Origin of the sequence: Deinococcus multiflagellatus (assembly GCF_020166415.1) — a bacterium.
Classification (GTDB): Bacteria; Deinococcota; Deinococci; order Deinococcales; family Deinococcaceae; genus Deinococcus; species Deinococcus multiflagellatus.
Genome location: NZ_JAIQXV010000026.1, coordinates 1 through 52443, shown reverse-complemented (window position 1 = coordinate 52443; position 52443 = coordinate 1). Strand labels below are relative to the sequence as shown.

Below are 52443 nucleotides of genomic sequence, written 5' to 3'. Positions count from 1 at the left end.
CCCTGGGGACTCAGCTCAACCGCTTCATAGTCGTAGTGACACCCCAGCGCTTCAAGTTCCTCGTACGTGAGATTGCGCTCACTCTCTCCGGCCTCAAAGGCTGCCCAGACGCTCAACACGGTCCCGTCAGGCAGTTGCAGTTTGGTGACGGCGCCGGTCGGGGCGCGCACTGCTCGGGTGCCGGGGGGCACCGTGAGGATGCCGCACGCTGTGAAAGAGTCGAGTTTGGCGGAAGAGGGGTCATCAGACTCTCCGGTCCGCCGAGGGCAGCTCGCGAGAGCGCTGCTCCAGTGCTTCAAGCTCGGCCTGTGCCACGTTGAGGTGCGCGCCAGCTGTGTGAACCGCTTCTTCAGCGGCGCGCACTGCGGCGCGGGCTTCTTCTATCTGGGCCTGCAGGGCCGCCGCCGAAGTCACCAGTTGTGGATACAGCGACGTGATCAGGTCGGAGATAACGCGGCGGACGTGATCGTTGGGTTGATCAAACTGGTGTGGGGCCACCCGGCGAACCACTGTGGGCACATTGCTGTGCAGCCGCCCCCCACCACGTGACGTGAAGAAATCATCGTACGTCACGCCCGCTAAGACGATTTGCCGGTCATGCAGGCGCAGATTGAGCCGGGTATCGCCCGGTTCGACGCGGCGGCGGTCAAGCGTGAAGGCCAGAGGCCCCAAACTGGAAATGACCCGGCCCTGAATCAGGCCAGCGTGATTGAGTGGTGCGCGCGGTTGCAGGGCCGCGCGCAGTCCAGCCTGGCTGGTCACTGTGCAGCAGCGCCGGCCTTGACCGGCGCGGTGGTCCGTCACCACCAGGGCCCGGCGCAGAGGGGTCAGCGTCACTGCACCGAACGCGTCTTCAGCTGTTATGACCGGGCCGTCCTCATGGGCTGCAGTCAGATTCAGGGCGTAGGTCAGAAGATCAGTCCTCATAGACGTGGCGGCTGAACCCTGGGCTCCTCTCCAGCCCAGGGTGAATCGGCCCTTCCTGAGAAGTGCGGCCGCCCATGACCCTGTATCTGCACCGTGCTCAGCTCCACGGGACATCGGGCAAGGCTGGCGCAAACCGACCAGCACCCACAGCGAAGGTGTCGAAGGGACGACTTTCGGGCATCTGGCCGGGCTGAGCACGGGTGAGCAGGGTGTCGTCCAGCAGCCAGTGGCCTACGCCATGCAGGTCCATCAGGTCCTGCAGCAGGTCAAGCAGCCGGGAGCCGGACGGGGCCAACACCGGTTCCAATGGCCGCCCGTCCCGGCCATACACATGAAACGATTCTCGAATCACCAGCTGATCAAGTCGGTAGCCGCGGTACAGCACCACGCTGTAAGCGTCTCGGCCAAACAGGGCCCTCACTTCCTGGGTCAGATTGACGTGCCGGGCCTGGAGACGCCGCTCCTCGGCCTGCCGCGCGGCCTGGGGTGGCCTCCTGGTCATGATCCTCCAGGCACCAGAATGTCCTGGGTCACGTCCCTCAGTTGCACGCCTCCGTCCGCTGCCAGGCGGCACAGTCGGGCCCGAATCTGCACGGTGAGCGGGGGCATGAAGAACCAGAGCAGGCGTTCAGGCGCCGCCACACCTGGGGTGAGGTCAATGCTGGGAAACGCACGGGCCTGGGCCGGTGGAATCCCCGCAGCCGCAACCAGCTGTCGCCACTGCTCCACGGGGATGCGGGGACTGTCGAGTCTGGTGCCGCCGGCCCAGGGGAGATCCGGCATCACTGGTTGGGGCGGCAACTTCTGGTAGGCCTGGATCTGGGCGGCCGAGAGCAGCACCTGCTGCGTGCTGGCCTCGTCCAACACACGCACATCCATCGCGGGACGCTTCTCCAGAGCGGCCCGGGTCAGGCGGTGGTGGCCGTCCACCAGGTAGACCTGTCCGTCAATGGTCACCGCCAGAAGGGGGTCTTCCAGACACACCAGGGGAACGCGAGCCGGATCAATCTGAACGTGCTGGGCACTCCAGACCAGCCCTTGGGTGGCCATCTGCTGCGCCTGCACCTGAAGACGATCAAGGTGGGCCAGTACCTGGGCCACCACCACCAGTTGCGGCCGGCCAGCACCGTCGACAAACTCAAATAGCTGCATGGGCTCTGTCCTCAAACACGGCGTCCACTTGCTGCCGTTCCACCTTGGTCAGCAAGATGCCGTGCCGCTGCAGGACGCGGACTGCCGCATCGGCACTCTCCACCATCCGCCGCTCGGCTTCTTCTTCCTGCGGAATCTGAAGCAGCGGGTTGCGGGACAGTTGGCGAATGAATGAGCTGCTGCCGGGATGAGGGGTCGCGTGCACCACCAGCAGGACACCGGACGCACGCGTCTCCAGCACCGCTCGGGCCGTGGTGCACTGAAGGGTCAGAGGAGTCATGCCTGCCGGTCACCCCTGACGGCACCGTCAGGGGTGATGCTGCTGACCAGAATCGACGCAGGGGTGAACTGCGGTGCAACAACACCCGTGGCCGAGGGCGTTACGTCAGATAGGGCAGAAGAGTCGGGGCTTCAATCACATAAGGGGCTTCCTGCGGCGTATCACCCATGGTCTTCCACTCATCCAGTAAGAAATTTTTTGTCTTCTTCAAGGGCATAGAAAGGGGGTTTTGGAAAAGTGTCATATCCCGACCAACCTGAGCTATCCAAGCCTGCCTCAGCACAGGATCTTGGTAATCAATCCAGAGTTGTTGCATGTGAAGCCCCGTCTGTGCAAAGCCAGCGGGGGAATAATAATACTTGCTGTACTTGTAAGCCACCAGGAACTGAATAATGTCGTGCTCAGGACTCAGGAGGCCTTCTGTAATGGTCAATTGATCAATCAACGTCCGCCCGAAGAGAGTCTCCTCGGCTGCCGCCCCTGCTGCTGCAAGATGCAGAAAGGCATCTCGGTGATCAACCGGGGGCTGGGAGGCATCAAGACTGATCATCGTCTGTAAACGGGCCCAGGAGACAGCCTGCACCTGGGTGTAACCAACATGATGGGCCATCACCGCGTGACCCGCCTCATGCGCCGCTTCGTGCATTGCAACGATCTGCCGAGCTTGCTCCTCGTTCATCGCCCGAGGATAAACGGTAAGACATCAAGAAAAAGGCGACCTTCGCCATGACGCGTGCGGCCGCCGTGATCGACGTCAATCAGTTGATCCGCTGTCGGTCAGCGGCGGAATGCAGGGACGCTCAGCACGGCGAAAAGGGCCAGGGTGCCGAGGGAGACAGCGGCGGCGCAGGGCGCGACGGTGAGGGCCAGCAGGCCTAGGGCCACACTGCCTGCGCCGGCGGCCACCACGTTGCCCGCAATCTTCAACTCGGACGCAAGATACGAGTTGGTTGGGGCCGTGGAGACCACGCCAGGGGCGGAAAGAGCCAGGGTCATCATAGATTCACCTCCTTCTTTCTCCAGTATGTGGGGTGTGCGGCCAGAGTTCCCTTTGAGGGAGGTGAAGACCTGCTGGAGGTTGGGTCAGGAAGCAAGGAAGTGCCGCCCGGGAACCACAGCCACTTCAGGGCGAAGGCGTAGGGAGGGCCTGTTGCTCAGGAGAACGCGTCCCACGAATGCTCCAGCGCCGGCCAGGATGCAGGTCAAAGAGGCCCGGCTGGGCCTGAAGCCGAGCGAACAGTTCTCCGGCCGTCAGGCGCAGCCCCAGATGCTGCCGCAGTTCCGTGCAGGTCAGGGTGCCTCGCCTCCGCACGAGCAGCCGGGCACACCGCACCACGGGGTCCTCGGTGGCCGGCCACTCAGGCCTGACGCGCGCCCGGGCGTCCTGGATCTGCTGGGTGACCTCCAGGGTTGGCATGAGGTTGAAGGCGAACGTGCCGTACGCCATCGCCGCCCGCCCAGCAGCGGCCCGTCCCTGCGGCCAGAGGGCCAGCACCCCGGCCAGGCCCAGCGCAAGCACGCCCTGCATGCGCGACGTAATCCCGTATTTCTTGAGGGATTCGCTCATGCTCAGGGCGGCGGTGGCCAGCGCCGTGATGGGTACCCCCACCATCCAGGCCACTACCTGCTCGACGCGCAGGTCGTCGCGGAAGGCGCACAAGTACATGCCGTGACCACGCGTGCCCTTGCCTTCCAGCGTGGTGATCAGACCCCCGAAGGCCTTCTTGTCGTAGGTCAGCAGACCGTCCGCGTCCAGAACCCAGCCCAGCAGCGCCAGGTCAGCGTCATCAGGGTCACGCTCCGGGCGGCGCACCTCGGCACTCAGCGGCGTGTCCGGCAGTCCGGCCGGGTCAAGGAACAGCAGCCGAGGCTGCACCTCCGCTGCCCAGAGGGCCACCATGGCCTCGGCATGGGCCGGAAACTTGTCGTAGATATTGCGCTCCAGGCGCGTGACGCCGCCCACTAACGCCACGTCCCCCGCCGACATGACCAGGCGACCGTGCGGCGCACCCAGCAGTTCAAACAGGGCGGAGGGCGGATCTTCCGGGCCGCGGGTCACGGCCGCGTGAAGGTCGCGCATGATGACGTTGGCGTCCAGTAACAACACCACGGTGCGTCCCGTCAGGTTGAGGGTGCCGTTCAGGGCCGGCAGGGTGCGGGGGTGACGCTGAGCGGAGACCGGCGCGGTCAATTCACTCGGGGCAAGAGCAGGTCGGTCGGCAGCCATGGGGTCCAGGAGAGCGGGCGGCTCAGGGCTCTTCCCAGACGCTGGGCGGCGTGTAAAGCACGTCGCTCTGATAGGTCTTGAGAATCTCTGGTGCGTCTTTGAACGTATCGGTCTTCATTTTGACCAGGCTGGTGGACAAACCCAAGACCATTCTTGGGTCACTCTTGACCCGAAAACCCCCATGGTATTGCCCATAATCATCGGCCCAGCGCAACTCAACCACATGGGGCTCAATCAGGTCTGACAGGATGCCCAGCACTTCATCCCGGGACAACTTGGACGCATAGTCACGGCTTCCATCCTCTTCGGCCCCCCGGCCGTAAAACCGTGCGCCGTCAATTTCCTTAAAGTCGCTCTGCGAGAGGCGATCAAGGATCAACTGGTTGAGCTGCTCCGGGGAGAGCAGAGCTGGCTTCAGTGCGTCTGCTCTGCTCTCAGCAGGACCCGGCTGGCAAGCGCTCAGCAGGGCCGTCAACCACAAGGCGGCCAGCCTCACTGTCTCAGGGCTCGTCCCAAACGACAGGCGGCGTGTACACAATGTCGCTCTGGTTCTCCTTCAGGATTTCAGGTGCCGCTTTGAACGTATCGGTCTTTTCCTTGATGAAACTGACGGCCAGGCCGAAGAGCATCTTCGGGTCGCTCTTGACACGGAAGGTGCCGTGGAATTGCCCATAATCTTCGGCCCAGCGCATGTCGACCACATGTGGCTCAATCATCTCAGCGAAAATCCCCAGAACCTCGTCCCGGGACAGCTTGGACACATACGACCGCGTTCCTTCCTGGTCTGACCCAGGGCCATAAAACTTAACCCGGTCAATCTGCTGAAAATCACTTTGAGCAAGGCGGTCAAGGATCAGCTGGTTGAGCTGCTCAGGGGTCAGGAGGGCACTTCCTTTGGTCTGTTGAAGGGTCTCGGCGGGAGCGGGGCGGCAAGCCATCAGTGCCAGGGCCAGCAGGATGAGGCGTTTCATTGTCCCCTCCACGACTTCCAGATCGTTTCCAACTGGTTTCGCACCTGTTCCTCGACGGTTGCGGGGACTCGCACGCCCTGGCGGAAGTAGGTCTCAATCGGCGTGGCCTTTTTCGGGAAGATCGGCATGCCGTAGCCCGTGGACATGGGCCGGGCCTCGTAGTCCGTTTCGTAGTGATCCATCTTCAGCACCTTGCTCAGCGCCACATCATCCGGATCAAGGGGCAACGGAGCCGACCCCGCCATCAGCTCGTTCACCCGTTTCTTGAACTCGGCGAGCGTCTTGATACTCTTGTCTGCCGCCAGGTTCTCTACGTGTGACAGCAGCGTGTTGTAGGCGATGTTGGCGTAGACGGTGGCCTCGAACAGGTCGGTGCCTGGATAGAGGTTGACATTGTTGGCCAGGGTCTGCCGCTTGTTCTCCGCCTGGATGCGCGGGTCCTGCGCCGTGCTGTAGTTGCCGGCAAAGACCGTTTTGACGTCCTGCAGCTTTTCCCCAGGCTTGGCACTGAGCGTCGCTTCGTCCCGGAGGCCCTGGTCGGCAATCACCTGCAGGTCCTCACTGAGGCTCTTCTGGCCCCGGATGTAGGTGCTCAGCATCGGGGTGACGTGCCCGGAGGCGATGTTCTCCAGCGCACTGTTGCCAAACGGCTCCTGCGTGCCTTTGTCCCGGCTCACCCGGTCAAAGTAGGTGATCTGCCCATCCAGGGCTTGCTGCCCGGCGGTGGGGACGATGTCGCCTTCCACCCGGTAATGTCGGGCCAGCACGGGGTCGGCCTTGCCTTCCCCCACATTGTGCTGCCGCATTTTGGCGACTTCCGCCTTGTCGATGTTCGCGGCCTGAAAGGTCACCACTGAGTCGAAGTACTCCGGATGCAGGGCCGGAACCAGCTGGGCAATAGCGCCCCCTAAGCTGTGGCCGGTTGAAACAGCTTTGCCCTTGAGTCGTTGCAAATTCGCCAGAATCAGGTCTTCGTTCGGTTGCACGTGGTACCAGCCCACCTGCTTGGGCGAGAGGTCGCCCATGATGGTGTCGACCGTCCCCTCAATCCCCTCCCGCCGGGCCTGCGCCTGCTCGGCAACCGAGCCGCCCTTGGCTTTGGCGGCCTTCGCGGCATTGTCGCCCAGGGGGTCATACTTGACGCCCTCCGTGCCCCGGAAGGAGACGATGGGGTGCGCCCACTTGGCTTTCCCTGGAATGGGCATGAAGGTGCGCATCTGAAAACCCCAGCGGCCCAGAATCAGCGGACCAGCCTTGAAGCCGAAGTGTTTCAGCACAGCGGCTGGGTTGCTGTGGCGCCGCTCGTCAAAGGTGTCGCTGTTCATCTCCTCGGCCGTCTGGTTGCTGTAGACGAGGCCAACAGAAATCTGCTCTAAAAAGGCGTCCAGAGTCAGGGTTTCCTCACTGACCGGTGGCGGCAGCAAGGCCATCAAGGGACCGCGTTGGTTGGCATCGCGGATCAGTTCGCCCAGGGTGGCACTGAGCGTTTTGCCGCCGTTCTGTTTGGCGTACGCGGCCGCCACCGCGTGGCGGTCCTTGGCCGGAATGGCCCCCAGCATGCCCTTGAGGATGGTCACGTCATGGCTGGTGGCGGCGCTGCCCAGCGTGTCTCGTGCTTGGTACGCGCCAGCCAGATTGCCGATGGTGATTTCACTTGCGGAATACCGGGTGCTGGTCAGGCGGCGGGTCACGCCACTGGTAATGTCCTGCGCAGCGGCCGCGCCGAGCAGGGTGCCCGCGACGCCATTGCTGGCCCCATCGGCCCAGTCGGGAATGGCCGCGCCGTGCTCGCCCAGATTGGCTTTGACCGTCTGATCCATAAGGAGTTGGCGGGTGCGCTTCTCAATCCATTCGTCCAGAAAGAGGGCGATCTGGTTGGACCGGCCCGCCATCCCTTTGATTTTGGCCGCGTTGCGCTGAATTTCGGCCTGAACGTACGCAGGGAGGGCTGCCGCGGGCTTGACCGCCGCTGGCGTGGCGGCCTTGCTGGGGGCCGTCTGGGTGGCGGTGATGGAGGCAGGACGGCGGGCTTGGGTCTCCAGCATAGGGGCTCCTGCCTTCAGGGTACCGGACGGCCAGTCAGCTCGGAGGCGCAAATGCGGCAGGCAACCTTGAGCAACTGTCAATTTTGAGGCAGGCTCACCAGTACTCGGCGTGGCCAGCATTTGACCCGCGTTACGCTGCGAGCTGTGCCTTCTGCCTCTTTCGATGCCGACCAGAACGGTTTGACCCCAGCGGCCCTGGCCTCAATGCGCTTGTACATGCATTGGTGGGCCCTCTTCACGCCTCTAACAGAACCGAAAAAGGCTCAGCGGCTGTCCCGCTCCGCCGAGAGTGCCTTCAAAGAACTCAATGAGGGGTTCGAGATCTATCTCAAGCGGCTCTGCGAGGCGCTCATGCCTGGCTTTCAGGCGCCGAGGGGGGACAAAGTCCAAGGGTTCCTTGACGCACTCGACGGGCATCTGAGCTTCCCTCTGCTGGACGCCGAAACACGCCGACTCTTGCGACCTCAACGTCAAGCCCGCAACGCCCTAGCACACGAAGGCAGCACACTCTCACAGCCGGTGCGGCCAGAAGAGCAGCAGCGCGCCGATGAGGTGTTTGACCGTCTGCCTGCCCAGCAGCAGCACGTGGTGCGGACGGCCGCCATGCTGATGTCGGCCACCTTTGAAATTGACCAGGCGGTGCGGCGTGTCCATCCTGCGCTGGTCGCCCCTGCCTCTTCTCTAGACGAGGGCGAAGTGGAGGAGATTGAGGATACGTTTGAAGCACTGGCCCTGAGCGCGGATGAACTGATTCGCTATCCACAGACACTGCGCATCAACCGCCGCGCCCTGCCCGATGATTGGACGTTGCCCCTGCCCATCGGGATGGAGGCTGTCCTGGTGGCCTTCGCTCTCTGGCTCCAGCAGAACCTTGCGCCTGGCGAGGTGGTGACTGGTGGGCAGGGCACGGCCGTGCAATACGCCCTTTCGCTTGAGAAGGGCGTTCAGTTCACCTTGAGTGACGACCGAGATGCTCTGGCCGACACGGCGTTCACCATGGAGGATGGGTGGGGGGTCGTGTGGTTCCCAGATGGGCGCGCGGCCTTCTGGCCCCTGACGGATCTGCCAGAGCGGGTCAGCCGCCACTTTTTCGGCATTCAGGTTACCTTTCCTGGTTCAGACGAGCAGGTGACCGACACCTGAACCAGCCGCAGTGTGGGACGGGCCGAAGCCCATCTGAGCGTCAGCGCTTCCCTGCACCGCGCCTCAGGACCCGCAGCCCCCACCACCGCAGGAACCGCCGTCACCGCCCCCACCCGCGGTTATCGGGCCGCCACACCTAGAGCCGCCGCCACCGTCGCGGCGGGTGGTGGCCACTTCGAACTGAGCCTGCGCCCCCGACCAACCCATGCCCAGCGCCAAGAGGGCTGTCACCGTCATCACCAGCAGCACAGGTGACGAAGGTGAGCAGGCCCAGAGACAGCACGGCCAGAAATCAGGCTGGATGGGACGTGCGGCCAGGGCGTAAGCGGCCAGGGTACTGGCGTACTGCACCCCGACCCGTGCCCGGCTCGTGGTGGAAGTGAGCGGGAAGCACCAACCTTAAGGCCGCGTAGTTGCGCGTGAAGAGAATGTGGGCGTGCCACACCTCGTCCACGGTCTGGGACGGGGTCACCGCCTGCCCGAGGGTGGCCAGGTACACGAAGCGGCGGTACTCGCGCTCCACGCCAGCAAGGAAAGCGGGCGTCCAGCCGTGCGCGCACGTGAGGCGGGCGTGCAGGCCAGCCGGCAGGGGCCAGGCGTTCAGTTTAGGAATCGGAATGGGTGCGCAGTGGACAGTCATCGTTGCCTCCAGGGTCTTTTGGGTTTCAGCATCAGCGCGTTCTCTCCCAGCTGGGGCCAACTTGAGGTGGCCGTATCAGCGCCCGGTCAGGCACCTTCTCCGAGGCGCACGGCCACCGCGCGGGCCGTGTCCCAGCCCTGGGATGCCGGTACATGCCGCGCGACCACCGGCTGGGTGTGCGCGCAGGCCTCAAAGAAGTGGTCACGCGCTTGCGCTTCCAACACCAGTCGCTGGGCCCGTGCTGCGCAGGCTGCCCCTGACTGGGCCTGGCGAAAGGCCCTGTAGGCGGTCCGGACCTGGGTGAGGCGGCCGAGGTCGGCGCGCAGCTCGCGCAGAACCTGCTCGCGCGCCGACCAAAGGCTGAAGGTCAGTGGCAGAGGCGCGGGCACCGCTGGCCCTGGAAACTGCTGTGCCCAGCGCTCTTCCAGAGACGGTGAGGCGTCACTCACAGCTGCGGAGGCTGGGCCTGAGGCCAGGCGTGGTGGCGCTCGGTGCGGGCGTCACGCAGGGTGTCGTTGTTCAGGTCATCCAGCAGCCGCACCAAGGCGCGTACGTCGCCGCCGAAGTGGATCTGGGCCAGGAGGCGCAGGGTGGGATGGGGTTCAGGCATGGTCAGCTCCAAGGAACAGGGCAGGTGCCCTGCACCAAGTAAGGCGCAGGGCAGTGGGAATGAACGGAAAAAGGCATTACGCCAGGCGGTGCTCCTGAATCAGGACCTCGCGGCGGGCGCGGCGCTGGGCCTCCTCCCGCTCCAGCAGGCCCAGGGTGTCCTGCAGGTCGGCCGCAAGAGCCGTTTCGGCCTGTCCCACCGTTTCGAGGGCGTGGCGGGCCGCGCGCAGTCGCCCTGCGCTGGCGCCCAGCCGCTCCACCTCTTCCTGGGCTTGGGCGCGCTGCGAAAAGAACGCGCTGATGAAGGAGGCCAGCAGCGCGTCACCCAGATCGGCGGCCGTGACCGTGATGTCATCTTCCCCAGCGAGGTCACACTCCCGCAGGTCGCCCGCGTCCAGCAGGGCCAGCAGCAGCAGGCCCCCCACATCGGCCTGATGGGCGCGGAGGTAGGCCTCGGCCTCTTCTGGCGTGCCGCCCAGGACCAGACAGATGGGGCCCGAATCCCCCTGTGAGGGCTGGGCGTGCACCGCGACCGGCACCGTCTGAGCCCCCAGGGTCAGCCGCTCGGCCAGCACCGCCAGGGGGCGGCGGTCCCAGGGACTCAGGCGGCGAAAGACGGTCAGGCCCTCCGCGCGCCACTCGGCCTCTTCTGGATGGTCAGGCGTCCCGTAGGGCACCGCGAGGCCCTGGCCGCGCAGCAGGGCCAGCAGCGCCTGGGTGCTCGTGTCGGCTGCGGATGTGACGCCCAGCGAGGTTTTGATCCAGTCGTCGGTCCAGCCCTGCTGGGTGTCATCGTCGCTGTCTTCGCCGATGTACGCCTCCACGGTCTGGGGCCGGCTCAGGGTGGTGGGCACGTAGCCTTCCGCCTGGAGGAAAGCGGAGAGCAGCCCGCCGTGGCTGGCCAGCCCGGTGGCGCGCAGGTCGGTCTCGCGCAGTACGTCGGCCCCCAGGGCGGGAATGGCCGCGCGCAGCTGCTCCTCCACGTACCTGTGCAAGACGTGGGCGACGCCCTGGGCGGCCCGCAGGAGGGCCTCATCGTCGAGGAGGGCATTGCGGTCGGGCAACTTGGGGCGCACGCCGCAGGCGGGGTCGAGCTGCAGCGTGAAGCTCGCCTGGTCGAGAAGGGCCTGCACCACAGGGCTGCCGACCGCCTGAAGCCGGGCCTTCAGGGCCCCGGCCCCCAGGGGAAAATGCTCCCAGATGGCCCTGGGCTCCCGGCCAGAGGTGGAAGACTCCAGGTAGAGCGGTCCGGCGGGCGTCTCCAGCCGGGTGCCACTGGGGGTCAGGGGCGGTAGGGGGTCGCCGTTGAGGCGCACCGTGACTGGCGCGTAGCCCCGCCGGGCCACCAGATCACGCTGAACCTCCGGAAGCGTGCGCGCCCGGCGCAGCGTTACGGTCACCTGAAAGCCGGCGATGGGGGGCGCGCCCTCCACCGGCACCGGGTGGCCCTGGGCGAAGTCGTCGGGGGTCAGGGTGAACCGCCACCCCCGCGAGCGGTAGGTCACGGCCGCCGCGAACTCGGGGTTCAGCACCGAGAGCGCCCCCAGCCCGGCGGGTTCCACTACCTCCGCGCCCCAGCCACTCTCGGCCGCCGTGAGCAGCACCTGGGGGTCCGCCAGGCCGCAGCCGTTGTCGGTCACGGTCAGGGTCAACCCGTCCAGGGTGAAGTCGATCTCCGTGGCCCCAGCGCGCAGGGCGTTTTGCAGCAGTTCTTGCAGCGTCGCGCCAAAACCCCCGAAAAACCGGGGGATTTCACGCAGCAGTGCGGGTCCGAGACGAGGAGTGACAGTCATGGGCAAAGGTAGGGTCACGGGATCTCCTGAAAGGCGGGACGCGCGGCGTCTCTGAGCGGGGCGGGAGGTGCGCCTGCTCTCAACGTCCGCGCACCGTTCAGGTCAGCAGTTACCCCGCCGGTTCGGCGGGGTGACGCATACCCTGTCTCGCTTGAAAAGAGAAGCGCCCTGGCATCTCGCGTCACTTCTTCACCGTTGAGGTCTACTGAAGCTGTGAAGATCCCCCGTCTGCTCTTTCACGTCATTGAGGATCCCCACGTCATGCCAGCGCTGCCGGGCTACCGGGGTGAGGTGGCCAGCGAAATCTCTGAAAGGGCCCTTGGGGGCCGGGCGATGCCAGTCATGGCCAGTCGGCGCGCGCAGTTGCTGGACGCCGTGGCAGAGACAGAGATGCTGTTGAACAGGGTGGCGGCCGAATATGCCCGGCCCAGATATAGCACCGAGTGGGACGAGCTGGACATCTTCGTGTTTCAAAGTACGCTGGACCATCCAGATCCGCCAAAGGTCCGGGGCGTAATGGGGTTTTACAACGATGGTCCTGAAGGACCGTTGAAATTCGCGCCCTATATGGACCTGTATGTACTGCCCGGTGCCGAAGACCGGCTATCAGCGTCCGCACTTCACGAATTTGGGCACTTCCTCCGGTCGCGAGCGGCCTGGCAGCTGGAGAGCAAGGCCTTTGTCTACCGCGTCTTCGAAGAAGGACTCAGTGAGCACCTGGTGGGTCTCACGCTGGGACCAGAGCATGTCATTCACAGTGCGCCGCTGAGTGGGCCAGAACTGGAGATGCTGCTGCAGCAGGTAACGCTGTCGCGGCGAGATGTTCTTGAGAAAGACAGTCAGCCCGAGAAATCGCTGCAGAGCTACCAACTGGGCTATCACGTGGTGCAGCGTCTTCTGAACGCCGGGGAGGTTTTGGCCGACTTGGTGAAGCTGCCACTCCCTGAAACGGGCTCCCTTGTCCAGCTCCACACAAAAGCTCTCCTGGAACTTCAGGCTTAGCAAAGCAGAAGCCACAGCGCCTCTTTGCGCTGCGGCCCCGGTCTGCAGAGGTTAGTTCAGCAGGCCCAAGTCCTTGAGAAGAGTCTGAATCCTGGGCGCTTCCCGGTCCAAAAAGTACGAAAAGCTGATGCCCGGCTGGAAAAAGCTGTTCTGCTTCTCAGCGGTCAGCAGGGTTCGCCACTCTTTACTGCGGGCCAGACGACCAATCGTGCTGGTCAGCCGCGCCTTGTCCTCACTGCTGAGGTTACTCGGAGCGAACACGCCTCGCCAGTTCACCAGCTCGGCGTCAATACCGAGGCTGCGTGCGGTTGGCACGTTGATGCCGGCCACCGGCTCCGGGGCACTCAGGGCCAGGGCCCGGACCCGCCCCGCTTGAATTTCCGGCTCGGCCACGCCGTACGACGAACTCACGACGTCCAGTTCACCGCCCAACATGGCTTTGATGGCCTGCAGGTTGCCGCTGGAGGGAATCCACTTCAGGGTGCGGATGTTGCCGCCCCCAGCTTGGAGCACATTGCCTGTGAAGAGGTGGCCGGCACTGCCCACGCTGGCCCCGCCGAAGCGCAGACCCGGCGTGGTCTTATAGGCGCCAATCAGGTCGCCCAGGGAGCGGATGGAGCTCGTCGCTGGCACCAGCAGCACTTCATAGTCATTCGTCAGGCGGGCCAGCGGGGTGAGATCCTTCAGACTGACAGGGCTGTCTTTGGTGAGCTGCAGGCTCGCGATGGTGGTCAGGCCAAACACCACCAGCTGGTCACCCTGGCCCCGCTGACTCGCCGTGAACTGCCGCAGACCGACGACACCACCGTCCCCCGGGATGTTGTACACCGTGCTGCCCGGCGCCAGCCTGGTCTGATCAAACGCTTTGGCCAGGTTCCGGGCCAGGGTGTCGTACCCGCCGCCCGCAGTGCTGGGCGCAAGAATTTTGAAGGGGGCAGCGGCGGCTGTGGCCGAGAGGGACAGCATCGTCAGCGTCAAGATCGTTTTCATAGAACCCCTGAAGATCATTTGCGGTAGGCGCCGAGCAGCAGCGCGCCCTTGACGGCCGCCACCTGCTGCTGAACATGGGTCAGGCGGATGCCGGTGTCACTGTCCAGAGCCACCACGAAGCGGTAGCCGCCCAGCACCCCGCCTAGTGGCCAACTCTGCACGTTTCTCGGACGGAACGACGCGCTGCGCAGTCTGCTGAGGAGGTCACCCAGGGCCGGGCTTCCGGCTGGGGCGTCCAGCATCACCAGCACATGATTGGGCACCGTCACGGTCCACGGCTGTCCAGCCCGCTGCACCACCCAGAACGACGTCGCATTGTTCTTGTCGTCCTGAATATCAGCGGCAAGGACGCTCAGCCCGTACACCCCAGCGGCTGCTGGGGCACTGATCGCGGCGCTGGTGCCGTCCCCCTTGCTGACCGCTTCGGCTGCAGCGGCCGTGCTGGACACTTCCTGGCGCGCCGCATTTGGGTAGTTCGCGGCCAGATATGCCGCACTCTGCTTGAACGGCTGGGGGTGCGAAATGATGGTGGTCACCGCACTGGCTGGCGTGCCTGGCTTGACCAACAGGGTATTACTGATCGGCAGGGTCAATTCGCCTACCACACGCCAGCCGGGATCGCCCTTGGCCAACAGTCCGCTGGTTTCAGCCACGAACGCGCCGGCGCTGTTCTCGTTGGGAATCAGGCCGTACGGACTCGTGCCGGCCGCGACACCAGTGCTGACTGCGGTGATGGTGGGGAGGGTTTGCCCGACAGTCAGGCCGTAGTGCTGCGCGGCCAGTTGAGCGGCCTGGTCACTGTACGTGCCTTTTGGACCGAGAAAATCTAGTGACGCGGCGGCCGCCAAGGAAATACTTAAAAGGGTCGCCAGTGGGAGGAACAGTCGTTTACGCATGCAGAACTCCTGAATCGAGAAGACGGTCGAAAGGGGCAAACGTCAGGGGCCTGGCGGCGCACGGGGCCCCTGGACCAGGTGCGGCACTCAGCCCTTCCGGCGGCGCATGGCTATGCGCAGGCTCTCGGCCTGTCGGTCCACGCTCTGGGCCAGGGTCGTCAGTTCGTCATTGCCCGTGACCGGCACCGTGACGTCCATGTCGCCCTGGCTGATGCGGTCCGCCGCCTCGGTCAGGGCACGCAGGCGGCCAATAAGGCGCGTGGCCACTGTGGACGTCAAGGCCAGCGTCAAGAGGGTCACGGCGGCCAGCAGGCCCAGTGAACGGAGCAAATTGCTCTGCACCCCGGCATTGATCCGGCCACTGTCCAGTACCAGCACCGTGGCACCGCCGCCGCCGGCGACTGGCACTGCGGTCATCACCAGGCCCTGGTCTGACAAGGCGCGCGTGACCGGTCCGCTGCGCGAGATCGCCTCCTGCGCCAGGCGCTCGACAGGTTCGCGCAGTGCGGCGCGGCTTCGGCGCCACTCGTCCGCTGTGTTTTCCTGCGTGGCGCCTGTTCCTGCCGCCTGACTGTGGTCGTAGGCCACCACCACATCACTGATACTGTTCGTCACGACCACATCGGTGACAGGCAGAGCGCTGCCCAGCAAGAAGTCCTCGGCGCGGGTCTGTACACCTGCACGGAGCTCAGGGTCACCCAGCGTCTGCCCCGCCTGTTCCTGAAGGTCCAGAATGCGGTCACTGAAGGCCTGCGCCGTCTGTGTGGCGCCTTGCAGCAGCAGCGCGCGTTGGGCAGGTGCCTGATTTACCACAACGCTGGCCGCCCAGCTCGCGCCGACCGCAAGGGCCGGCACCAGACTCAGGGCCATCAGCGGGGTGCGGAGTGTGCTGCGCCGCGTGGCAACGCGGAGTGGGGAAGCGGCTGTGGGTGCGGCAGTGGTCATGTGGGCTCCTTTAATTCCGGGTACGATCCGTGCAGCAGCCGGAGCCGCTCGATGAGGGGGGTACGCCGGTCAGGCCGGGTGGCGCCAACCAGTTCGAAGATGAAATGCCGGGCCATCGCGCGGGGAATGTCACCCGGCGACGCCTCTATGACCTCTGCCGCCTCTTCCATGAGGTAGACGCAGGCCACGCCCAGCACAAAAGTGGCTTCGCGCTGCACGTCCTTCCAGAAGGCGGGCGGCATCATGGGCACCCCGAACCGCACGTACCCGTCCAGTGCCAGGCGATCAAGCAGCGTCTGAACGTCACTGACCGCCACCCTGGCCGCCGCACTGATGGCGGCAATGTCACGCTGACCATCCATCAGAGACAGCACCCGCCAGGCTTCGCCACTGAGGGTCAGGTGGGTCAGGGGCTGAAGGGGGATCGGCACGTGATCTGCGGGGGTGGGGGGCAAGGACAGGTCACGGGCGTCCAGGACAGCAGGCGTGTGGGCAGCGCCATCCGCCCGGTCCATGATCAGCAGATCGGCCGACGCTTCGCTGGGTTCTTCGGGAACGAAAGTATGCGCCTCGACGCCGGTGACGGCGGCCATCATGACAAGCTCGTGTGGCCGGTCAATGGTGGGCGTCACGGCTTCCGTGCTCTCCCGCACCTCGAAGGTACCGTCGGTGGCCTGGACCAGGCCCGGCAGCGCGGCCTCCCCTGTCAGGCCGCGCCAGATCGCGTGGATGAGTTGCCCCTGCCGGTAATGCAGCCGGCCCTGACCCTGCGCGGCCATGACGTGAACCACACAGGTGCGGCCCATGGCATGCAGCATCTGGAGGGTGCTGGCGAGCAGCATGTCGCTCAGGTGACCGCTGAAGATGGGTGGCTGGACAGCAGTGTCCCTCATAACGCTCCTGACAACGGGAAGATGGACGGTCGGCACATGGCGGGCATGGTTGTTGCGCGCGGCTTTCACGCGCAAGCCCACATGGTTCGGCTTGACTGGACAGAGGCTAAGGCTGGGTCAGGTCAGGCGCACTCCCCGCTGCCCACGGCACGGGCCTGTTCTGTTCGTGCTGAGCCGCCGCCCACTGGGTTTGGAAATCGTGTCCGGTCAGGGGGGCACTGGTGCAGGCAGCGCGGGCCAGGGGAAGAGCGCCCCAAAGCTGGAGACGGTCTGACGCCGCCGAAGTGAGCGGCCAGCTGCGCTCGGTGCCTGCGGCGCTGACCAGGCTCAAGGCGTGCCCCGTGACGCGGTAGAGCCCAACCTCGTTGCGTGCCCGCACCAGACCGCCGAAGACATACCGGTCGGCCAATGCATAAGTGCGGTTGGCGTTCAGGGTGAGTTCCAGGCGCCCTTGCAGGAGCCCACCAGGCCGCGCCTCCTCGAACGCTGTGCAGTAGCGGCCAGGTATCACTTTGACGGTCTTCGGCGACTGCAGGGCACTGACGCGCGCCGCCTCCATCGGTGCCGTGGTGACCGCCGGATCGAAGCGGGCCAGCACGGCGGCGGGATCCGGGTGAGCACAAGCCGCCAGCAGCAGAAGAAGGGCCACGACAGGCACTCGGGTCACGGTCCGGAGCGTAGGCGCAGGAGCCTTAGGCACGAAGAGCCTGCCCAGCCATGCGGCCACCAAGCTTGAGGGTGCTGGCCCTGGCCACACCACCGGCCCGGGCTGAGGCTCTGGGCAAGGCCCGCTCCCGGCTGAGCTGACGGCTGAGCACCCACATCGGCACGACAAGCGCTGCCCACACGGCGGCGCAGAGACACTGTTCCGTTCTGGTCATGACCGCAAGGGTCAGGGCGCTAGGGTTTTGAATCAACCTGATGCCTGTGTGGTTTGGAGGGCGTACCCCCAACTGGCCAGCAGCGAGCACAACCCTGGTGGCAGTGGGCCATCGAGGGCCTGGAACCTCTCCCCTCCCCTCTCCGTCTCGTCCGGCAGCAAGAGCAGATTGATCACGCCCCCCTCTTCAGGTCGGACCAGCCAGACTCGACCGGCATACCGCAGCCGCCGCACCTCTGTCCGCTCTAGTTCAAGGCCGTCCATGAGCACCTTCGCCGCCCGGTCAGGGTGTGGCAGGGCCGCCAGATGAACAAGCCGCTCAGCGCAGCCAGCTTCGGCAACCGGAGGCGAAGGATCCAGTCCATACTCGGCCGCGGCGGCTGGCCAGTGACTGTGGGCCACCGACGGATGCTGATCAGCCGCTGTGGTGTAGTTGACTGCTGCATGCAGGCGCAATTCACCGGCCTCCAGCCAGAGCCGCTCGGCCTGGCGCAACAGGTCCTGAGCGCGCGCAAGACTCTGGGCTGCTCGCTGAACACCGGCTCTGGCCTCTTCGGGCCGCTGCGCCGCTTCAGCTTCAGCGGCCTGTCCCGTCACCGCCAGAGCAGCCCGGTCAGTTGCCGACAGGCCAGACAGGACGCCCTTCAACGTGTCGCCAACGATGCCGAAGGCCACCCCCTCCAGGTGAGCTGATACCCTTTGCTCACTGTTGTGGCGCAGCGTCGCCTGAATGACTGGAGCCACGTGAGTTCCCCTGATCACCAGCCGGGTGCACCCGCGCAGCGCGCCACGTTTGGTGGACACAGTGCGGATCATGGTGTCAAAGGTGATCAGGGCCGCGTTCTCTGGCCTGAAGACAACGTCCAGGCGCGGCCGTGTCCGGGTCACGTGCAGGGCCCCGGACGGCAGCAGCCGGATGACCAGCGTCACTCGCGGCCCTCCAGCGGCGTCCACCGCTGACACTGCAGGCATTCCTCCCACCCGCCGCTCCCCGATTCATGCACCCGACGAATCACGCTCATTGTGCGGCACGTCGGGCACACGCCGCCGGTAGTGACGTACTTGCGGTAGGCCGTTCGGCATGGCCAGCACAGATGTTCAGGATCAGCGTCCAGGTGACCACACAGCAGGCACGGCGCGAGTCGTGCCTGCTGTCCTGCCACGGTCAGGCGCAGCATGGCGGCCGTAACTGGTTGCCCGGCCACGGACAGGCGCCCCTCTTCCCACTGGGCTTTGACCCGCAGCGGCGCCGCATCAGGAAGAGGGGCGAGCGCAGGCCACACCAGGCCGCAAACGTGGGAAGGCACAGGAGTCATCATTCGGTGCGCCCCCACCGTTGTCTCCGCCCGAACATCCCCTGGAAGTTCCAGAAGCTGTGTCAGACGTGAGGCGGCCACAGCCAGTGGCACGGCCGCCACGCCCTCTGGGGTGGAAACGATCAGATAGGACATGGGCGCCCTGAACCCGGTTTAGTGACCGGGTGACGCCGTGCCTGAGGAGCGGCCAGGAGGAGGCTGCCTGAAGTGCACTGGGGTTACCGGCACGAGACAGAGCGTGAGCTGGCGGGCGGCGCGCGGCACAACGGCAGCGGCAGTCAGGACCAGCGCGATCAGGCCGAAGGTCACCCGGTGCCGCCCAGATAGTTGGCAAGCGCCGGGAAATGCTGGCGCACAATGGCATCCACGCCCGCCGCAGCTTCCGGCTGATCTTCGGCCCACCCCAGGCAGGCAGCCAGGATTGCGGCCTGGATATCCTCCTCATACCAGAGGTCATCCAGCTGCGCTGGCGAAGGCAACACTGCGCGCACCTCGGCATCAATCCAGTACCCTCCGTGATTCTGGGCGGTCACGCGGTAAATCCCAGGCTCGACCATCTCACTCGTCTCGGCTGGCCCCCAGGGGGTCGGCGCCCCTACACCCGGCGCCGTGCTCAGGCGCGTCAGCACAGACTCAAGCACAGAGCCTGGCAATAACTGTCCCAGCGCTGTCTTGAATTGTGCGACGTCCTCGGGGGTCACGGGGCCGGTGGCGTGCGCGGCCTGCACAGTCAGGATCTCCCCTCGTTGAAACAGGCAGGCGTAGAGCAGAGGACGCCCGTGTTTGAGAATGGTGATGGTCTGGCGCACGGCGCGGCGGTGGGCAGCAGTCACGGCGCTCAGCGTGCCCGCGCGAGGGTTGGCAGCGCTGGGCATGGCGGCGATCAGGGCCTTTTTCTCGCCAGCGTCGAATAGAACGTCGCCGCTGTCCCAGGGCGTGATAATTCCAACCCGGCGGAAGCCCAGAGGTTCAACCAAGTGGACTTGCCCGGCCTCGTCGACCAGAAGGTCACCCACACTGGTGCTGCGGGCATCAAGATGCGTCGTACGGCGCACTCCTGCCTGAGTCCACCATTCCGCGGCAACTTCCGAATGCTGTGTCAGTGCGAATGCCGCTTCCAGTGATGGTGCGGTGACCACCGCGATGTCCTGAAAGGGACCTTGGGTGGAAGGAAAGACCAGGGCCAGCGGATCTGAGGCATGAAGCAATCGGAACTGGGGCATACCTTGCGTGGCACCGGCACGAGGTGCTGGTGACGCGCTCACGGGTTCTCAACCGCGTCATTTGGATGAGCCTGGGCGCTGACCAACGGCTGCCTGCATTCGCCGCAAGCGAGCTTCGCCTCTGGTTTCGCCCAGGCATTCTGGTGGCAGGCAGGACAGGTGAATCGAGTTTTGCTCTCGCGTTTTTTCCGCTTGCGCTCTTCTTCCTGTTGCTGGGCTTTCTCTTCGTCCTCGTCGGATTCGTAGGCCCGGCGCGGAGGATGCGGCTCGTGAACGTAGGTCACCACAAAATCCGTGCGCAGCAGATCCTGGAAGGCGAGTTCAAATGGGCCGCCGTGGACGATCGCGTGATCCATCTTGCGGCCTGTTTCCCGGTGGGATTTTCCACGCTCGGCACAGCTGGGTTTGAGCCCGATCTCCAGCATCTTGTTGGCCCACTCGCGGTTGTGAAAAGGAGGCCGACTCGGCGTTCCAAAATGTTCCTGCCACAGGTGAACCTGTTCATGCACAAGCGTGCTGAGATAATCCTCCAGGTTCGTATACGCGGTGGGATTCATGCCGATCTCGTCGACGTGGGTGTGGTTCTGAATGTGCCGGAAGGCGTTGGCCCGAAAAAAGCCCTTGAATCGCCCTGATCCCAGCGTAATGAGGCAAGGAGGCAGCGCGCCGTCAAAGAGGCCCGCATTAAAATAGGCGTACGCCCGCTCATGGTCCTTGGCTGTCAGCGCCGTGGGAAGAGACATACAGCAGGGTGGTCAGCGCGAGAGTTTGCGCGGTCTCGCATATGCCGCAAACCCATCGCTACTCAATTGGGCATTTGACACGTATGTGGTACAACTTTTACCATTCAAACAGTCATGCGGAATCCTCGTCGGGACCCCAGTTCAGATTCATCTGAGCCTGTTCAGCTTACCGATGCCCGCGCCTCTCTGGCCGCCTTGCTCGAGCAGGTCACCAGTCATCAACGCGACATCACCATCAGTCACTACCGCACCCCTATCGCCAAGCTCATCCCCATCAGCCATCTCGCCTCCGACCTCCCCGTGTTGCGGATCATGCCTGTTCGCCGCCTGCGCGACGCTTTTAAAGCGGCCATTTGGGACGTGAACACACAGCGGCAAGCGATCAAGATCACGCAGTACAGCACCCCGGTTGCGGCCCTCATCCCCCTCTCTCTAGAACCGACCTCCAAGGAGCCCCCTATGTTACGAATCGCCACATGGAACGAATCGGGTGGAAGCGGTAAGACGACCATCGCGGTGGAAGCGGCTTTTCTGCTGAGCCAGCGCATGAATCCAGCAACCGGGCAACCTTACCGGGTGCTGCTCGTTGACACGGACCCGCAGGCCAGTCTGTCGCGTCGTTTGGGATTGAGTGACGATCCCAGTAGCCCGGCGCACCGGCTGAGCTCGACGGTGGGCAGCTTCCTCAATGATCCGGCAGAAGATCCCCCTGTACCGCTGACGCCAGCCCAATTTCCCGGTCTTCACGTGATTCCTGCGAACAGCAAACTGAGCAAGGTGGACGCTACCATCTTGATGAACGACGAGGACATCGGCAATCTGAGGCTACTGCTGGACCATTTCGAAGGTCGGTACGACATCGTTGTGATCGATACTCCTCCTTCCCGAGGTGGGCTGGCCCGCGCCGCCCTCAGTGCGGCAGACCATGTCTTGATTCCCGTCAACAGCAGCATGAAGGCCATCGAAAATTTCAATCAGGTGCTGGAAGTGGTTCAGCAATGCCGCCGCTTCAGCCCCAACCTCAAAGTCAGTGCCTTCGTGGTGACCTCTTTCAGCAAGAATTTGAACCATGACCGGGATGTCCTTGAGATCCTGACCACCCATTACAACGCCATCGCACCCAGCACCACCCCCATCACCTACCGGAAATCCGTGTTTAACGACGCGATGATCGGCCGTACAGTGGTGCCGCTTTGGAAGCCGAAAGATCCCGCTGTCCGTGAACTTAATCTCATGGTGGACGAGGTGCTGAGCTTCGTCGGAGTCCGTCCATGAGCAAGCGACCCAACATGAAGAGTGTTCTCCCCAGCGTCGCTGTGATGCAGCAGACCAACGCGGGTCTGGAAGCCAGGATGGTTCGTCTGGATACCATCCACATCATTCCACGGCACAACCCCCGTTACAGCCGCCGGGATACCGCGCCAGAGCTTCAGGCGGCAGATCTGGAAGACATTCTTCCCAGTATTCAGCGGCAGGGCGTCTTGACTCCCCTGTTGGTGCGCCCTGATCCCCACCGTGAGCCCGGGCATTTTCAGCTGGTGGCTGGTTACCGGCGCTTCTGCGCTGCCAAACTGGCCCAGCTGGAAGAGGTGCCTGTGTTCGTCAAAGAGCTGTCAGACCGGCAGTTGCTGGAAGCGGCCCTGGCCGAGAACAATGCCCGTCAGGATCCTGACCAGTACCACAACGACATGGCTGTCTTAGAGCAAATCAGTCTGATCACCGGCGTCGCGCTTCTAGACCTGCCGAGCTATCTGAACCGCCTGCGCAACGGCACCGAGGAGGACACCCACGGCGTCAGTGACACGCTGGCTGGTCTAGGGCTGGGAAAACTAGAAACCTGGGCGCGCAAACGGGCCCGAATTCTCTTTCTGAAACCTAGCGAGGTAAAAGCTGTGGAGCAGGGACAGCTCTCTCTCAAGGCGGCGCTGGAGTTGCCATATCTCAAAACCCACCCCGCTCGGGAGCAGCTGCTGGAAGACGGGATTGAGCAGCAGTGGAGTGCCGAGCAGATGCGGGCAGCAGTGCAGGCCTTGCTCAAGCCAGACCGGCCAGCAGCAGTGAGCACACTCGAAGCCTTGCGACCGCACCTCTCAGAAGAGGCGTGGGCCAAGCTTAGTCCCAAAAAGCGGCAGGTGGCCGAGCAACACCTGACCAAATTGCTGCGGCTCCTCCAGGGGTAAACCCGCCGTTGGCTTTTGACTGAGTTTCAGGAATCTGTTCCGAACACACCTCTTGCTGAGCTAGGTCCCCGGGACCTAGCTCTAACGTTTGGCCTAGACCATTTACCAGTGGATAACCTGAATCCCTGTTCAATCAGGGCGGTGCGAAGCTCTAGGTCCCCGGGACCTAACCCGACATTCGACTGGCATATTCAACCGCAGATGTATCTATCACCCGCGAAACCTAGGGCCACCAGGTCTAGGTCCCGGGGACCTAACTCTGGTTCTCTGCCATCAGCTGCCCCTCAAAATAGGCTGGCTTCCGCGCAACTGCTTGTTGAATGAGCTCATCCATGAAGAGTGGGGCTTGCCGAGAGATGCGGCGTTCCAGACTCTGTCGACGCTGCTGCGCCCGGTGAGCCTGGGACCGTACCTGTTGAGGTGGGTCCACAAACTGAACACACACAATCCATCCTCCGCCAGGACCCCCTAACTCTTGGTAGCGCGCTGCTATCGCCGGGGGCATACCGGGAGCGCCGTGACCTGGCGGCACCTCAACACGTTCAGTCAGCTGGATCCGGCTCATTCCTTTCGGCGGCTCCCGGTAAGCTGTGAAATACCGCAGGGAGTAGTCATAGAAGTTGCTCGGCGATGTCGCCTTTGCTGGACGGCTTTTCGGGCGCAGGGCCATGACCTTGGCGGCCAACTCGCTGGGCACGGCCAGAACCACGCGAGGGACTCCCTGTCCGTACAGCTCGACCCGAGCATGATGTCGTCCGGTCGGACTCTCTGTGACTACACGAATCTGGCGGGCACGGATTCGCACCCGCCGACCATCAATAGCCCGCAGAATCAGCAGGTCACGCGGCTCTTTGGCAGAATCAGGCATGGAAGGCACCTCCAGGAAAATGCATGGAGCGGGCGCGAACGCGCCCGCTCCACATGGAAAGAAGTCAGGAGTTTCGGGGCCACTTGGGTGAGACCATCAGGGCGGCACATGCTGCCATACGCCGGCGGTCTCACCACGCGAGAAGTCTGGATGAAGGCGCAAAATCTGTCGCAGCGTACTGTCCTGTACCTGTGGCGCGTCTGGCAGTCTCTTCAAGGCGGCGAACAATTCCCTTTCATGGAAGGGGGTAGTGCCTGCCAAGATGTAGCTGAGCGCCTCCAGCCACTCGCGCGATGTCCAGCGAATTGAGAAGTCGGCATAGTGACCACTCTGTGTTCGCGTGAGCCGTGCTGCAGGCCAGACTACGCGCAACAGGTCAGCGGATATACCTGTGAAGGCAGACGCTTCCTCTTCGGTGAAAAAGCGGCCTGTTGGTAAGGAGAGCCCTGGGATAAACGTGTGGGCCTCCGTCTGAACAACCACCCAGCGCAGGGCATCCAGCTTATAGGTGCTCACCCGGCCACCAGAGCGGGCGCTGGCCACGGACACCAGCAGCGACCAGATGGTTTCTGTATGTTCGGGTAAAAGAACCACCTGCGGGGGGTCAGCCAGGGCCTGAGGCGCCTCTGTCCACTGGTGGCTCTCCAGCGCCAACGCCAGGCGACGACGACCTTTACTTTCCAGTTGCCGCACACGCTCAGGCGTGATGTTCCACTGCTTCGCCACAGCGCGTGTCTCTTGAACAGAGCGTGTCCTCGCCAGCAGGATCTGCCGACTGCGGTCATCTGTCTGACCTTCAAGCAGACGAATAGCCGAAAAAAACTCAGCAGGAACAGGGTGCCCTTCGGGAAGGGCTGTGCGGCGCAGGCCGTCAACTTTCTTGCCCCAAACATCAGAAATGCACAAATCGACCAACACTGCTCAGAACCTCCAGCACCATGGAGACCGCCATTCGGAGTGGACTGCACCCCCCAACAAGTGGTCACGGTGTGCAGCAGGAGAAGCTATTGGAGCAAGGGAGAGCAGGGGCTTACAAGGGGCCAACTGGCAAGCACGATGCTGGCCTTGAGAACCACGTGATGCGGTCCATTCGTAGGCTCGCCGCATTAACTGAGCTCAATAAACCAAGCCGCTATGCTGACCGTAAGGGCGTAGAAGCCCATGCCGGCAGCCATCCAGTTTATTGATGAAGAGCGGAGTTCCCGCCAGAAGACCATTCGCCAAGCACTGAGCAGCATTGTGAGCCCACTCAAGACCATGACTACAAGTAGGGCTATGCACATTGCCAGACTCAAATGTCCTGCACGAAATCCGGCTAGCACGTACCGGCCAGTCACGGTTAGGCTTCCTCCTACCAGGAGGGTCAAGCTCATAAAATCCATCACGTCACCTGCCCTTTTGGCCCCATAGTCCTGATCAGAATGTTGGTCATTGCTTCTCCTGCGCTCCTTCAGGGGCTTCCGTTGGGAAACGCCTCCTGGCGACCAAGGCTTCAGTAAAGCCCACCCGGACACGGCGGTGCGGTGGGTCAATCAGGCCCGCCTGTTCAAGTACCTGGTCTATGCCTTGGCCCTCGGCATAGGTCTTCAGCACTACTTCATCCTTGGCCAGCTCCGTATCAGGCACATTGACGGTGGCCGTCAAGACCAATTCGTCTGTGACACAGTCCCGGAGCTGAAGTGCTGGGCGGCCGTCGGTATACACACCGAGAAAAACGTCGCAGTGGAACCCAGCAAATTGCACTTTGGCCAATGATTTCATGCTGCACCTGCACCCCTGGCGCTCGGCCAGGGGTATTGATGCACCCGTGGCTTCCTGACCACGTCTTCTACCTCGCTCGCGGATGCGCCTGTCATCGAACCCAGCGTGTTGGCGCGAGACCCTAAAAGGCAAATGTGCCCGTAAGGCAAGCGTGCGTCTTGACCATCTAACCTAGTGCTTTCCCCCGCCACTTGGCTGATGGCTGAGCACTTCTGCTCCCCTAGACTGCCGGGCATGAACACGCCCCGCCCCCTCCATCCCCACCTCGCGCCGCACCTTGCTGGCCGCCTGGAGGATCTGGAACGGCCGTGCGTGTGCCCTCCGGAGCACGGTGATCATCCAGGCCCAGCGCGAGATCCGCGAGAACACCTCGCCTGTCCGGATCACCGGCTGCTCGCCTGAAGTTACGCCTGTGCACTTCTGGCTCCCATAGCCCTCCTTGGCGACGTAGGGAAGTGGTTTAACCCGCACCTCTGCAAAAGGTGCTTCCGGCCGTTCGAATCGGCTCGTCGCCTTTTTCTGGCCTCATGGTGGAAGTGGTCAACACACCTGGCTTTCAACCAGGAGAGTGCCGGTTCAAGCCCGGCTGAGGTCACCACATGGTCCTGTAGCGCAGTGGGAGCGCACCCGGTTGTCAGCCGGAAGGTCGCGGGTTCAAATCCCGTCAGGACCGCTTTCTTTCGACACGTGGCGCAACTGGTAGACGCGCACGACTAAGGCTCGTGTTGTTGAGGGCCCTCGTTCCCTTCGTTTCGACCAACGGAAAGGCCCCAGCTTTTCCTGTATGGTGGTCATCGTCCAGCGGCAGGACGCCTGAGTGTGGATCAGGAAACGCCAGTTCGACTCTGGCTGGCTACCCCAATCGTCGAGAAGTAGCGCAGGCCGGTAGCGCACCTGGTTTGGGACCAGGGGGTCGCAGGTTCGAATCCTGTCTTCTCGACCAAAAAAATGCGTCCTTTCGAGGGGCGCATTTTGCATTTCAAGGCTCCTAGCGCTGATCTGCTGTGGCACCGCTTCGTGCGAGATGTGCCTTCAGTGTGTCACGTACGTCCGGGCTGAGGGCCGGCAACAGCCGTGAGCGCTCTAAGTCGCCGAGGGTTAACCAAGCCACCAGAGCCAGCCCCGCTTCGCCCTCCAGCGCAAAAAAAGCCCAGGGCGCTGAGCGCAAATCAAGCGTCAGGAGGCCTTGTCGCAGGTGCCGGTCTGGGCCAGGCCAAAGGTAAATTGTCCGCACTGGCACCTGAAGGCTGAACCGATACCGGCGATGAAGCTCTGCGGGCCCTGGTCGAAGAGGCCACCCACGGCGCGCCGCCAGATGCTGAGCCACCTTCTCCAGACTGGACACCACAGGCCGGTCCAGATAGGGCGAGGACCCGGGCCACTCGAGGACACCGTGTCCATGTGCGTGAAATCCACGGCGCTGAAGGGCACGGGCTTCCTGCCGGTCTTTCGCGTTGATCAACATCAGCGGGTGGCGTCCTGGGCCCGCTGAGAAGAAGCAGGACGTGTCATATTGCGCCCGTATGGGGGCGCAATCCGCCCCGGTGACGCACAACCCGGCCCATGCGGATCACCTCGTTCAGGACCAGAGTCCGCTGATCTGGGATAGAACCGGAATACGCATGACGTTCTGACCGGTGAGCCTCACCGCCAGCACTGCAGCACCGCCATGGCCTGCTCGGTGAACGCGGCGCCCCATGCCAATTCTTCCCGCAGGCGGGCATTGGCCCCATTCAGGTCGCCCTCGCGCAGGAGAGACCAGGGATTCACCGGCTGATCGTACGGCGCGCTGCGCTTTATGGACAGGATTTTTACCTTGTCCATGTCAATCTCGGGGTGAAGTTGGCGCAGGATCTGGGGCAGAAAACTGCCTACTCGCAGCGGCTCGTGGATACTTCGGTCCTCGGTGACCAACCGGCTAATCTTGTCTTCTGCCGTGGAGGCGCGGGTGATCAGGCGTCTGAGCTGCCGCTCAGGTTCCAAGCACTCCTGTGCGGCGGCGACTTCGAGAACTGCTCGGGCCCCAGACGAAACCGGCACTCCCGTCAAAGTAAGAAGCAATTCGGTCATGGCCGCTGCGGTTAGGCCGTCGAGCGGCTTGAGATGCACGCTCTGGCCTGGGGTGAAGGGGGAGAGGAGGACGATGTCCCGGTCCCCGGCCTGCCCCGTCTTCACCGCGTCTGATTCTTTCATCTGTCTCCTCCTGTTACGACTCGTTCTGCCGAGCAGCCCACTCCTGATACCGCAGCCCTCCATCGAGTGCGTGCTCCATTAGAAGACGCTGCATTTGTGTTTCGTGCCGATACTGGTCCCACACCGAGATCCAGCCATAGATCAGTAACGCTGCGGCCGTGCCCCAAGCTGGGAACATGTTCAGGCCCACCAAACTGACCACCGGCAACCAGACTGGTGCCCAGTGGCCATGAGCAGGGCGCAGAGCGTCCCCTGCCCGAATCAGCAGGAACTGACTCTGCGTGTCGCGCAATACCTGGAGGGTATAGCCCGCTGCGACCATACTCAGCTTTTCTTGGCGCTCTACAAGGTGACTCAAAGGCGGTACTGGCCAAAGCAGCCGCATCATGAAGACGCTGATGACCACGCTGCCAAGTAACATACTGACCCACAGGCCCGAATTGCCAAAAACGGCGCCCAGCGCCATTAGTACAGCGGTGACCCCTGTTGCCACGGTGAGATGTCGGTAACGCGCAATGTCGGGTCGAGTGGCGATGGTCAGTGAGCGGATGACGTCGGCCGCACTCGGCGGACCCGAGGCGAAGTCTGTCGGCTGGGTGGTCATGTGGCCTCCATCAAGTGGGGAACGGTCGTGGCCGCAGAGGAGCGTGGGACTCCAGATGCCAGCCCGGCCTGAGCCCGCTTCTAAAGCATGGCAGCGCGAGACCCTTACGCTCAACCTCAGGCGATGAGAAGGCGCCCCATGCCTGGCCCTGGGGCGGTCTCGCCCCCTCAGGGCATGAGAATCTGATCGACCCGCAGACGGTCAGCCATAGTCAGCGGCCGTCCATTGAATGCCATGAGAGTGGCCTCAATTTCCAGGGTCGTGGTGCGCGGCACCCGCCGCCATCCGTCTGGGCCGAACAGAAACGCGACACGTCGCAGCTTCGCTTCAGCCAGCGACGCTGGCTGCCCAGTCGCAGCATGGGTGACAGTCACCGTGTCGAGCCCGTCCCCGCCAGGCACCGCCTGAAGTCGAAAGGCGCCATGTGTGATATCGAGTTTGGTCATGCCCGTCCCGCACCAGGGGAGCGGTCTTCTCCCCTGGTGACGTCTTTACGCCGCTCATACCGTTCGCGAAAACGCCACCAGGGGTTTTCTACAGGCCGGCCCAGCTGGTTTTCCCCGCAGCCATTCGCCATGCCCCAAAACCGGTCACCTTGGGTGGTCCCTTCTTCCAGCCAGGTGTCGCCAGTTGCCAGCAGTCGGTCGGCCACAGGCGACAGCCGGAACTTCTGAGCCACAATGGCCCGCATCACGCCCAAGCGCAGTTCATCCCACCCGGGCCGCAGGGTCACGCGGCGGCCCAGCACCCGGGCGGCCGCTGGAGAGAGGCAGGCCTGAATCTGTGCCCGCTCCGTGGTTTTGGCCGCCTGGAAAACTGCTTCAGCCATGCGATACATCACACCGCCCAGTTGCACAGGACTGGGGAAACAGTTGCTCAGGAAAAAAGCCTCACCGCGAAACGGAATACTCCACATCCCCTGCAAGTGCGCCTGCACGCACCTGGAGGTGTTGTCCGGCAGCGACCCTGTAATCACGCCCCACTGTGGCAGGCGCAAGAGTTTGAAAAGCACTGCACCACAGAAAGAGCCGCCGTACCCGCATTGGTGCAGGTACAGCGGCTCTCTACCGGGCTTCCGGCTTAGGGTAGATTGCCCCCGGTCAGCACCGGACAGGGCGGTGCATTCTTCCAGACCGCCACTTCTGCCCCGCTGTTTTCCAAAATGCTGGTGTAGACCACCGTGCCCATAATGTTGTCGGCGGTGTACCGCGTGATGGTCTTTGTCCATGTGCAGGCGCGGTAGTGGGTGGTGACCAGATTGACCAGGCGGTCACTGGTTTTCGTATAGGTCACGCGCGAATAGGGGTAAATGCTCTGCGCCTGTGCGGCTGGGGAGAGGGCGGCCAGGGCGAGCAGTAGGGTGAGCATTCTTTTCATAGGGACTCCTGTTGCACCGCACCGGTGCGCTCGTCCCCGCACCCGCTCGCTCAGCGGGTGACGCCTTACTCCTGCCCTAAACCTTGAACCGGCCAAATCGGTCGCCATCCCCTGCACGCCAGCCTTGCCAAGCCCCTTCTGGATCAGCTTCGTGTGCCTGAGCGCGGAACGTGCTTGATTGGTCTTGAAGCCGCTCCCACAGGGCCTGAAGACCGCGCTGGGCCGGATCGAGCGTCTCGACAGCTGCCAGAACGTGGGCGGCCGCCTGGCCCAGATCGGTGGCCGTGGCCAGCCGCACCCGGCGACTCTCGCCCTCCAGCCGGAACTGGTCGGCGCCCAGGTGCCGGCTGAGGAATGCCTGGAGTTCGGCGGCGCTGAGACCTGGAACATGGCCCAAGGCAACCGTCAGGTGCAGGGTCAGCCCGGAGTCCTGTGGCCCAGCCGGCTCCCCTTCAGGCGACATGAAGGCTCCGCACCGGCTGACCATCCTCGTCACAGGCAGTGAAGACGCCTGCACGGGTACTGGCACGAATGACCCCATCGGCATCGCACAACGTGGCGTTGTGGAGGTGCCGGGCCGCGTCGTGAGCGGCCATCAGGGTTGCCGGGTGCTGGAGGGTGCGGGTGTCGTGATCCAGTAGGGTCCACATGCCCCTCGGGCACCCGATGCTCAATCGGGTGACGGTTCCCCTGACTGTGCCGTCACCGTGACCGGCCGCCTCCAGTTCACCACCCGGGGGTGCCGTGAATCTGGTGGAACCGGTGCAGCGCCTCGGGACTGAGCGGGTCAGGTCGGCGGCGAGGAGCGCGCGCCAAGGGTCGGGCCAGCAGGTGGACCGACGCCCCGCAGAGTCCACGGACGAATCCCACCGCAAACAGCATCAGAACGACCAGCGCCAGAATGTGCATAGAAACCTCCTGCACCTCCTGAACGCCGAAAAGTCAGGTGACGGAACTCCCGTCACGGCTTTGAGGGTGACTGAACACTCCTGCCGTCCGCAGTGGCCATCCCGTCCCGCGCCGCGTACCAGGCCACCGCCTCGCGCAGCGTCTCGGTGTGGCAGCGCTGGGGTAGGCAAAAGCAAGTCAGGCAGATCGTTTGCCCCTGCGCCACCTGGCGGGCCAGGACCTGAATCCGGCCATACACCTTGGTCTTCGCCCGGAGTTCTTCTCGCAGCCACTCGCGGTGGTGAGCAATGGCCTCCTCGCGGCTGCCCACCACTTGGGCCCCCAGCACACGGGTGTGGGCCTGGTTCGTAAAGGGATTGCCCAGCACACTGCTGCGGCCCCGGCCGCAGTACTCCACATGGTCGGCCGCTGGTGCAGGGCCCTGTTTCACGTTGTGCAGCAGGATGCGCGCGGCCATCGCCATTTGCCGGTCTGTCATGGCCTGCGTGCACCTGCCCGCATGTCTGGCGGGTAACCGATCAGCGTGCGGGCCACGGGTCAAAGCAGCGGGCTGCAATCAGGTCACGGGACATCAGCCGGCCCGGAGAGAGGTCCGCCTCTGGCCCCAACTCGTGCCCGTCAAATATTTCGCTGTGAATGCCGCCCTCCTCACCGTGCCACAGCCGCCCCGCTCCTTCAAACACTTCAACCCAGAAATACAGGTCCAGCCGCAGTCCCCGTTCAGACAGGGCACTCAGGATACCGCCGGGGGGGCAAGCGGCCGTCTCAAAGCGCAGCCGGAGATGGCCGGGCGCCAGACGCTCCATCTGGCTGTCCACCGCGCCGCCCTTGGTCCCCCAGTGCTGGCAGCGCCAGGTATACAGGTCAGCCGCCCCATGCTCTGCCCGGAGGTGCTGCCGCCGCTGGGCCAGCGCCAGCAGCGTGTCGCCTGGCCGTGCCCTGGCATACTCGGCCTTCAAGTGGGCGAGCACGGCCTCTGGAGTGCACAGGCCCAGGTCGGCCACCCACGGGTAGGTCAGGTAGCGGCGAAGCACGGTGAGGCCAGTCTGATCAGGCTGACCTGTCTCCAGCGTGCCGCGCAGCGCGTCAGCGTTCATCTCGTTCAGGCCGAGGTGGGCTTCCAGCAGCGCTGGCGGCGGGGGCCGCACCTGGGCAAAGTCCAGGGTCTCGTTCGTGGTCTGGGCCACGACAGCGTCCAGCAGGTGCGGCAGGCCGGTCAGGGTCAGATCGTTGGTACACCAGTTGGGCATGGACGCCAGGCACCCGCGCCCACTGGGCGCGGGTGTAGCGGTACGGCGCGGGTAGAGCGGTGCCGGGCAGACCACCACGGCTCCACCCGGTTCAGGCCGCCAGCGCCCAGACGCCCCGCGCCTCGGCCACGCAGTCCGGCAACAGCTGCAGGGTCTGGCGTACTTTGGCTTTGAAGTTTGGATTGGCCTGTACGCGGTCCGGGGCCCCACGGCTGACTTCGGTGTACAACGTCTCCAGGTCACTTCGGCCCCCCAGCGTCGCCAGGGCCCGCCGCACGATGGTCTTCCAGGTGTTCGCTGAGCGGGCCGCGTCCTGCCGGGACACATCACGCAGCAGGGCGTAGAGCTGCCCTTGACGCTGCCACACCAGCAGGTACTCGTGGAGGGTCAGCCCCCAGCGCAGCTTGCCGTAGTCGCGTCTGCCACTGGCCACGTGGTGCTGTTCCTTGATGCGCACGCACTGCAGTTCGCGCCGCGGCAGCCGGGCGATGGCTTCCGCCTGATACGAGTGGTAGCGCCCCTGCTTGCGGGTGTCGCCGATGATGAGCGCGTAATGCCCCCCCACAGACGTGGCCTCCCGCATGTTCACGAGCAGGGCCTGCAGGGCCTCGTAAAACACCTCGTCGTCGCCGAGCTGACTCATATCGCGTGGGTCGTCGGAATAGACCAGCTGGGTGCCGTAGGCCGGGTGCGCCACGACCAGGTCAGCAGGCCCGAACAGCCCGGCCAGGTCGGCGCGGGTCGCGTCCACCCCCAGGTGGACCTGCGCTCCGGCCCGCTCCAGACGGGCTTTGAGGGCCTGATGGTAAGGCGAGGTGCTCAGGTCGGCCCCAGCGGCCTGGATGCCCGACCTGAGTGCCACGTCCAGACTGGTGCCGCTGCCCATGACCGGGTCGAGAAGGCGGCGGGGCCGGGCCTGCTTCAGGAGCCACTCATACACTTTGGGGCTGCAGTTGCCCCGGTAGCGGGCGTCGCCGCCCTCACCACGCTCTGGGAAAGACAGAATGCTCATAGCGACCGTGCACCCGCCCACAGGGCGGGTGAAGGGCCTTCAAGACCGGTAGTCCCCCTGGGCCCTTCAGACCCAGGGGGGACCTGCCGAACGCGGCCGTGCTGGCAGGCCCCGGTTCGTTCAAATGGCTTTCACGATGCCCACTGGCGTAACGTCCAGCACGGCCGGCAACGCCCGCACGCACGCCAGTTGCTCGGGCGGCACCGCCGCCGAAATCAGGTGAAATCGGCGCAGGTGTTTGGCGTCAATGTTCTGCACCCCGACCTGCTCCAGCTGCTGCAGCAGCGCTGGGGCGCCACGTTCTGCTTCCTGGGCGTCCAGTTTCAAGGAAATGTGCATCTGCATGGCGACAAGCCTCCTGAGGGCAGTGTACGCGGCCCGGCGTTTTGGACTGTGAGCCGACTGTCAAGGGGCCTGGACGATCCCCGCCCCGACGTCCGCCGGGGCCAGACCGGGCACCGCGCGGGCACGCGCCCTCATAACCGACCAGAGCGCCCGGCCGCTCAAGCTTGGGTCCCGCTCAGCGTACAGGGCCGCGACCCCCGCCACGTGCGGTGTGGCCATGCTGGTCCCGCTGATCCGGCGTACGCCGCCTCCAGGCCAGGCACTCAGAATGCCGACCCCTGGCGCCGCCAGGTCCACCGTGCCGATGCCGTCGACGTTGCCGCAGGAAAAGGTGGCCACCCGGTCACGGTGGTCCACGGCCGCCACCCCCAGAACGGAGGGACAGGCGGCCGGGTCATGAACCGCCGCGACCCAGGTGGGCCGGCTGCTGTCGTTGCCAGTGGCCGCCACCATCAGAACCCCCTGATCCAGCAGACGCTGGGCGATCAGTTCGTATGGCGCGTTGTAGGGCGCACCAGACACGCGGACCGAACCCAGGCTCATGGACAGGATCTCGGCCCCCTGATCTACGGCCCAGTCAATGGCATCAATGATCTGGTCATCGGTGCCAAATCCAGAGGCGTCCAGCACCTTGGCGATCAGCAGCGTGACGTCAGGGGCCACACCGTACCGCCGGCCACCGGCGGGCGTGGCACTGCCCGCCACAACCCCCGCGCAGTGGGTGCCGTGCCCATGGTGATCGTCTGCCGTGGGTTCACTCGGAACAAAGCTCACGGCGTTGCCTGGTAGGACGGTCAGGTCAGGATGAGAGAGGTCAACGCCCGTGTCCAGCACCGCCACTTTGACGTTCCGGCCGGTGGGGACGTCGTCCCCGGAACGGAGCCCGATCTGCGAGAAGGTATCCTCGGTGGGCACGGCGTTCACCTGGGTGGCCTGGAGTTCTGGCCCTTCAGGGATGCGGCGCTCCTGATTGGGAACGATGGCCAGCACGTCACCGAGAACTTGAAGCTCATTCAGTTGGCGGGCATCCAGGCGGGCTGTCGCCACGCCGAGTGTGCGGTACACCTGCGCCTGCACGCCACTGGCGGTGCTGAGCACCGTGCGGCTGCTGCGGACACTGGGGCCCGGCACGGGCTGAGCCTGGAGCACCTCGGTCAGGAGCCGGACGTTTTCAGGCACCTGCTGGCGAAAGAGAATGATGTGGGTGGGCCGCGTGGGGATCAGGGCATCGGTGGTCATAGCGCTCCTTGCGGATAGGGGAGAGGTGTCCTGCGGCCCCAGCCTAGCGGGCGGGGCGAGGCGGGGCACCAGGCGGGATGGACGCCGGCTCACGCCTGCAGGGTCGGTAGGCGGTGCAGGACAAAGGCGATGGCCGCCAGGGTGGCGGTCTCCAGTCTTAGGTCCTGGACGCCAGGGAGATGACGGGCTGCGTCGCAGGCCACTTCGGCCGCTTCGCGCAGGGCGCCGGCGCGCAGGAGGTCCATCACCAGGCGCGTGTCGACCTGGGCGAGGTCGAGATGATCGCTGAGCCGGGTCACGGCGTCGCGCAGCTGGGCGGGATTCTCAGTCAGGGGCGTCTGGTGGAGCATGCCCGCCCCGCACGCCGGCGGCGTTATTCTGCCGGCGTGTCGTTGCGCCCCGGACCGCCAGCACGTGCAGCACTTGGGGGCCGCCTGTCGGGTGTGTCGTACGGCGCATCCCGGATCAACCACCGGACAACACTCGTTTTGGCGTGTCGCGCGCGGCGCCGTGCATCCGCCTCAGGGCCGGCAGAGCACCAGAACCGGGTCGTCCGGGTCAACACCGTTGGCCACCGCCATGGCCCGGTAGGAGTCATGCAGGTCGTGGGCGCCGTCGCTGAGTGGCCCCACATCGCCCCGGAGGTGCATCAGGCGCGCGGCGAGGTTGTGGTCAGCCCCGCGCAGCAGGAAACCGGCGCAGGGCCGGGGCCGGGCCGCGCCGGCCACGTGGCAGGCGAACACGCGGTCACTCATGTCGTAAGCGGTCGGGGCGCTGTGACGGAAGGCCTCAGCTGGAAACTCGCCGGTGGCGTCCACCCGCCAGGGGCAGGTGCGGCAGGGAGAGGGCCGATGTGGGTGACGGGCCTGGCCGTGCACTTCCACCACCTGGTGGTCCGGGCCGGCGGGCCGGATGTTCGTCACGCCGCCCTCGGCGGGATGGTCAGAGGTGGACGTCATGCCCACAGCATCACCCGCGCCTGGGGGCGGGTGACCGGAGCACCTGGAACTCAGGGGCGGGTGGCCGCGCCGCGCCGCCAGGCCCAGTAGCCCATGGCCACCTGAACGGCGTACTGCGCCCAGGCCACGGCGAGTGCGATGACCACAAACCGCCAGTTGCCCGTCATCCATGTGTTGTACAGCGCCCCGATCAGGGCGACGTACACCGCCCAGAGCGCCGGCAGGCCCATGAGCAGGCCCCGCAGCAGCTCGATCATGCTGGGGGCTTCGTCTTGATTTTTCTGGCTCCAGATCAGCTGTGTGCTGCGGCCGATGGTGCGGCTGATGGCGATGATCAGCAGCGCGAACGCGGCCAGCGTCGGTGTCCCGGCAGGATCAGGGAGAACCAGCGAGAGGGCAGCCGTCCCCACAGTCATCGCCCCCATCAGCGTCATCACCCCGTGAAACGTCCACTCTGTGCGGGGATTGGCGTGAAACAGCGCGTGAGGCACGCTGGGGATGAGAGGCAGACCGGGATCCTGACCAGGCACAGGGAGGCGCATGTGACACGTACGCGCACGTGCCCTGCCTGGTTCCCGCTGGTATCCAGCACCTCACCTGCGTCGAGAACGGGTATGAGCCCGGCTTTTCGGCAGATGTCGACGGGAACAATATGTCACCCAGGCAAAAACGAGTCGGTAGAGGTGCTGGGCAAACAAGACGGTGACGGCTGCCGCCAGGGGGCGCGCGTCTCCGCGGGCATAAGCGGTCCAGGCCCCGCCAAGCACGCCGATCAGGGTGACACCCATCAAGGGCAAGCTGGACGCCAGCGCCAGGAGCGCCTCGCCATGGGTCGGCACGCGGTTGGGCGGCGTCTGCCGCCAGAGCCTCAGCGTGGCGCTGCTGGCCACCATGCTGACGGTGAGCGGCGCGAGCGACAACAGCATATGGAATGGGGCGTCGCTTGGATCAGGCGACAACAGCAGCAGCAGGCCGGCGGTCAGCTGCAGGAGACCCACGCCGCACATGGAGGCGTGGAACACCAAATCGGCCTGCACCGAAGCGTGGTACAGGGGATGGCGGACTGGGGGCGTCAAGATGGCGACTGGGTCTGGCATGGCGTTACCTCGGAAAGCAGGGCGTGACGGGGGCGACCAAACGCTGAATGCGGTCCAGCAAACTGGGATCGGCGGCGTCTTGGCGCGCAGTGGCGGTCCACCAGCGCTGGTCATCGCCGATCACCAATACGGTTGCATGCACGTGGGTGGTTCCGGTGACCAGGTCAACCTCGCCCTGCACCAGGAGGACGTCATGACCATCGGCCAAAAGCCGGCGCAGAGCCGCGCCCGTCACTGGCCCGTCAGGCAAGGGCACGCCGGCGTCGCCAGGCCGACTCACCACGACAGCCCGCAGCGGCCCGCTGTACGCCCCAGGCACACCGTGCACTTGGCGGTTGAGGCACTGATCATCGAGCAGGCCGTACATCTCTGCCAGATCTGGGCACAGGAGTCGGGGTCGGCAATCGAAGGTGGTCGCCATGCCCGCCAAGCACCCGGCAGGCGCCTTTCCCGCCGGGTGTCGGTGCGCCCTCCTCAGGGCGCCCAGGCCAGGGGGCGGGTCCGGGCGTCCGCGACAAACTGCCGGGCGTAGGCCTCGCCCACCGGTTCGGGGTAGGTCTGGGCCGAGGACAGCGTGAACGTCTGGTCGTGGCCAGGAGCAGTCACGTCCAGTTGCCAGTCACCTTGAATGTAGAAGCCTTCGGGGAGGGGCAGCGTCAGGGTCATGCCCGCCCCGCACCGCTGGCCGAAGCCAGCGGTGACGTCAGTCCTTCTGGCCTCTCAAGGCGCGCGGGACTCGTCTGGAGTTGACGTCTCGTCCGGGTCACGCAGCCGCGCCCGCCCCGCTTCGGTCAAGGTGAACTGAAACCGCGGCCGCCCGTAGATGAAGCGGTCAGGATGATCGGCACGAATGACGTACTTCCGCTTCAAAGCGAGATTCAGCACGCGCAGGATGTCGGATTTCCTGACCTTGACCAAGGGATGCAGCTGCGCCGTGTCGCTGGTGCCGCCTGCATCAGCCAGGGCCTGGAGAACCTGCCGCTCCAGGCGGCCAGGTTTCGTCTTGGGGTCATGTGACATACCCGCCCTGTTCCCCAGCCTGGGCTGGGGTGTCGCTCCGGCTTCAGGCAGCGGCGCTGCTCAGGCGCCCGGCCGACACTGCCGGACTGGTGAGTGCCCCCAGCACGGCGCAGGCCACCGTGAGCCGGTCTGCATCGGTGAGCCGAAGGTCGATGCCGTCACCAAACAGCTCGGCCCGGAGGGTGCGGCAAGCCGGATCAAACAGGATCCGTGCCCCTGTGTCGTCTGCGTCGGTGTCCTCCCCTTCAAAGGGCAGGTCTTGCCAGAGGGCCTGTGCCAGATGGACGGCCTGATGAGCGTCGACGCCACCCTGCACCTGCTCTTCCAGGCCAGCGGCCACCGTCAAGACAAGCGCCGTGTGGTCGGCCAGGAGACCCCCACCCTGCACATGCTGCAGGTCCAGGGCCTCGCCGCTGCTCAGGGTGACCCGGGTCCCGGCAGGTGGCAGCAGCGTGTCCAACAGGCATAGCAGCACCTGCGACAGACGCCGGGTCAACGCGGGCGAGCGCTGGTCAGCCAGTCCCTGGGTGGCCCCCACCTTGTCCGGCTGGACATGCAGGTGTGCGGCCCGAACCCTGAAGGCTGCGGCCTCATACTCGCCTTCAAAGACAACCACATCGGCACCCTGCCGCAGCGCCCGCTGAATGTCCGTGCCTGGCCGCGCAGACTGCAGCGCGCCTCTGGCGCTGCGCCGCGTCAGGGGCAACGGCTGCACTGCGTCGCCCAGAATCCGGCAGGCCAGCCGGAACGGCGAGGTGGGCCCGCCAGACAGGGACAGGTGCAAATCCTGGTCGTCAAGCAGAATGGGCTTGACGCTCAGCGTCACGTCAGGTGTCATCAGGACAGTTCGGGACATAGCCGCGCTGCACCCGGCCGCCACGCGGCGGGTGTGGTGCCTCCCTGGCTACAGGCGTCTCCAGGTGAGTGGAATGCGGTCTGCCGCCAGGTGCAGGGCCTGCGCCGCCCAATACCCGAAGCCGGCGGCCGCGAGCACCGCTGGGCGGCGCAGGTCTTCCGGCACCCTCAGAGGGGGCCAAGGCCAACCGGCGGCCTCCCAGAGCGCTTTGACCAGCAGAAGCATCAGGCCCAGCACAACCACGATGTACGTCAGGCGAATCAGGGGGCCCCGCACCCAGGTGTGGCTCACCCCCCGGTGTTTGCTGATGCTCAGCAGAGGCCACCACACCCAGCCAAGAGGGCCCCAGGCGCGACGTGCATCGACGCGGACATGGGCCATATCAAGGTCTGGGGTGATCAGAACCGTGCCACAGAAAGCCCCAGAGATAAGTGCCAGTGCCTCTGGGCTGGTCAGGGGCAGGCCCATCAGCCAGGCCACTGCAGCGGCGCCAGCGGTGGCCGCGCCATTGATCAGGGTATGAATTCGCCCACTAGGCACGGCTCAGGCCACCTGCCGGGTCAGAATGGGAGCAGGTGAGGACAGGCGGCGCACCATGGGCTGCTCAAGGTACCGGTGAATCAGGACGGCGGCAAGGACACAAAACGGCAATGCAAAGGCGGCGCCGTAGGCAGGCGGCAAACCCAGGTGGCCGCCCAGGACCGCGCCCGTGAGCAGTAGCGGAAAGTGGCTCGCGTACAGGCTGTAACTCACGCGCCCCAGCCACTGCAGGGCTGGCGTGGCCAGCAGGCGCCCAGCGGCGCCGCTCGTCAATGCCAGGACGATTAGTGCGGCCCCTGGGGCCGTGAGGTAGCGGACAAAGGGGTCGTCACTCCCCGTCACGTGCCGCTGCAACAGCACCCCAAGCCCCAGCAGCAAGGCGGGCAGGGCCGCCCAGTGCGGCAGTCGCCAGGCGCGGTGGGCCAGGATGGCGCCCACCATGAACAGCGGAATAGACAGCGCCTGCGTCCAGCCGTGCAGCGCGGCGGAGACCGCCAGGAGGAGAACCAGGGCCAGTGTCCAGGGCCACCGGGCAGCTTTGGTCAGGAGCGGCATCAGAAGAGCCACCTGCATCTCGACCACAAGAGTCCAAAGCGGCGGATTCAGGCGATTGGCATCCAGGGCTGGCACGCTGAGTGTTATGGCGCCCCAGAGGTCCTGAGCGGTCATTGACTGACGCAGATGGTCGGTCACCAGCAGGCTGAAGCCGGGCGGCGCCGCTTCGGCGGCCCACCGCGCGAGAAGTCCCAGCCCCACGGCCACGTACGCCACAGGGGCCAGCCGGATCCAGCGGCGCCACAGGTATGGACCCACTTGAGGGCGGCGCAACAGGCTTCCAGCCACCACAAAGCCACTGAAAACGAAGAACAAGTCCACGCTCGGCGCGCCCAGGTGCCAGAGGACAAATTCAGCGGGTGTCGGGGCCCGCGGCCCCCAGGGAACATAGGTGAGGGCCGCAATATGGCTGAGCACCACGGCCAGCGCGGCCACACCCCGGGCGCCGTCCAGACCAGATTCTCGCAGCGCAGTGGGGAACGGTACTTGCAGGGCGCACATGGCAGCAGCGTGTCAGCGCGAGGGTCAGAACAGGTAGAGTGTGCGCCGAACACGATTGCGAGGTGAGGGACCGGTGAGTGAGGACAGGATGGGGGAGGCTGTGACCATGGAGTTGGAGCAGGAGGCTTGGCGGGCGCTGGCACTGGCGCGCGCCTTTATGCATGACGCACCCCCCCTCGTTGAGGTGGATGATCTGGCCGCCATGCTGGACTGCTCCCGGGCCGCCCTTGAACCAGTGCTGACGCAGATGGAACAACGGCGGCTCGTCATGGTTCAGATGCGGCCCGGCAGGGTGATGGGCAGTGTGTTCGTCACCCAAGACGGCCTGAGCATCTGGGTTCAGGAGCAACTGATAAGTGTCCGGGAACCTCTTCCCGGCTTTCACGAGCTGGCAGACCGGATTGAGCGCTGCCTGCAGCGCACCCCGTTCTGGTTGACCGAAGTTCTCGCGGCTGAACTCAACGTGGCCATTTCCCCGTTGACCGCGCAGCTGCGGGTGATGGAAGCGGCCGGCTCCCTGAGGACCAACAAACAGGGCAGCGGCGTCATCTTGAGTGTGACGCCGCCAGCCTGACGCTCAGTGGAACCAGAAATCGGGGCGCCGTTCAGACTTCCGGCGCAGTTCGCGGGTTGACACAGGCCCACAGATGGATTTGAGGCTGGCCACCACACCTGCCAGCGGCGCCGGTGGCTGACCATACGCGGCCGCCAGCAACCGTCTCACTGCGTCGACATCCTGCGGCAGGTCAAGCCAGGCTGGCCCGCGCCACAGCCGCACCCCACCGTCCAGGCTGACTAGGCCGGCGTTGTGATGGGCCTGGTCCAGAAGTTGAAGAGGGGTGCCCGGTAATGCCTGGGCAGCCAGAGCCACCTGCTCTGGAAGCAGCAGCGTGGCCAGCGCGCACCGGGTCACCACCAGCAGACCGCAGGCCTGCTGGGTGTTGACGTGCGCAGCCGCCAACGTCGGCCCACCGTCTGGGACAGACAGCACGAACCCGTGACCCTCCAGTGGCACCAGAATTGCGTTCATAGCCCTCACCCTAGTGGCGCGAGGGTTGGCCAGGCCGGTCACCGACCAGAGCCAGACTCACGCTCAGCGCAGCACAGTAACAGACCAGCACGTCGAGGAGGGCCGAGGCGTGGGCCGTGGACGTAGCGCCGTCCAGTGCGGCCAGCGCCGCTGCAATCAGGCTCCAAGTGGCCCCAAGGCGCCGTTCCAACCACCGGCAGGACAGCGACAGCCCAAGCAGCAGCAACACCTGCTGCTCGGTGTCCAGACTCACAGCCCTCAGACCTGCAGCGAGAGGCCACAGCAGGAGACCGGGCAGAATCAGGATCCGGATAAAGCCGACGTAGGGTTGATTGGCAGCGGCAGCACCTGGTGTCATGCCCCCCCTGCACCTCGGGCGGCGGGGTTCTGCCCGAGGTGACCGTTCTCCTGGGACTGGTCAGCGGGCGTACACCACCGGCGCGAACGCCACATAGCCCGGTCCGTCACGCCGGAGCAGCACAACGTCTTCCGCCAGCAGGTCCCCGTCCGGCGTGGCCGCCACGATGCGGGCGGTGACCGACTGGTCATCCCAGAGCAGCTCCAGCAGCAGGCCCGGCACTGTGGCAGGCAGGCTACCGGGGTCGCCGACCAACAGCGCCGGCATCACCCGCGCTACCTGCCAGCGGTCAGCGTCGTCCCAATCGCCTTTGGCGGCGGCGGCAGCCACCCGCGCCTGACGGTGTTGCTCCAGGCCGCTGAGGGCCGCCTGGTAGGCGGGTTGCCGCTTGGCAGGGGTGTAAGGCGGCTCCACAGGAGGCATGCCGGGGATGGGTTCTCCGAAGGTCAAGCGCGCAAAGACGTGTGTCGGGCTGGTCCTGGGGAGGCTCATGCCTGCGGTGCACCGTGGGCCCTGGTGCCCAGCGGTGTCGCTCCTCCCAGCCTCAATGCACGGTGGCTGGTGGCAACAGCAGGCGAAGGCAATGCGCGTAGAGCAGCAATTCGGCGTCTGACCGGGCCGACGCAATCAGGGGCGCCAGGTGGCTGAGCTGATGCGCAGTCCACGCCTCTACCTGCTCGACCTCATGGCTGAGGTGTTCCAGGTAGTGGACGCGTGTTTGCAGGAAGTCAGTGCTGATGGGCTACTCCTGATGCGCGGCTGCGTGCAGGTGCTGTCTGGGTCTGTGCCATCTGCCGGGCATGTTCGCGGGCCTGGATCCACGACTCACCCTGGGCTTCGAAGTGCATCTGCAGGAGGGATTCGCGAATGCGCGCCTGCGCCTCTTCACGGCCGTCAGCGTGATGGGCTGCCTTGTAAGGGTTCTTCATGCCTGCCCGGCACCCGAACGGCGCGGTGTCCGTTCGGGTTTGTTTCGCCCAGCAGCAGTGGAGGCCGTGGTTAGCGGCCTGCCAGAAGAAGCGCGCGCTGCACATCCAGGTACACCGCCGTTCGTGACCGGCCGGCCTCCTGTGAATCGGCATACTGTTCGGTGACCACGGCGCCCCTGACGATCAGGCCGGCACCTTTACCCAGACCAGCAAGTGGAGCCGCCGCGTCCCGCCAACCTTTGAGGTCGAAGTAGCCTGGTCGGCTCTCCCGGCCTATACGGGGGGTGGTGACCCCGATAGTGGCCCGGACGAGAAGGCCGTTGGCGGTGTCGCGGCGCACCGCATCACGGGTCAGGTTGCCGCTCAACTCAGCTTCGTTGACCCCTCCCTTAAGCCGAAATCCGTTCTCGAGCGCCTCAACCTCCCACGGCACCTGAATGGGTTCGAGTTGGTCCAGCTTGACTCGGGTGGTGCTGCCTTTGCTCCCGTCCTCGGCTTTGTCGAACGATGAGTAATCCAGGCACCCCGGTGCGTACAGCGCGGTTCCAGGCTGGTAGCGGCGCTTGGCCAGCACCTCTGCCAGGCGACCAAGGGCAAAGGCCCGCAGGTACCAGGGCTTCATGCGCAGCTGGCCCTGCTCATCCGTAACCTGACGCTCACCACTGAGGGTGCATTCGAATACGCTGGTCCCGGTCGCAGTGACCTGGAGTTGCGGCGGGCGCACCAGCGCGCCGATCAGGGAGACGTGGTTGGTGTTCATGATGGATTCTCCTTTGGTCGCCTGGCTGAGGCGGGCGGGGTCTCTTCAGAGCTGTTACTTCGACGCGACGATGATGGGGAGATCGTTGCCCAGTGGGCGGACTTCTGACCCTGAGACGACGGCCGCGACCTGACTGGGTGCCATGTCGGGACTGGCTACGATGATCGGGAGATCGTTGCCGGCCTGGGCAGAGGAGTGGGCAAGAAACAGCAGCAGCAGTGGGATGTTGTGGCGCATAGGGCAGCTCCTTTTGACCGTGTGGCCAAAGCAGGACGAGACCGGGCCCAAGGGCGCCGGGGCGGCAGTGATGATGTGCGCCGGAGTTCCTCGCCTGCGTGCTTGCCAGGCACCCGCAGGTGGGCTTCCTGCGGGTGTTCGTTCTCCCTGCCTACGCCGCGCCGTGCAGTGGCGTGCTGCGGGCCCGCGTGGCGGCTCGGCCAACGGCGCCGCGCAGTTCGGCCGACAAAATGGCCATCAGGGCCTCTTCGCCGTCAGCGGTAGCTGGCGCCTCAAGCATCTCGGTGTCGACCGCTGGGCGCCCCGCTTCTTCTTCCAGGACGTGGTCTGGAATGCGCTCATCGTCATAGACCATCAAGGTGAGCTCCGGTGCCGCGGCGCCGGCCGCCATCCTGGCCTCGTCTGGGGCGGCGCCAAACTCCAGACAAAACACGGGCGGCGCTGTTTGAACCGCTCGGGCGGGTGCGGGGCGCCGAGTTGCGTCGTACGCTGCACCTGCAGCCGGATCGTAGGGTCGGTGCCGCACCGGCAGACGGGCCTTCTCCGATAGGCGCCGCACCCGCTCCTGCTCAGGATCACGGCCGCAGGCCAGGTCATGGGCCGCTTGATAGGGCAGAGCGCTCAGCACTTCCGGCTGGGGCAGGGCGCGAGGCGAGCGGCGCTGGAAGAGGGCACGCAGGTTCATAGGCCTGCCCTGCACCCCCGCCCATCGCGGCAGGGGTGACGTTTCTCCAGGCCAGTGTAACCTCAGCCCCGCGCCGCGAGAATCAAGGTCTCCCGGGCGCGGGTGTGGGCCACGAAACAGACCGCCCGCTCTTCGCGTTCGTCACCGCCTGAAGCCATGAGCGCTTCTGGGTGCAGGATGATGACGCGCCGCGCTTCCAGCCCCTTGCTCTTATGAACCGTGCACAGCCGCACGGCCCCGTCAGCCCGGCCCATCAAGCTCTTGGCGAGGGCCACCACTTCGGCGGCCGTGGCCGCACGACCTTCCCCCTGCGCCTCCTGGGCCGCCCGGACTGCCAATGCCGCGCAGCAGGCCAGCTGGTCCGTATCCCGCTCGACGACCCGCCGCAGTTGAGCACCGCTCAATCCCGTGCGGGCATGAGCACGCATCAGGTGCTCGCCGCGGGCGGTCAGCCGCTCTTCTATGTCAGCCGCATGAAAGGGGGTCCGGAAGGTGTCCGTCAGATGCCGGGTCAGGTCCTTGTCCAGGTCATGGCCCAAGATCTTGACGGCTTGTCCCGACTCTGCCAGCCGCAGGGCCAGTTGCACCAGGGGCCCATTGGAGCGGCACACGATCAGATCGCCAGGCTGCGTCAGCGCCGGCACGTCGTCTTCCGTCACCCGCTGCACCTCGCCCTCTGCCGCACTCGCTGGAGCTTGGATATGGTTGGAGTACTGCCGGGCCAGCGCGACATGTTGCTTGGGGCAGCGCCACGTGAACGTGAGGCGGAGTCGCCGGGCACCGAAGAGGGCTTCGGCACGCTCCAGCCCCTGGACGTCGGCGCCGGAAAACCCGTAGATGGCTTGCTCGGAGTCGCCCACCAGAATGACCCGCCCCGTCTCGCCGGCCAGGTGCTTGACCAGCCGGTGCTGCAGGCGCGTCAGGTCCTGTGCCTCGTCGATCAGCTGGACCCCCAGGCTGCCGGCGCCACACTTCAATTTGATCGGCAGGTACAGCATGTCGGTGTAATCGATCTGACCCTTGTCCCGGTAGGCCTGCAGGGCGCCCGCCTGCACCGTTCGGATGGCTGCCGGCGCGTCGAAGCCGTCTGGAAAACTCAGGCCGTGCGCGCTGATGAGGCCCGGCAGCTCGTCCGGCGCTGCCAGGTGGATCAGGGTCAACTCCAGCAGCCGGGTGAGGTTGCGCAGCACCTTCGGTTCGCCCAGCCCCAGCTCAGCCAGGTAGGCCTGCGCCAGGTTGCGCCGCTTATAAGGCACGAGGTCAATGCGGCCCCGGTGGGCTTCAAGGAGACTACGCCCGTGGGCGTGGAGCGTGGAGCAGATCACGTCTTCGGGCATGACCTCCCGGATCTCCTCCGAGATGCTGCCGTTGAAGGCGAAGGCCCCGATCGGCCGCCGCCGGGGCAGCACCACCGCCATGGTCTTGAGCAGCGTGCTCTTCCCACTGCCCGCCGTGCTCTCCACGACCAGGTTGTCGCCCGTGGTCATCACGGCGTTCATGACGGCCAACTGCTCGGGGGTGAACCGGGCGAACGCCGTCTGCACCTGCAGCCGGGTGGGCAGGGGCAAACGGGCCAGCAACGTCTCGGCCAGAGGCGAGAGGGAAAGGGATGCCGTCATGCCCGCCCAGCACCCCGGCGAGCGCCGCGCGTCAGCGCGGGCCGGGGTGACGTCACGCCAAAATGCGCCGGGCCCCAGACAGAAGCTTCTGTCTGGGGCCCGGCGCAGGTGCAGTGCTTAAGGCGTTACGCCGATGGTGTCGTTGCCTTCCAGACGAGTATTTGACCCACCTGGTGTGACGACAGGCTGAATGATGATGATGTCATTCCCCAGAGCGACCACCTGTTTGTTAGAGGTGTGGGCAGAGGCGACTGAAACGGACAGGACCAGCAGCAAGGACAGCAGCTTCATAATCGCGAGGGTATCTGTGCGAATCTAAGAAATATGAGTCGCTTTAAGCGGACAATCGCTCAAGGTGAAGCTGCCCGAAAACCTTATCGACCGCCTGCCGGAACGCTTCTGTCAGCCGCGACGGAAATGCCTGGGTGCGGCTAAGCAGGAGCGTGCCGCTGGCCGCAGCCAAGGCCAGCGGCTGCCCCCCCATTTGTTCCAGGGGCCGGCAGCGCAACTGGGTCTCGGCACGGCGCGCCGCCTCCCGTGCACCAGAAGGCATGGCCGCCGCTGGATCGAAGTCTGCCGGGTTCAGGCCCAACCGGATGGCCTCAGCCAGCCGCACCGCCTGAATTAGCATGTCGCGCTCGCGGTCTGACAGGCCTGCGGCCAGGGTCAGAACCACTGCCTGGGCTGGGGCGCTGACCCCAAGTTGCGGGGCAGGGGCGGCTGCCTCGCTCACAGGAAACAGGGGAATGTTCATGCCTCTCTGGCACCCGGCGTGACTGCAGGGTGATGAGCGCTCCAAGAACCTGGGCCGCGCACCCAGGGTGCCGGCCCGCCTGCGGGCCGCGCCGCTGCCGGTCAGGTCCCCAGAACAACAGGCGGCCAGTTGCTCGGCCGCCTGCTTCTGAGTCTCAGCGTTCCCGGAAGACGTGTCGGGTCTGCCGCCAGTGGCCAGCGGCAGCCCAGACAGCCCCTGGCACCACCCACCAGAGGTGGTGAACCGCCGTGGCCGTGACTTCGCAGAAGCCGGCGTGACCCCTTGCCCTGAAGGTGACGATGACTGCGCGTCCACCGCGCCGCCCCTGACTGATTCGGATGCTGATCATGCCAGCCCCGAACCGCGCCGGGTGGGGTGCCTGGCGCGGTGCCGTTGCTCCTGCATGACCGGGCAGCATACCAGCACAGTACCCCCAGCGCTGGGCGACCGGGGGCGAACATGTGGCGTGAATTGTGGAGCCTCGGGCGCGCGGCGTCGTTTGGCGGTTCAGGGCACGCGGCCTGGGCTACCTCTCTCGGCCCCCCAGCGCTGGAAGGCTGGGGGTGACCTTGGTCGTGAGCCGCCCCCCTTGCCCCTGGGCGGAGGTCGGCGGCCTCTCAAAAAAAAGAGGCCCGCGAAGGGCCCCTGCTCCGCCCTCATGGCGGCGGTCAATCTGCGGATCGGCGACCAGCGGGTGTGATGCTCACTTGCGCCCCTGGCGCCTGGTCCAGGGGTGACGCTTCATCTCCCGTGCGGCGCTTGGACCGGCCGCACCGGGGGGTCAGCGGCGGGCGTGCAGGGCCGCTCGCTTCACGCGGCTGGCGTCCAGCGCCACCAGGGTCGCGCCACTTGAAATCAGGGTCACCAGCAGCCAGATGAGTACGGTCGTCATGCCCGCCATGCACCCGCCGCGCCCCCCAGCGGCGGGTGACGGTTCTCCCCTGGACGCGGCGTGGGAAGGGACCCGCACCCCATGACGAAACGGGCAGGCCGTCACTGGCCCACCCGTTCCCTCTTCCGCGACTTCCTGGCACCCTCTCGTCACCCGGCGCCGCCCGCTGCGGCCCATGCCTGACTCGGTGAGCGCGAGGTGGAGGCATCGGCCCCTGTTGGCCGGCTTGCGGCGCGTCTCCACCCAGCGTGCTTCCCGGTCACCTGACGCGGCCGCGGCGGGTGACGCTGTCCCCTCACTCCACAACAAAAAGAGAGGCGCGGGGCCTCTCTTCGGGTGGCGCACGGCGCTTAGAACGGCAGGTCTTCTTCGGTGGGTGGGAAGTCATCCCCCTGATCGATGTCGAGCCCGCCCGACCGTACCGGGGCGCGCTGGGCACCGCCACTCGCGGCGGCCACTGGCTGACGCGGTGGCTGCGCCGCAGGGGCCGGGCGGGAAGGGGCTCGCTCACCGCCGGTCCGTTCACCCCCCTTGAGTAGGATGACCGAGGTCGCCGTGATCTTCGTGTCCTTGCGCTTGTTGCCGTCGCGGTCGGTCCACGTTGACGACTGCGGCACCCCCTCGACATACACCGGCTGCCCCTTCTTCGGCGCCTGCTGGGCGAACGCTTCCGCCGCCTCCCGCCACAGCACCACCTCGAAATAGTGCACCTTCTCCTGCACCTGACCACGTCCGTCCGTCCACTTCTCGTTCACCGCCAGGCTGAGGTCCATCACGGCCTCACCTCCGGGGGTGTAGCGCAGTTCTGGATCGCGGGTCAGGTTGCCGCCCAGGGCCACCAGGGCCGAGCCGCCCTGAAGGCGCACGCCGCCCCCCGCATCCTCCACCACATCGAACGTGCCGGCCAGTTCTTCCACACGCAGCGCCTTGCCCAGGACCCGTGCGCGCTTCCCGCCTTCGGGCGTCTCCCACCGCTCCTGCACGAGGTTACCGACAACCAGGACCGGCAGCCCGGCCACCAGGCGCTCAGCCAGGGCTTCAGCGGCCTTGCCCAGACTGGTGATGGGCAGGTAAAAGGGGACGGTCTTGAGCTCCCCCTGGCGCAGTTCCTGGCGCTCACCCGACACGGTGTAGTCCAGGACGGCGGTGCCGGAGGGGGTGTATCGCAGCTCGGGGGTCCGGGTGATGGCGCCGATCACGGTCAACTGGTTCATTCCACGCATGTTGGTCTCCTGGGGGCAGCCCACTTGGTCTCAGTGTCTCTGAGGGTCGAGGCTGTCTTGTCCGCCCTGTACCCCCGGCGCTTCCTCCGGGGGTGTTGTTCCGCTCCCTGACCTCCAGTGGCGAACACCACCGGGCCGGGGGACGGGGACCTCTCCAGGGTGCTGGGCGGGTGGGTTTGGCCACCAAGCGAAGACAGCTGGCGCGGGGCACTCTGGGGGAGCGGGGGCTGGGGTCAGGGATAGCCAGGGGGTGTGTGGGCTGTTGGGGCGGAGCCAGCGGAGGACATGCGGCACATGGACCCTTAGGGCATTAAGAGAACAGATGTACCCCTTATTCGACAGGGGGTTCAGGAGGCTCGTTTCGCCCTCCACGGCTGTTCCCGCAGCGCTTCTCCAGCGCAAGTGCGCTTATCAGACAGGGGGTCTTGAGCGGGCTTCCGACCCTCGGCCTGGCCCCCGAGGCCCCGCGCCCACCCCAGTCTGGTGGCCTGCATGCCTCCCCCAGGGAAGTCAAAGAGGGGGCTAGCAGGCAGCGCTGGCCCCCTCCCGTTTGACCCTCCCGTGCCTGCTCATCGCCACCACTGGGCCAGGTCCACCCGCTGGGTCAGCCACGAAGACACCGTGGCCTGACGCCGCTCGGAGACCACCCCCCACACCAGGCCCTGGAAGTGCTGACGGAAGCTGTCGCGCTTCTCTTCCACCACGCGCCGCACGTAAGACCCCGTATCGAATTCCACTGCCACGCGCCCCCCATCCGCCCGCTGCCAGATCGCGTCTGGTTCCTCGGCCCGGCGCCGGACCGTCCCCCGGCTTGGGCGCACCACCTCGCACGCACTCGGGGGCACGCCGTACTGGTGACGCAGCTCGCCGGCACCCGCACGATGGGCTAGGTGCGGCACCTCGGCCTGGCCCATCGTGCGGGTCGCCAAGAGAAAGCGCACGGGCACTTCCAGGTTGGGCCGCATGTGGACCGGGCGGGCCAGATCCTGCACGAACGGCACCGCTGGCAGGTCTTCAGCCTCCAGTTTGAAGTGCCGCTTGAGCTGGCCTTCGGTCATCACGCCGTCACACGCCAGGGCCTCGTGAGCCCGCTCGATGCGGTCCTTTCGGACCAGTTGCAAAATCTCTAGCGTCAGGTCCGGGACGCCGGCTCCTTTCAGTTCTGCCGCCTGCAGTTCGGTGATGGCTGGCCCCTGAATGGGCGGCACTTCCCAGAGGTCACCCACCTCCTCGCCGGTCCACACGCGCTGCCCCGGTTGACCCGGTTCAGTCTGCGGCAGGCAGTGCACGAAACGCAGGTTCGCACGGTGCTGTTCGGCCGCCTGACGGCCCCGGACGGCACTCGGGCTGAGGATCACCAGGTCATGCTGCGTGGCGGCCAGTGTGCTGCGAAACCGCTGGGCCAAGCGGTGAATCGATTCGGAGGTGGTGCCGCCTCTGGAGAGTTGAGCCACCACGTACGCGTCCCGCTGGTCGGTCTGTACTCGTGGGAAACGCCGCAGCCCTCCGAAGCGCTCGGCACCCGTCCGGATGCCCGGCGCCAGGACCCGCCAATCCAGCTGCGCCAGGCAGAGCCGTTCATAGGCCAGGTCAACCGACCGACTCAGGCTGCGGGGGGTGAGGTCGTCGTCGGGAATGGCGCGCAGGCCCAGTGAAGTCAGCACGATCAGCTCCCCCATGCCGGTGTAGGTGACATGGAGGAATCCCCGGTCCATCAAGTCCGCCACGTCGTCGAACGTGGCCCGCGCTTCGTCGGGGGTCAGGCCGCCCAACTGGTAGGTCCGGGCCAGCCCTTTGCGCTCATATTGAGTGGCGGCGGGTCGATTCAGACGCGGCATGAGACGCTCCTGCAGGCTGGTCTCCCCAGGGGGTTCAAAAGGCCCAGCACCGTGGCGGACGGCACGCCCTTCTGTGGCGTTTGACCGCTGCAGAAAGCCCGGTCGTCACGGGTGGCGCCATTTAGCGTGAGGAGCCAGAGCGGATGCGTCGTGCTGGATGATGAACAGGGGTTTTGGATGCTGTTCAGCCCGTTCTTCCGGCGTCTTGAGTGCTCAGCATTGTGGACGAGAGAGGCCCACCGACGTGGCATACGGTGGACGAAGGTGACCTCACCTTGGGCGCCTCTGAAGCCGCCAGCCTGGAGAAAAACCAGCGGGCCCGTCTGCCCTGGACACGCGGGTTTGTGGTGCAGCCTGCGCGTCTTGCCGGGCGACGTTGACCGGCGTTTCTGGTCTTCTCTGTTCTGACGACCAGAGGCATCAGAGTGATCGACGCTGAGCAGGGGAGGGCGAGCGTTCGATGGACGCCTGACCGGGTGCAGGGTGTCTTTCCTCATGGGTCGTACCTCCAAAAAAGGCCAGCGCGCGGGGCAACTGGCCTGTGATGTCTTCACTTGAAAGGGATCAATGTGCGCTGCGGCCGGTCTTGGGCTTTTGAAGCCGCCCCTTGCGAATCTCCAGAAGGGTTCTGAAGTCATCTTCGCCACTGGCCAGGCGCTCCAACGAGGTCTCAACTCGGCCTGTCACCTTGAGAACCGCGAGGCGTGAAGCGCGCCGTTCCTGGGCGAGCCAGCCCTGAAAGGCCGCGTCGGGAAGAACGATCTCGTCGTCCAGTTTGCGGAGGGCGCGCTTGCCCTGGGCGGTCACGATCTCCAGGTCAAAGACCTGGTGGCTGGGGGCCGGGACGGCCTTGACCACACCCCGTTTGATCGCTTCTTCGTACTTCTCCAGAACGAGGTGCAGCTCCTCAGGTGGAACGCCTTTGAGCAGTGCACTGAGCAGTTGAAACGGCGGCGCCGAGTCTGGTGCCGCCGCCGCGGCTGGCCGACTTGCACGCCCTGCCTGGGCAGGGCGTGGCATCGCTGCAGGAGGTGATACGGGCGGGCGCTCTGGCGCTTCCGTCGGAGGGATGTGCGCCCCTTCGGGCAATGAAGGCGTGGGGGCTTCCGGAGCGGATTCGGCTCCAGGGACAGCCGGTCCTGGTGACGTGACGTCTTGTTTCTGGCTCATCGTGGTCCTCCGCTCGCGATGCTGCCTGCGCGAGGGTCAAAAGAAGAAGAGACGGGCCGAAAGCCCATCGCTTCGACCCGCCTCTTCTCGTTGTTTCACGGCCTTTGAAGTCAACCAGCTGCCAGCAGTTGTGGCAGGTGGGGCACCCACTGACCAACCTGAATGCCTTCTGGCTGCTCCCCAGCCAGAGTGGCATCAACGGCTCTGCTCACATCCTCATAGACGATGTACTTGCCCTTGCCGTGGACCTCAATGCCTAGACTGAAGCAGGCAGTGCTGCGCCGTTTGAGCTCTCCGGTTCGCTCGTCGATGCTGATGCCCAGCAGAGGCAGTAGAGGTGGGTTTTCTATCACGTCCAGAAGCACGCGGCCGTGCATGGTGGCGATGACCCTCACGCCATTTTTCGAAGCCGACACAAGAAGGGGAACATCGCCGTTATAGCCCACTTCGTCCATCAGAACCTCCTCCGGGCCATGATTGCGAATAACTCGCCGCAGCTTCGGCGCCTGCTGATCTGGATCACCGACCTTGACTCGGCGCATCCGGCGGAGAAGTGGGTGAGGGACGTCGCCATCTCCCGTAATTTCATTGCTGCTGTCGATCACCCAAAGGCCACGGTTCAAGGTTTCGGCCCGGATTCGGGCAATGTCCCGCAGGAGCGTGGTCTTCCCGACAGCAGGCGGGCCAATCACGGCAATGCCTCTGGCTGCGGTGATATAGGGCCGCAAAATTTCGGCGACTCCCTGAATCACACGTGCCACACGAATGGTGATACTTGCCAGCAAGTCCTCACCGTCAAACTCTGCGGAGACGCGGTGCAGCGTGCCAGGAAGACCAAGCCGGCCGTCTTCTCTGAATCTCCCGCCGACCCGGGATTCCACGTACTTCAGGTCCCGGAGTTCAATGGTGCGGGGGTACTCAATCCGCAGGCCATCCATCTTGATGGTGAGGTTCTGCTCCAGATCAAGTGTGATCTCTTCTACTAGGTGAATACGTGGCTCAACAAT

The 52443-nt window shown here is 65.2% G+C and carries 67 protein-coding genes and 6 tRNA genes; 12 read left to right on the top strand and 61 right to left on the bottom strand.

What is annotated here, in order from left to right; genetic code table 11:
* From K7W41_RS21440 to K7W41_RS21390, 11 genes are all read right to left on the bottom strand, one after another.
* On the bottom strand, positions 1-191 hold a 191-nt coding region (locus K7W41_RS21440; protein WP_224612420.1), incomplete at its 3' end, for a hypothetical protein.
* Between the two features lie 52 nt (positions 192-243).
* Positions 244-927, bottom strand: coding sequence for a hypothetical protein (locus tag K7W41_RS21435; protein WP_224612418.1), 684 nt, complete (start codon positions 925-927; stop codon positions 244-246).
* Between the two features lie 97 nt (positions 928-1024).
* Complete coding sequence (locus K7W41_RS21430; RefSeq protein WP_224612416.1) at positions 1025-1429, bottom strand: hypothetical protein; 405 nt, start codon at positions 1427-1429, stop codon at positions 1025-1027.
* Complete coding sequence (locus K7W41_RS21425) at positions 1426-2079, bottom strand: hypothetical protein (protein ID WP_224612414.1); 654 nt, start codon at positions 2077-2079, stop codon at positions 1426-1428. The genes K7W41_RS21430 and K7W41_RS21425 overlap by 4 nt, the downstream gene beginning before the upstream one ends.
* The gene (locus tag K7W41_RS21420; protein ID WP_224612412.1) at positions 2066-2359 is read right to left on the bottom strand and encodes a hypothetical protein; all 294 of its coding nucleotides are present in this window, start codon (positions 2357-2359) and stop codon (positions 2066-2068) included. The genes K7W41_RS21425 and K7W41_RS21420 overlap by 14 nt, the downstream gene beginning before the upstream one ends.
* A gap of 100 nt (positions 2360-2459) precedes the next feature.
* On the bottom strand, positions 2460-3038 hold the full coding sequence (locus K7W41_RS21415) for a hypothetical protein (protein ID WP_224612411.1): 579 nt from the start codon (positions 3036-3038) through the stop codon (positions 2460-2462).
* Between the two features lie 98 nt (positions 3039-3136).
* Complete coding sequence (locus K7W41_RS21410; RefSeq protein ID WP_224612409.1) at positions 3137-3358, bottom strand: hypothetical protein; 222 nt, start codon at positions 3356-3358, stop codon at positions 3137-3139.
* Between the two features lie 124 nt (positions 3359-3482).
* Complete coding sequence (locus tag K7W41_RS21405) at positions 3483-4586, bottom strand: PIN domain-containing protein (RefSeq protein WP_224612407.1); 1104 nt, start codon at positions 4584-4586, stop codon at positions 3483-3485.
* A gap of 22 nt (positions 4587-4608) precedes the next feature.
* Positions 4609-5061 carry a hypothetical protein gene (locus K7W41_RS21400; RefSeq protein ID WP_224612405.1) on the bottom strand — a complete coding sequence of 151 codons (453 nt, stop codon included), beginning with the start codon at positions 5059-5061 and terminating at the stop codon, positions 4609-4611.
* Positions 5062-5086: 25 nt separating this feature from the next.
* Positions 5087-5557 carry a hypothetical protein gene (locus K7W41_RS21395; protein ID WP_224612403.1) on the bottom strand — a complete coding sequence of 157 codons (471 nt, stop codon included), beginning with the start codon at positions 5555-5557 and terminating at the stop codon, positions 5087-5089.
* On the bottom strand, positions 5554-7602 hold the full coding sequence (locus tag K7W41_RS21390) for an alpha/beta hydrolase family protein (protein WP_224612401.1): 2049 nt from the start codon (positions 7600-7602) through the stop codon (positions 5554-5556). Before K7W41_RS21390 ends, K7W41_RS21395 begins: the two co-directional genes overlap by 4 nt.
* 144 nt (positions 7603-7746) lie before the next feature.
* On the opposite strand from K7W41_RS21390, the gene K7W41_RS21385 reads away from it, so the two are divergent.
* A complete protein-coding gene (locus tag K7W41_RS21385; protein ID WP_224612399.1) occupies positions 7747-8745 on the top strand; it encodes a hypothetical protein in 999 nt (332 codons plus the stop codon).
* 292 nt (positions 8746-9037) lie between these two features.
* On the opposite strand, the gene K7W41_RS21380 is transcribed toward K7W41_RS21385, so the two are convergent.
* From K7W41_RS21380 to K7W41_RS21365, 4 genes are all read right to left on the bottom strand, one after another.
* On the bottom strand, positions 9038-9385 hold the full coding sequence (locus K7W41_RS21380) for a glycine-rich domain-containing protein (RefSeq protein WP_224612397.1): 348 nt from the start codon (positions 9383-9385) through the stop codon (positions 9038-9040).
* A gap of 86 nt (positions 9386-9471) precedes the next feature.
* Positions 9472-9834, bottom strand: a complete 363-nt coding sequence (locus K7W41_RS21375; protein WP_224612395.1) for a hypothetical protein — start codon at positions 9832-9834, stop codon at positions 9472-9474.
* Positions 9831-9995, bottom strand: a complete 165-nt coding sequence (locus K7W41_RS21370) for a hypothetical protein (RefSeq protein ID WP_224612393.1) — start codon at positions 9993-9995, stop codon at positions 9831-9833. The genes K7W41_RS21375 and K7W41_RS21370 overlap by 4 nt, the downstream gene beginning before the upstream one ends.
* A 76-nt stretch (positions 9996-10071) precedes the next feature.
* On the bottom strand, positions 10072-11787 hold the full coding sequence (locus tag K7W41_RS21365) for an ATP-binding protein (RefSeq protein WP_224612392.1): 1716 nt from the start codon (positions 11785-11787) through the stop codon (positions 10072-10074).
* Between the two features lie 213 nt (positions 11788-12000).
* On the opposite strand from K7W41_RS21365, the gene K7W41_RS21360 reads away from it, so the two are divergent.
* A complete protein-coding gene (locus K7W41_RS21360; RefSeq protein WP_224612391.1) occupies positions 12001-12789 on the top strand; it encodes a hypothetical protein in 789 nt (262 codons plus the stop codon).
* Positions 12790-12840: 51 nt separating this feature from the next.
* On the opposite strand, the gene K7W41_RS21355 is transcribed toward K7W41_RS21360, so the two are convergent.
* The 9 genes from K7W41_RS21355 to K7W41_RS21315 all read right to left on the bottom strand — a co-directional run bounded on the left by K7W41_RS21355 (position 12841) and on the right by K7W41_RS21315 (position 20675).
* A complete protein-coding gene (locus K7W41_RS21355) occupies positions 12841-13779 on the bottom strand; it encodes a Bug family tripartite tricarboxylate transporter substrate binding protein (protein WP_224612390.1) in 939 nt (312 codons plus the stop codon).
* Between the two features lie 14 nt (positions 13780-13793).
* Entirely contained in the window at positions 13794-14675 is an 882-nt protein-coding gene (locus K7W41_RS21350) for a prephenate dehydratase domain-containing protein (protein WP_224612389.1), read from the bottom strand.
* 87 nt (positions 14676-14762) lie between these two features.
* The gene (locus K7W41_RS21345; RefSeq protein WP_224612388.1) at positions 14763-15620 is read right to left on the bottom strand and encodes a HAMP domain-containing protein; all 858 of its coding nucleotides are present in this window, start codon (positions 15618-15620) and stop codon (positions 14763-14765) included.
* Positions 15617-16513, bottom strand: a complete 897-nt coding sequence (locus K7W41_RS21340) for a DUF4388 domain-containing protein (protein ID WP_224612387.1) — start codon at positions 16511-16513, stop codon at positions 15617-15619. The genes K7W41_RS21345 and K7W41_RS21340 overlap by 4 nt, the downstream gene beginning before the upstream one ends.
* Positions 16514-16619: 106 nt before the next feature.
* Positions 16620-17180, bottom strand: coding sequence for a hypothetical protein (locus K7W41_RS21335; protein WP_224612386.1), 561 nt, complete (start codon positions 17178-17180; stop codon positions 16620-16622).
* A 246-nt stretch (positions 17181-17426) separates the two neighbouring features.
* On the bottom strand, positions 17427-18323 hold the full coding sequence (locus K7W41_RS21330; RefSeq protein WP_224612384.1) for a hypothetical protein: 897 nt from the start codon (positions 18321-18323) through the stop codon (positions 17427-17429).
* Positions 18320-18844 (bottom strand): hypothetical protein, encoded by a 525-nt coding sequence (locus K7W41_RS21325; protein WP_224612382.1) that lies wholly within the window; start codon positions 18842-18844, stop codon positions 18320-18322. The genes K7W41_RS21330 and K7W41_RS21325 overlap by 4 nt, the downstream gene beginning before the upstream one ends.
* Before the next feature lie 170 nt (positions 18845-19014).
* Complete coding sequence (locus tag K7W41_RS21320; protein ID WP_224612380.1) at positions 19015-19932, bottom strand: DUF7007 domain-containing protein; 918 nt, start codon at positions 19930-19932, stop codon at positions 19015-19017.
* A 38-nt stretch (positions 19933-19970) separates the two neighbouring features.
* A complete protein-coding gene (locus tag K7W41_RS21315) occupies positions 19971-20675 on the bottom strand; it encodes a hypothetical protein (protein WP_224612378.1) in 705 nt (234 codons plus the stop codon).
* A gap of 114 nt (positions 20676-20789) precedes the next feature.
* Here K7W41_RS21315 and K7W41_RS21310 point away from each other — a divergent pair, with 114 nt between their 5' ends.
* Positions 20790-21950 carry a ParA family protein gene (locus K7W41_RS21310; protein ID WP_224612376.1) on the top strand — a complete coding sequence of 387 codons (1161 nt, stop codon included), beginning with the start codon at positions 20790-20792 and terminating at the stop codon, positions 21948-21950.
* The gene (locus K7W41_RS21305; protein ID WP_224612374.1) at positions 21947-22855 is read left to right on the top strand and encodes a ParB/RepB/Spo0J family partition protein; all 909 of its coding nucleotides are present in this window, start codon (positions 21947-21949) and stop codon (positions 22853-22855) included. The genes K7W41_RS21310 and K7W41_RS21305 overlap by 4 nt, the downstream gene beginning before the upstream one ends.
* 964 nt (positions 22856-23819) lie before the next feature.
* On the opposite strand, the gene K7W41_RS21300 is transcribed toward K7W41_RS21305, so the two are convergent.
* Positions 23820-24641 carry a hypothetical protein gene (locus K7W41_RS21300; protein ID WP_224612372.1) on the bottom strand — a complete coding sequence of 274 codons (822 nt, stop codon included), beginning with the start codon at positions 24639-24641 and terminating at the stop codon, positions 23820-23822.
* 510 nt (positions 24642-25151) lie between these two features.
* Entirely contained in the window at positions 25152-25484 is a 333-nt protein-coding gene (locus K7W41_RS21295; protein ID WP_224612371.1) for a hypothetical protein, read from the bottom strand.
* Between the two features lie 441 nt (positions 25485-25925).
* On the opposite strand from K7W41_RS21295, the gene K7W41_RS21290 reads away from it, so the two are divergent.
* The 6 genes from K7W41_RS21290 (at position 25926) to K7W41_RS21265 (ending at position 26427) form a co-directional block, all read left to right on the top strand.
* Positions 25926-25999, top strand: a tRNA-Cys gene (locus K7W41_RS21290).
* Positions 26000-26005: 6 nt separating this feature from the next.
* Positions 26006-26082: transfer RNA gene (locus K7W41_RS21285), tRNA-Glu, on the top strand.
* A 3-nt stretch (positions 26083-26085) separates the two neighbouring features.
* Positions 26086-26157, top strand: a tRNA-Asp gene (locus K7W41_RS21280).
* A gap of 8 nt (positions 26158-26165) precedes the next feature.
* Positions 26166-26243, top strand: a tRNA-Leu gene (locus K7W41_RS21275).
* A gap of 28 nt (positions 26244-26271) precedes the next feature.
* Positions 26272-26345 (top strand) — tRNA-His (locus K7W41_RS21270).
* Positions 26346-26350: 5 nt separating this feature from the next.
* Positions 26351-26427: transfer RNA gene (locus tag K7W41_RS21265), tRNA-Pro, on the top strand.
* A 701-nt stretch (positions 26428-27128) separates the two neighbouring features.
* On the opposite strand, the gene K7W41_RS21260 is transcribed toward K7W41_RS21265, so the two are convergent.
* The 6 genes from K7W41_RS21260 to K7W41_RS21235 form a co-directional block, all read right to left on the bottom strand.
* A complete protein-coding gene (locus K7W41_RS21260; RefSeq protein ID WP_224612370.1) occupies positions 27129-27677 on the bottom strand; it encodes a hypothetical protein in 549 nt (182 codons plus the stop codon).
* A gap of 13 nt (positions 27678-27690) precedes the next feature.
* A complete protein-coding gene (locus K7W41_RS21255) occupies positions 27691-28281 on the bottom strand; it encodes a hypothetical protein (RefSeq protein ID WP_224612369.1) in 591 nt (196 codons plus the stop codon).
* A gap of 167 nt (positions 28282-28448) precedes the next feature.
* The gene (locus K7W41_RS21250; protein ID WP_224612368.1) at positions 28449-28727 is read right to left on the bottom strand and encodes a hypothetical protein; all 279 of its coding nucleotides are present in this window, start codon (positions 28725-28727) and stop codon (positions 28449-28451) included.
* Positions 28724-29197 carry an NADAR family protein gene (locus K7W41_RS21245; protein ID WP_224612422.1) on the bottom strand — a complete coding sequence of 158 codons (474 nt, stop codon included), beginning with the start codon at positions 29195-29197 and terminating at the stop codon, positions 28724-28726. The genes K7W41_RS21250 and K7W41_RS21245 overlap by 4 nt, the downstream gene beginning before the upstream one ends.
* Positions 29198-29361: 164 nt before the next feature.
* Complete coding sequence (locus K7W41_RS21240) at positions 29362-29658, bottom strand: hypothetical protein (protein ID WP_224612367.1); 297 nt, start codon at positions 29656-29658, stop codon at positions 29362-29364.
* A 76-nt stretch (positions 29659-29734) separates the two neighbouring features.
* Entirely contained in the window at positions 29735-30121 is a 387-nt protein-coding gene (locus K7W41_RS21235) for a hypothetical protein (protein ID WP_224612366.1), read from the bottom strand.
* On the opposite strand from K7W41_RS21235, the gene K7W41_RS21230 reads away from it, so the two are divergent.
* Entirely contained in the window at positions 30120-30299 is a 180-nt protein-coding gene (locus K7W41_RS21230; RefSeq protein WP_224612365.1) for a hypothetical protein, read from the top strand. The genes K7W41_RS21235 and K7W41_RS21230 overlap by 2 nt on opposite strands.
* A 320-nt stretch (positions 30300-30619) precedes the next feature.
* On the opposite strand, the gene K7W41_RS21225 is transcribed toward K7W41_RS21230, so the two are convergent.
* The 15 genes from K7W41_RS21225 to K7W41_RS21155 all read right to left on the bottom strand — a co-directional run bounded on the left by K7W41_RS21225 (position 30620) and on the right by K7W41_RS21155 (position 39941).
* The gene (locus tag K7W41_RS21225; RefSeq protein ID WP_224612364.1) at positions 30620-31045 is read right to left on the bottom strand and encodes a DUF4326 domain-containing protein; all 426 of its coding nucleotides are present in this window, start codon (positions 31043-31045) and stop codon (positions 30620-30622) included.
* A gap of 40 nt (positions 31046-31085) precedes the next feature.
* On the bottom strand, positions 31086-31817 hold the full coding sequence (locus K7W41_RS21220) for a hypothetical protein (RefSeq protein WP_224612362.1): 732 nt from the start codon (positions 31815-31817) through the stop codon (positions 31086-31088).
* A gap of 91 nt (positions 31818-31908) precedes the next feature.
* The gene (locus tag K7W41_RS21215; protein WP_224612360.1) at positions 31909-32829 is read right to left on the bottom strand and encodes a TRM11 family methyltransferase; all 921 of its coding nucleotides are present in this window, start codon (positions 32827-32829) and stop codon (positions 31909-31911) included.
* Between the two features lie 120 nt (positions 32830-32949).
* The gene (locus K7W41_RS21210; protein ID WP_224612358.1) at positions 32950-33174 is read right to left on the bottom strand and encodes a hypothetical protein; all 225 of its coding nucleotides are present in this window, start codon (positions 33172-33174) and stop codon (positions 32950-32952) included.
* Between the two features lie 60 nt (positions 33175-33234).
* On the bottom strand, positions 33235-34413 hold the full coding sequence (locus tag K7W41_RS21205) for a S8 family peptidase (RefSeq protein ID WP_224612356.1): 1179 nt from the start codon (positions 34411-34413) through the stop codon (positions 33235-33237).
* Between the two features lie 89 nt (positions 34414-34502).
* A complete protein-coding gene (locus tag K7W41_RS21200; protein ID WP_224612354.1) occupies positions 34503-34763 on the bottom strand; it encodes a hypothetical protein in 261 nt (86 codons plus the stop codon).
* A gap of 171 nt (positions 34764-34934) precedes the next feature.
* On the bottom strand, positions 34935-35372 hold the full coding sequence (locus tag K7W41_RS21195) for a DUF6283 family protein (RefSeq protein ID WP_224612352.1): 438 nt from the start codon (positions 35370-35372) through the stop codon (positions 34935-34937).
* A 50-nt stretch (positions 35373-35422) separates the two neighbouring features.
* Positions 35423-35863, bottom strand: a complete 441-nt coding sequence (locus K7W41_RS21190) for a hypothetical protein (RefSeq protein ID WP_224612350.1) — start codon at positions 35861-35863, stop codon at positions 35423-35425.
* Between the two features lie 102 nt (positions 35864-35965).
* On the bottom strand, positions 35966-36409 hold the full coding sequence (locus K7W41_RS21185) for a hypothetical protein (RefSeq protein ID WP_224612347.1): 444 nt from the start codon (positions 36407-36409) through the stop codon (positions 35966-35968).
* Between the two features lie 64 nt (positions 36410-36473).
* A complete protein-coding gene (locus K7W41_RS21180) occupies positions 36474-36890 on the bottom strand; it encodes a hypothetical protein (protein WP_224612346.1) in 417 nt (138 codons plus the stop codon).
* Between the two features lie 53 nt (positions 36891-36943).
* Complete coding sequence (locus tag K7W41_RS21175) at positions 36944-37135, bottom strand: hypothetical protein (protein WP_224612344.1); 192 nt, start codon at positions 37133-37135, stop codon at positions 36944-36946.
* A gap of 54 nt (positions 37136-37189) precedes the next feature.
* Positions 37190-37489, bottom strand: coding sequence for a hypothetical protein (locus tag K7W41_RS21170; RefSeq protein WP_224612342.1), 300 nt, complete (start codon positions 37487-37489; stop codon positions 37190-37192).
* A gap of 43 nt (positions 37490-37532) precedes the next feature.
* A complete protein-coding gene (locus tag K7W41_RS21165) occupies positions 37533-38345 on the bottom strand; it encodes a hypothetical protein (RefSeq protein WP_224612340.1) in 813 nt (270 codons plus the stop codon).
* 48 nt (positions 38346-38393) lie between these two features.
* Positions 38394-38885, bottom strand: coding sequence for a DUF2227 family putative metal-binding protein (locus tag K7W41_RS21160; RefSeq protein ID WP_224612338.1), 492 nt, complete (start codon positions 38883-38885; stop codon positions 38394-38396).
* Positions 38886-38888: 3 nt separating this feature from the next.
* Positions 38889-39941, bottom strand: coding sequence for an acyltransferase family protein (locus K7W41_RS21155; protein WP_224612337.1), 1053 nt, complete (start codon positions 39939-39941; stop codon positions 38889-38891).
* A 100-nt stretch (positions 39942-40041) separates the two neighbouring features.
* Between K7W41_RS21155 and K7W41_RS21150 the strand changes: the two genes are divergently transcribed.
* Positions 40042-40515 carry a hypothetical protein gene (locus K7W41_RS21150; RefSeq protein ID WP_224612335.1) on the top strand — a complete coding sequence of 158 codons (474 nt, stop codon included), beginning with the start codon at positions 40042-40044 and terminating at the stop codon, positions 40513-40515.
* A gap of 3 nt (positions 40516-40518) precedes the next feature.
* Here the strand turns inward: K7W41_RS21150 and K7W41_RS21145 are convergent, their stop codons facing one another.
* The 14 genes from K7W41_RS21145 to K7W41_RS21080 form a co-directional block, all read right to left on the bottom strand.
* A complete protein-coding gene (locus tag K7W41_RS21145) occupies positions 40519-40971 on the bottom strand; it encodes a hypothetical protein (RefSeq protein ID WP_224612334.1) in 453 nt (150 codons plus the stop codon).
* 10 nt (positions 40972-40981) lie between these two features.
* Positions 40982-41329: a hypothetical protein gene (locus tag K7W41_RS21140; RefSeq protein ID WP_224612333.1), complete on the bottom strand. Its 348-nt coding sequence runs from the start codon at positions 41327-41329 to the stop codon at positions 40982-40984.
* Positions 41330-41389: 60 nt separating this feature from the next.
* The gene (locus K7W41_RS21135) at positions 41390-41752 is read right to left on the bottom strand and encodes a hypothetical protein (protein ID WP_224612332.1); all 363 of its coding nucleotides are present in this window, start codon (positions 41750-41752) and stop codon (positions 41390-41392) included.
* Between the two features lie 305 nt (positions 41753-42057).
* Positions 42058-42258 (bottom strand): hypothetical protein, encoded by a 201-nt coding sequence (locus K7W41_RS21130; protein WP_224612331.1) that lies wholly within the window; start codon positions 42256-42258, stop codon positions 42058-42060.
* Between the two features lie 70 nt (positions 42259-42328).
* Entirely contained in the window at positions 42329-43018 is a 690-nt protein-coding gene (locus tag K7W41_RS21125) for a single-stranded DNA-binding protein (RefSeq protein ID WP_224612330.1), read from the bottom strand.
* Between the two features lie 54 nt (positions 43019-43072).
* On the bottom strand, positions 43073-43255 hold the full coding sequence (locus K7W41_RS21120; RefSeq protein ID WP_224612329.1) for a hypothetical protein: 183 nt from the start codon (positions 43253-43255) through the stop codon (positions 43073-43075).
* 151 nt (positions 43256-43406) lie between these two features.
* Positions 43407-43940: a hypothetical protein gene (locus K7W41_RS21115; RefSeq protein WP_224612328.1), complete on the bottom strand. Its 534-nt coding sequence runs from the start codon at positions 43938-43940 to the stop codon at positions 43407-43409.
* Between the two features lie 62 nt (positions 43941-44002).
* Positions 44003-45559: a UvrD-helicase domain-containing protein gene (locus K7W41_RS21110; protein ID WP_224612326.1), complete on the bottom strand. Its 1557-nt coding sequence runs from the start codon at positions 45557-45559 to the stop codon at positions 44003-44005.
* 117 nt (positions 45560-45676) lie between these two features.
* Positions 45677-45850, bottom strand: coding sequence for a hypothetical protein (locus tag K7W41_RS21105; RefSeq protein WP_224612324.1), 174 nt, complete (start codon positions 45848-45850; stop codon positions 45677-45679).
* A 43-nt stretch (positions 45851-45893) separates the two neighbouring features.
* On the bottom strand, positions 45894-46235 hold the full coding sequence (locus tag K7W41_RS21100; protein WP_224612322.1) for a hypothetical protein: 342 nt from the start codon (positions 46233-46235) through the stop codon (positions 45894-45896).
* A gap of 1320 nt (positions 46236-47555) precedes the next feature.
* Entirely contained in the window at positions 47556-48428 is an 873-nt protein-coding gene (gene ssb, locus K7W41_RS21095; RefSeq protein WP_224612321.1) for a single-stranded DNA-binding protein, read from the bottom strand.
* Positions 48429-48997: 569 nt separating this feature from the next.
* Positions 48998-50266, bottom strand: coding sequence for a hypothetical protein (locus tag K7W41_RS21090; protein ID WP_224612319.1), 1269 nt, complete (start codon positions 50264-50266; stop codon positions 48998-49000).
* Positions 50267-50830: 564 nt separating this feature from the next.
* Complete coding sequence (locus K7W41_RS21085) at positions 50831-51436, bottom strand: hypothetical protein (RefSeq protein WP_224612317.1); 606 nt, start codon at positions 51434-51436, stop codon at positions 50831-50833.
* A 110-nt stretch (positions 51437-51546) separates the two neighbouring features.
* Positions 51547-52443 (bottom strand): AAA family ATPase (locus K7W41_RS21080; RefSeq protein WP_224612315.1); only part of this gene is annotated, 897 nt, incomplete at its 5' end.

Bases quoted from the DNA above. Each gene is read 5' to 3' on its own strand.
- K7W41_RS21250 (WP_224612368.1), bottom strand. From the start codon at position 28,727: ATGACCAAACTCGATATCACACATGGCGCCTTTCGACTTCAGGCGGTG.
- K7W41_RS21390 (WP_224612401.1), bottom strand. From the start codon at position 7,602: ATGCTGGAGACCCAAGCCCGCCGTCCTGCCTCCATCACCGCCACCCAG.
- K7W41_RS21380 (WP_224612397.1), bottom strand. From the start codon at position 9,385: ATGACTGTCCACTGCGCACCCATTCCGATTCCTAAACTGAACGCCTGG.
- K7W41_RS21255 (WP_224612369.1), bottom strand. From the start codon at position 28,281: ATGACCACCCAGCCGACAGACTTCGCCTCGGGTCCGCCGAGTGCGGCC.
- K7W41_RS21215 (WP_224612360.1), bottom strand. From the start codon at position 32,829: ATGAGCATTCTGTCTTTCCCAGAGCGTGGTGAGGGCGGCGACGCCCGC.
- K7W41_RS21310 (WP_224612376.1), top strand. From the start codon at position 20,790: ATGCGGAATCCTCGTCGGGACCCCAGTTCAGATTCATCTGAGCCTGTT.
- K7W41_RS21200 (WP_224612354.1), bottom strand. From the start codon at position 34,763: ATGCTCCACCAGACGCCCCTGACTGAGAATCCCGCCCAGCTGCGCGAC.
- K7W41_RS21370 (WP_224612393.1), bottom strand. From the start codon at position 9,995: ATGCCTGAACCCCATCCCACCCTGCGCCTCCTGGCCCAGATCCACTTC.
- K7W41_RS21240 (WP_224612367.1), bottom strand. From the start codon at position 29,658: ATGAAAAGAATGCTCACCCTACTGCTCGCCCTGGCCGCCCTCTCCCCA.
- K7W41_RS21195 (WP_224612352.1), bottom strand. From the start codon at position 35,372: ATGACGTCCACCTCTGACCATCCCGCCGAGGGCGGCGTGACGAACATC.
- K7W41_RS21115 (WP_224612328.1), bottom strand. From the start codon at position 43,940: ATGAACCTGCGTGCCCTCTTCCAGCGCCGCTCGCCTCGCGCCCTGCCC.
- K7W41_RS21235 (WP_224612366.1), bottom strand. From the start codon at position 30,121: ATGTCGCCTGAAGGGGAGCCGGCTGGGCCACAGGACTCCGGGCTGACC.
- K7W41_RS21155 (WP_224612337.1), bottom strand. From the start codon at position 39,941: ATGTGCGCCCTGCAAGTACCGTTCCCCACTGCGCTGCGAGAATCTGGT.
- K7W41_RS21260 (WP_224612370.1), bottom strand. From the start codon at position 27,677: ATGAAAGAATCAGACGCGGTGAAGACGGGGCAGGCCGGGGACCGGGAC.
- K7W41_RS21325 (WP_224612382.1), bottom strand. From the start codon at position 18,844: ATGTCCTATCTGATCGTTTCCACCCCAGAGGGCGTGGCGGCCGTGCCA.
- K7W41_RS21220 (WP_224612362.1), bottom strand. From the start codon at position 31,817: ATGCCCAACTGGTGTACCAACGATCTGACCCTGACCGGCCTGCCGCAC.
- K7W41_RS21125 (WP_224612330.1), bottom strand. From the start codon at position 43,018: ATGAACACCAACCACGTCTCCCTGATCGGCGCGCTGGTGCGCCCGCCG.
- K7W41_RS21230 (WP_224612365.1), top strand. From the start codon at position 30,120: ATGAAGGCTCCGCACCGGCTGACCATCCTCGTCACAGGCAGTGAAGAC.
- K7W41_RS21225 (WP_224612364.1), bottom strand. From the start codon at position 31,045: ATGACAGACCGGCAAATGGCGATGGCCGCGCGCATCCTGCTGCACAAC.
- K7W41_RS21315 (WP_224612378.1), bottom strand. From the start codon at position 20,675: ATGTCTCTTCCCACGGCGCTGACAGCCAAGGACCATGAGCGGGCGTAC.
- K7W41_RS21295 (WP_224612371.1), bottom strand. From the start codon at position 25,484: ATGAAATCATTGGCCAAAGTGCAATTTGCTGGGTTCCACTGCGACGTT.
- K7W41_RS21305 (WP_224612374.1), top strand. From the start codon at position 21,947: ATGAGCAAGCGACCCAACATGAAGAGTGTTCTCCCCAGCGTCGCTGTG.
- K7W41_RS21170 (WP_224612342.1), bottom strand. From the start codon at position 37,489: ATGTCACATGACCCCAAGACGAAACCTGGCCGCCTGGAGCGGCAGGTT.
- K7W41_RS21345 (WP_224612388.1), bottom strand. From the start codon at position 15,620: ATGACCACTGCCGCACCCACAGCCGCTTCCCCACTCCGCGTTGCCACG.
- K7W41_RS21415 (WP_224612411.1), bottom strand. From the start codon at position 3,038: ATGAACGAGGAGCAAGCTCGGCAGATCGTTGCAATGCACGAAGCGGCG.
- K7W41_RS21435 (WP_224612418.1), bottom strand. From the start codon at position 927: ATGAGGACTGATCTTCTGACCTACGCCCTGAATCTGACTGCAGCCCAT.
- ssb (WP_224612321.1), bottom strand. From the start codon at position 48,428: ATGCGTGGAATGAACCAGTTGACCGTGATCGGCGCCATCACCCGGACC.
- K7W41_RS21420 (WP_224612412.1), bottom strand. From the start codon at position 2,359: ATGACTCCTCTGACCCTTCAGTGCACCACGGCCCGAGCGGTGCTGGAG.
- K7W41_RS21090 (WP_224612319.1), bottom strand. From the start codon at position 50,266: ATGCCGCGTCTGAATCGACCCGCCGCCACTCAATATGAGCGCAAAGGG.
- K7W41_RS21210 (WP_224612358.1), bottom strand. From the start codon at position 33,174: ATGCAGATGCACATTTCCTTGAAACTGGACGCCCAGGAAGCAGAACGT.
- K7W41_RS21105 (WP_224612324.1), bottom strand. From the start codon at position 45,850: ATGAAGCTGCTGTCCTTGCTGCTGGTCCTGTCCGTTTCAGTCGCCTCT.
- K7W41_RS21135 (WP_224612332.1), bottom strand. From the start codon at position 41,752: ATGCCTCCTGTGGAGCCGCCTTACACCCCTGCCAAGCGGCAACCCGCC.
- K7W41_RS21165 (WP_224612340.1), bottom strand. From the start codon at position 38,345: ATGTCCCGAACTGTCCTGATGACACCTGACGTGACGCTGAGCGTCAAG.
- K7W41_RS21110 (WP_224612326.1), bottom strand. From the start codon at position 45,559: ATGACGGCATCCCTTTCCCTCTCGCCTCTGGCCGAGACGTTGCTGGCC.
- K7W41_RS21120 (WP_224612329.1), bottom strand. From the start codon at position 43,255: ATGCGCCACAACATCCCACTGCTGCTGCTGTTTCTTGCCCACTCCTCT.
- K7W41_RS21245 (WP_224612422.1), bottom strand. From the start codon at position 29,197: ATGTGGAGTATTCCGTTTCGCGGTGAGGCTTTTTTCCTGAGCAACTGT.
- K7W41_RS21145 (WP_224612334.1), bottom strand. From the start codon at position 40,971: ATGAACGCAATTCTGGTGCCACTGGAGGGTCACGGGTTCGTGCTGTCT.
- K7W41_RS21320 (WP_224612380.1), bottom strand. From the start codon at position 19,932: ATGCCCCAGTTCCGATTGCTTCATGCCTCAGATCCGCTGGCCCTGGTC.
- K7W41_RS21405 (WP_224612407.1), bottom strand. From the start codon at position 4,586: ATGGCTGCCGACCGACCTGCTCTTGCCCCGAGTGAATTGACCGCGCCG.
- K7W41_RS21430 (WP_224612416.1), bottom strand. From the start codon at position 1,429: ATGACCAGGAGGCCACCCCAGGCCGCGCGGCAGGCCGAGGAGCGGCGT.
- K7W41_RS21140 (WP_224612333.1), bottom strand. From the start codon at position 41,329: ATGACACCAGGTGCTGCCGCTGCCAATCAACCCTACGTCGGCTTTATC.
- K7W41_RS21350 (WP_224612389.1), bottom strand. From the start codon at position 14,675: ATGCGTAAACGACTGTTCCTCCCACTGGCGACCCTTTTAAGTATTTCC.
- K7W41_RS21395 (WP_224612403.1), bottom strand. From the start codon at position 5,557: ATGAAACGCCTCATCCTGCTGGCCCTGGCACTGATGGCTTGCCGCCCC.
- K7W41_RS21175 (WP_224612344.1), bottom strand. From the start codon at position 37,135: ATGACCCTGACGCTGCCCCTCCCCGAAGGCTTCTACATTCAAGGTGAC.
- K7W41_RS21355 (WP_224612390.1), bottom strand. From the start codon at position 13,779: ATGAAAACGATCTTGACGCTGACGATGCTGTCCCTCTCGGCCACAGCC.
- K7W41_RS21085 (WP_224612317.1), bottom strand. From the start codon at position 51,436: ATGAGCCAGAAACAAGACGTCACGTCACCAGGACCGGCTGTCCCTGGA.
- K7W41_RS21340 (WP_224612387.1), bottom strand. From the start codon at position 16,513: ATGAGGGACACTGCTGTCCAGCCACCCATCTTCAGCGGTCACCTGAGC.
- K7W41_RS21180 (WP_224612346.1), bottom strand. From the start codon at position 36,890: ATGGCGACCACCTTCGATTGCCGACCCCGACTCCTGTGCCCAGATCTG.
- K7W41_RS21365 (WP_224612392.1), bottom strand. From the start codon at position 11,787: ATGACTGTCACTCCTCGTCTCGGACCCGCACTGCTGCGTGAAATCCCC.
- K7W41_RS21425 (WP_224612414.1), bottom strand. From the start codon at position 2,079: ATGCAGCTATTTGAGTTTGTCGACGGTGCTGGCCGGCCGCAACTGGTG.
- K7W41_RS21130 (WP_224612331.1), bottom strand. From the start codon at position 42,258: ATGAAGAACCCTTACAAGGCAGCCCATCACGCTGACGGCCGTGAAGAG.
- K7W41_RS21205 (WP_224612356.1), bottom strand. From the start codon at position 34,413: ATGACCACCGATGCCCTGATCCCCACGCGGCCCACCCACATCATTCTC.
- K7W41_RS21410 (WP_224612409.1), bottom strand. From the start codon at position 3,358: ATGATGACCCTGGCTCTTTCCGCCCCTGGCGTGGTCTCCACGGCCCCA.